Consider the following 57671-nt stretch of genomic DNA (forward strand, 5'->3'; position numbering starts at 1 on the left):
GACACTCCTTCCTCTAAATGGTTTGTTGTGTATAATCCCATTTTATCAAAGAAGGATGTCTCTTGTTTATTTTTTTCCTACAACAATTTTACACTATGCAACGATCCGAATGTGTCACCATGTGGCGAAAGATGTCGAAAATCCGCTTCCTGAGCCGATTTTATTGACCTGTTCATCAAAATATGTTATGATTTTGTCAAATAAATACAGAAGTTAAAATTTAAAACCGGGGGGATACAAATGAAAAAGATTGAAGCCGTGCGCGGTCTGCTGAACAAAGCGATCGAAGCAGGGTGCGAGAAGGATGTCATCCTCACCATAAGCCGCCATCTGGACGACCTGATACTGGAGACGATGAAACTGCAATATGAGCAATATATGACAAAAGAACAGGTCCGGGTATAACCGGACCTGCTTTTTTTATGATGCAATGCTGTATAACCAGTTTATGCCCTTACCCTTTCAACAAAGCGGGCGATTCTTGTCAGGGCTTCGCGGATGTTCTCCAGGGAAGTGGCATAGGTGGCTCTTACAAACCCCTCGCCGCAGGCGCCAAAGGCGTTGCCCGGAACCGTGAGCACTTTTTCTTCCATCAGCAGTCTTTCGCAGAATTCGTCGGAACTCAGGCCCGTCGACCGGATATCGGGGAAGCAGTAAAAGGCGCCATAGGGTTCAAAGCATTTGAGCCCGATCCGGTTGAAACCGTCCACCATGACACGCCTTCTCCTGTTGTATTCGTCCACCATTTTCCTGACCTCAGGCTCGCCGTTCCTGAGCGCTTCTATAGCCGCAAACTGGGCGGTGGTCGGGCTGCACATTATGGCATACTGATGGATCTTCTTCATCTGTTCCATGGCATCCGCATGCCCGCAGGCAAAGCCTATGCGCCATCCCGTCATGGCAAAGGCCTTTGAGAAGCCGTTGATGACAATGGTTTTTTCCTTCATTTCGGGGAACTGGGCGATGGAAACATGCTTGCCCTTATAATTCAGTTCCGAATACAGTTCATCGGAGATGACGATGATATCCTTATCCCGGAGCACCTCAACAATTTTGGCATAATCCTCATATTCCATGATGGCGCCGGTGGGATTGTTGGGGTAGGCAAGGATGATGGCCCTGGTTTTTTCGGTAATACATGACAGAATCTGCTCGGGCTGAATGCGGAACTCGTATTCAGCCTTCAGTTCCAGCGGGACGGGCGTGGCGCCGCAGAACATGGTGCATCCCTTGTAGGCGACAAAGGAGGGTTCGGGAACGATCACCTCATCGCCGGGCCCGGCAAAGGTGCGGAGCGTAATATCTATGGCTTCGCTGCCGCCCACCGTGACCAGGATTTCGGTGGACGGGTCATATTCCAGGTTATACTTCCGGGCCATGAATCGTGCAATTTCCTGCCTGAGCTCAATAAAGCCGGCATTGGAGGAATAGAAGGTTTTTCCCTTCTCCAGGGAATAGATACCCTCCTCCCGGATGGTCCAGGGAGTCTCAAAATCCGGCTCGCCGATACCGAGGGAAATGGCATCCTTCATCTCATTGATCAGGTCAAAGTATTTCCGGATGCCCGACGGCGGCGTGGCCAGAATGTTTGGCTTTATCATATCCTTGATGGTCATAACACCACAGCCTCCCTCTCATCCTTCCGGGGTCGGTTGAAGATCACACCGTTCTCCTTGTACTTCTTGAGCACAAAATGGGTCGAGGTACTCAGTACCGAGTCAATGGTGGCCAGTTTCTCCGCCACAAAGAGCGCCACTTCCTTCATGGTCTTGCCCTCAACCACGACGAAAAGGTCGAACCCGCCCGACATGAGGCAGCAGGCCGTTACCTGGGGATACTGGTAGATCCTTTCGGCCACCTTGTCAAACCCCTGACCTCTCTGGGGGGTCACCCGCACTTCGATATAGGCCACAACCACTTCTTCCTGTGCCTTTTCCCAGTCAATCAGTGTTTTATATCCGGTAATGATCCCCTTGTCTTCCATCTCCTTAATGGCGGCCCTGACGGTTGCCGCGTCCGTTCCCAGCATGACTGCCAGTTCTTCATCGCTGATTCGGCTGTTTTTCTGAAGAATATCAAGAATTTCCTGCTGCATGTTGCATTTACCCCTTTCCTCATGCAATTTATCCGGAATTATAAGAAAACCCTGCTCATACAAGCAGGGGTTACGTTTCCGATAATGCTTCCGCACAGGTCAGGAAGGATTGTCCTGCGGCACCTGTTCGCCGGATTCCTGACCATCTCCATTATCATATTCCTGCTCTTTGTTTTCTATGAATATTTCCACTTCATTCAACAGGTTCTGGTACTTGCTCAGCGCTTCCATCACCTGGTTCTTCATCATCTTGATGTCGCGCTTGATATCGATAATCTTCTCCCGCTCGGCCTCAAGGGCCGCATCAAGCCTTGCCTTTTCCTGCTCGGCCCGGTTCCTTGCTTCTTCCAGGATCGCATCGGCTTTTTCCTGTGCCGTAATGAGGGCGCTGGCTATCCTTTCCTTCTCCCTGGCCAGCGTCTCGGACTCGCTGGCAGCAGACTCAAACCGCGCCTTCATTTCCCTGATCTGCAGTTTCAGGTTGGAAATCTCATCGTCCTTTTCCTTCAGGCGCTGGTCAAACTCATGGATGATCTTTTCTATGTAGGCATTGACATCCGACTTGTTAAACCCGAACAACGCTGTCCCAAACTTTTTCTCTCCCGCCATATACGACACACTCCTTCTGAGAAATGGATTATCATCACCATGGATGCCTGCGGATTCCGCACATCATCCTTTACCATTCATATGCAAGCCTTCCAGCCGTCGCCCCTACCCGGACAGACTGAAAGCAAGGATGCGTGTATATCATCAATTCCCATATTCCTTTTATCTGAAACAGCTTTTTTGCCGATATTCCAAAGCCTTTCGCCCATGCTGTGCGCAAGCCGTCGGTTCTTTCCCGAAAAAAATCCAGTTTATCCCATAAAAGTCTTGAGGGCTCACAGTTAAATATATAATATAATATAGTAAAAGTCGCCAATTTACAACTGCATAATTCATATTTTGGCCCGTGCGGGATGTTGTTTCATGGCAGTTTGCGTAAATCTGTGGGCACAGCGTTTACGCGCATGAATCACCGGCGTGAATGGTTTTTAAAATGAACCGGTATTAATAAAAACATAAAAGGGGTATATATAAGTCTATACTTTTTATATCGGCACATGATGGAGGTTGTATATGCACAAGTTCGGTCGGATCAAAATCACTACCGCCATTCCTGGGTCTCACTCAGGACTGAAGGATTTAGCCTATAATCTCTGGTGGACATGGAACAGCGAAGCGATCGATCTTTTCAGGGACATTGACCTGGTGCTGTGGGAAAAGCTTGACCGCAATCCCGTGAGGCTTCTGCAGGAGGTCAGCCGGCGAAAGCTTGAAGAAAAGCAGGCCAGCCCGGAGTTCATGGAACGGTATGAAAAAGTCATGAAGGATTTCCGCCATTACCTTTCCGATGAGGATACATGGTTCAGGCGGAATTGCCCCCAGTACAAGGACGAGCATATCGTATACTTTGCCGCAGAATACGGTTTCCATGAGGTGCTTCCGGTATATTCGGGCGGTCTCGGCATCCTTTCGGGGGATCACTGCAAATCGGCCAGTGATCTGGGTCTGCCCTTCACCGCGGTGGGGCTCCTCTACAAACAGGGTTACTTTGAACAGCGCATCAATGCCGAAGGATGGCAGGAAACCCAGTATTTCAGCCTGAACTATTCCCAGTTGCCGGTCATCCCTGTGACCGATGATGCCGGAAAACCCCTGACCATCAGCGTGGAGCTTGCCAACCGCACGGTCTTTGCCCGCATCTGGCGCATCGATGTGGGCCGGGTCAAGCTGTACCTTCTGGATACCGACGTACCGGAAAACAATGCCTACGACCGTTCCCTCACCGAGCGGCTTTACGGCGGGGACAGGGAGACCAGGATACAGCAGGAGATCATCCTGGGCATAGGCGGCATAAGGGCTCTTGACGCGCTGGGCATCAAGGGCACCGTGTTCCATATGAATGAAGGGCATTCCGCCTTTATGGGCCTTGAACTGGCGCGGAAGCTCATCGCTGAAAGAAACATCCCCTTTGATGAGGCCAGGGAGATCGTCTACTCCTCTTCGGTCTTCACCACCCATACACCGGTTCCGGCCGGTAACGACGTATTCCCGCTGGAAATGGTAGACCGTTATTTCTGCCGCTATTGGGAACAGCTGGGCCTTCAGAGGCACGAGTTCATCCGGCTTGGCTTAAAGCCCGGCGATCCGGACAACTTCAACATGACCGTCCTGGCCCTCAACATGTCGGGCAGGAGAAACGGTGTGAGCGCTCTCCACGGCGCCGTTTCGCGCAACATCTTCAACTGCATCTGGCCTGGCTTCCATGAGGATGAGGTGCCCATCAGCCACATCACCAACGGAATACATACCATGACATGGTTGGCTCCGGGCATCAGGCACCTTTTTGACAAGTATTTCCCGTCCGACTGGAAATACCGGTTGGACGACGAATCGGTCTGGGAGTCTGTTGACCGGATCCCCGACGACGAGCTGTGGAAAACCCATATGACCCTGAAGACCCAGATGATACGCTGTATCCGGGAGCGGCTCAAGAAGCAGTACATGGCCAACGGGGTTCCCCTCCACGAGGTAAATGATCTGGATAACCAGTTGGATCCCAATGCCATGACCATCGGCTTTGCGAGGAGGTTTGCCACCTACAAGCGGGCAAGTCTGATTTTCCGTGACCTGTCCAGGCTGGAGAAAATCCTGAACAACAAGGGCACCCCCGTCCAGATCATCTTTGCCGGAAAGGCACATCCCGCAGACCGGCCTGCCCATGAAGTCATCAAGCACATTCACGACATTGCCCGCAGGGAAGGTTTCAGGGGGAAGATATTCCTCGTCGAGAACTACAATATGAGCCTGGCCCGCAGCCTTGTCCATGGCGTGGACGTATGGCTGAACAACCCCAGGAGGCCTCTCGAAGCCAGCGGCACCAGCGGTATGAAGGCATGCATCAACGGTGTGGTCAACTTCAGCATCATGGATGGATGGTGGTGCGAAGGCTATAACGGTAAAAACGGATGGGTGATCGGCGACGACACCCCCTACAGCAACGAGCATCACCAGGATGATGCCGACAGCAAATCCCTTTACGAGATCCTGGAACGGGAGATCATACCGCTCTACTTTAACCGGGACGAGCGGGGCATCCCCACCGGCTGGGTCAGGATGATGAAGGAATCCATCAAATCGGTGGCCCCTGTCTATGGCACTCACCGCATGGTGAAGGAATATACCCAGGCCATGTATGTACCCTGTATGGAACGCATCCAGAAGATCCATGAATCCGACTGCGCACTGGTAAGGGATCTGGCGGCATGGAAACGGCATGTTGAAGCCGCATGGCCCCATGTAACCCTCACAGCCAACGAGGACATCCATGGGCTTTCCGATTATCAGGCATTCTCCGATCAGGAAATCCGGCTGTCGGTTACGGTCCAGCTGGGGATGCTGGCTCCGGAGGATGTGAAGGTTGAAGTCTTCTATGGTCCCATAGTCAATAACCGCATCGTCCAGGGAAAATCGGCCGAAATGTCCCTGGTCCGCCAGACCGATTCGGGCACCTGGCATTATGAAACCTCCCTCCGCTTTACGGACGGCGGAGAATACGGCTATACCTTCCGGGTGATTCCCTGGAACGCCAATCAAATGAACAAGTATGACCTTCCCCTGATCAGGTGGGTATGAACGGCGAATGCCACCATGCCCACCGACCGCCGGGAAAGGCTGGCATGCCTGTCCGGGAAATAATTAAAATGATCACGGTGCGTCACGAAGTTTTCCGTTGAATTAGGCTGACCATATGCTATAATCATTTTGATGAAGAGGGTCCGCTCGACCAATCCCCGACGGGTGCTCCGCCGGGCTCTCCGACAACGGGAGAATCGGAAACCCTTGAATGATCTTTTTTGCTTAAGGAAGTATGGGGAATGTTGTTGAGGGAAAAATCTCGGCTTTTTCATAGATGGCTTGTTTCACTCATCATAGCAGCCCTGGCTGCCTTTGTTTTTCTGTCAGCCTTCACCGGGATAACGGCATCAGCGGTCGATCAGGAGAACCAGCCTTCGCTGGAAGCCATTTCCGCGTTGCTCATCGATGCAAGGCGCGGACAGGTCCTCTATGCCAAATCGGCGGATGAACACGTCAAGACCCCGCTGACCAACCGGCTGCTGACAGCCCTCATCGCGCTGGAAAAATCCAGTGCCGACGCCATGGTCACCGCGAGCAATGAGGCCATCAGCGTGGAAGGCGCTTCCCTTGCTCTGACTGTCGGGGAAAAGTACTCGGTGCGCAATATGATCTATGCCATGCTGCTTACCGGCGCCAATGATGCGGCCATAGCCATCGCCGAACATGTGGGAGGCGGCGAGGCCGGGTTCGTCCAGCTGATGAACGAGTATGCCGCAAAGATAGGCATGACCGACACGCGTTTCACCAATGTGACCGGGCTGTATGACGAAAACCAGTACACCACCGTCCGGGATATCGCCCTGCTCGTGCGGACAGCCCTGGCCAACACCGAATTCAATAAGGTTTTCTCAACGCAGGCCAAGCCCTGGTATGATGAAAACAGGACGCTGCTGCTGACCAATACCAACAGCATGTTCTGGACCTACGAGGGCACGGACGGCGGCATACTGGGATATTTCGATCCTGCCGTCCAGTCCATCGTCACCAGCGCCACCAGGAATTCCATGCGCCTGGTCTGCATCCTGGTCGATGTTCCCGCCGAAAAGGTTTACACCGAATCTGCCCAGCTGTTCAATTACGGCTTTGACAATTACCGCTACGGCACGCTGGTGGCTGCAGGGAGCGTTCAGAAAACGGTTACCGTGGGGGATGAAACCGTCAACCTGGTTCCGACTGCCGACGTCCACTACATCTATCCCCGGGGACAGAACTATATCCGAAACGTGACCATCAACGTGGACGAAGCCAAGCTCAAGCCGCCCATAACCAAAAACTCCATCGTGGGCATCATGACCTTTACGCTGATGGACGATACGGTCATCAACGTGGAACTGTACCCGGACAAGGAGATTCTTCCCAAAAAGACAGAAGCCCAGATCCTGAAGGAACGCATCAAGGAAAACATGGAACTGATCTATGTGGTCATCGGGCTGGTGATCCTGGAAATCATCCTGCTGATTTCAAAGCTCGTCAACCTGATACGCAAAAAGCGTATAAAGGGGAAGGCCAGAAGGATCCGGCGCTGATGAGCCATGAATGATAAAACGCCCTGGCGTTTTGGGCTTAGAACCCAAAGGTCAGGGCGTTTGCATTTTGCTTTTCATCATTATTTCCTTGTCAGATACGCCTGGATGAACTCGTCAATTTCGCCATCCATCACTTTCTGGATATTGCCTTCCTCATAATTGGTTCTGTGATCCTTCACCAGGGTATATGGACAGAACACATAGGAACGGATCTGGCTTCCCCAGGCGATGTCCATCTGCTCCCCCTTAATCTGAGCAAGCTTTTCCTGCTGCTCCCGCTCTTTCAGTTCCAGCAGCTTGGCCTTCAGCATTTTCATGGCCATTTCCCTGTTCTGGAACTGAGAGCGCTCATTCTGACAAGCCACGACGATGCCCGTGGGAATATGCGTGAGGCGTACCGCCGACGAGGTCTTGTTGACATGCTGGCCGCCGGCACCACTGGCCCGGTAGACGTCCATCTTGATATCCTCAGGATTTATCTCGATTTCCACCGAGTCGTCCAGAACCGGCATCACTTCCATGGAGGCAAACGACGTATGCCGTCTGCCCGACGCGTCGAAGGGGGAAATGCGGACCAGCCGGTGAACGCCTTTTTCGGATTTCAAAAATCCGTAGGCATATTGGCCTGTTACCTCGACCGTGACGCTCTTGATGCCGGCTTCCTCGCCTTCCAGCATATCCAGGATGCGGGTTTCATAGCCGTTGCGCTCAGCCCACCGCATATACATGCGCAGGAGCATCTGCACCCAGTCCATGGCCTCGGTTCCTCCGGCCCCGGCATGGAGGGTGAAGATGGCATCATTGGCATCATACTCTCCCGTAAGGAGGGTCTCCAGCCTGATTTTTTCATACTGGCTCCTGAGGCGGGTAAATTCTGCCCGGACTTCTTCCAGCACCGATTCATCCTGCTCGGCCAGCCCCAGTTCGGCCAGCGTCAGCGCGTCCTCGCAGTCTCCCAGAAGCTTGTTGAAGGTTTCCTGTTTTGTACGGAGCATTTTCGTCCGCTGCAGCACCTGCTGGGATTTCTCGGCATCGTTCCAGAAGTCCGGTTCTGCAGCTTTTTGCTCCAGTTCCTCAAGCTCTTTCTCAATGGCAGGGAAGTTAAAGTGAATCCCCCAATTCCTTTATGTTATCCAGCAGCTCGGCCAATTCAAGCTTCACCTGCTCAAGCTCAACCAAACTCACTTCTATCCGTCCTTTCAAACCAAACTATGCTGTCGCCCTCTCAAGCATTTTGGGACGGCAGCCCTTACATTATACAACAACCTATGCGCCGATGGAATAGCCGGTTATCTGAAAAGCAGCACCCTGACGGGTGAACCGTCGGATCCCGCTATCCTCAGCGGCAGGCAGATGTAATCATACACGCCTGGCTCCACATCTTTCAGAGCCAGGTTCTCCACGATGGCAATTCCATGGGACAAAAGCGTCTTATGCACGGGGTACAGGTTGTCCCTGCACAGTTCAACCGAAAAATAGTCCGTCCCCACCATGACGATGCCGTTTTGAATCAGGTATTCGGCACATTCTGCGGTAATGGCCGGGTATTCATCCCAAAAGGGTGTCATTTCATCCCGCATGCTTGCACGGGTCCTGAAAAAAACAGCCTGCACCGCGGACAGATCATATGGTTCAAGCAGTTCCTCGCCGATCCGGTCGGAAGGAGCCTCCACCACAAGGACGCATCCGAAAAGGCGTGCGATTTCCACTGAATCGATGTCCTTGCCGCCATCGATGAAATGAAGTGGGGCATCCATATGGGTTCCGGAATGGACCCCCAGGCTGATTCGTGAAACATTCGCCACCGCGCCATCGGAAATGGAATCGGTCCGCTCCACCAGAACTCCCGGATCTCCGGGCCAGACCGTCATGCCGCTGAGGATCTTCCTGGTGACGTCGATAACCTGCCTTCCTTCAAACATCCTTATCCCTCCCCTGCGAAAACATGATAAAATAACCTCATCCGTTACCAAAATCAAAGATTTTATTCATTTTATGATATAATAGCTCACATGAAAAAGCCAGCAGAATGCATGAAATGCCAGTATTACCAGGTCACATGGGATCCCCGCCACCCGAGAGGATGCCGATTCTACGGTTTTAAGAGCGTGCGCCTTCCGTCACAGGTGGTGCTTGAGGCAAGCGGTGAGCCCTGCAGGGCCTTCAAACCCAGGATGCATAGAAAAACGCCTTAGCTGGCAATCCTTCATACGGATGGCAATTCGAAGAACAGGTGGTTTGCGTCTCATGGAGCAGGACAAAGTGCTGGATATCGCGGTGCGCGCCGGCTCTCTTCTTTTAAGAAGCGGCGCCGAGACCTATCGGGTGGAAGAGACCATCGTCCGTATCTGTCGGAGTTATCGCCTTTCCTGCGATGCCTTCGTCCTGCCGACCGGCATATTCGTCAGTGCGGAAGGCGAAAAAGGGGCATTGACAATTGTCAGGCGAATTCCCTACCGGACCGTCGATTTGACCAGCATATCCAGGATAAACGCCCTTTCGAGGAAAATCCAAAACGAACGGCCCGAATACGAGCAGGTGCTGGCGGAACTGGACGCCATCGCCAACATCAAAAGGTACTCCAATATCACCATCGCCATGGCCTATGCCCTTACCGCCTTCGTCTATGTGCTTATCTTCGGCGGCACCCTTATGGAGAGCCTTGCGGCGGTCATCGTGGGCATTGTCCTGGGGCTGTTGCGGTTTTTCTTCAGGCAGGGGAGCAGCTTCCCCTTTATTGAATATTTCGCCGGCGCGTTTGCTTCAGGCATTCTGGGCTCGCTTTTCGCGCTGCTCCTGGAGGTCAATCCCTACCTGGTGATCATCGGAGCGCTCACCAACCTGGTGCCTGGCGTCGCCCTGGCAAGCGGCATACGGGATCTGTTGCACGGCGATATTGTCAGCGGCATTTCCAGGCTCGGGGAAGCTCTCATGACCGTATTCTCCATCGCGGCCGGGACCGGTATCGGTATCGCCACATGGCATCTTATGGGGGTGATGGCATGATGACCATTCTGAAGCTGCTGGTATTGGGGTTCCTGGGCAGTGTTGCACCCGCCGTCGCCATCAACATTGAAAAGCGGCTCCTCCTTTGGGCTGGCCTTGGAGGCATGTTGGGCATACTCACCGCCCTTCTCGTCAATCCCTACGTTGTTTCCTTCAGCATCAGCCAGATATTCGCCGGCACAATTGTCATCGGCCTATACAGCGAGCTGATGGCAAAGGTTCTGAAGGCGCCTGCCACGGTTTTTGTCATCCCCGGCATCTTCCCCCTTGTCCCCGGCATCACCGCCTACAAAACCATCCAGGCCTTTGTCAACAACGAAGTGACAGAAGCGATCCTGCTGGGTATCGACACCATCGCCAAAGCCTTTACCATAGCCTTTGGCATCATGCTGGTTACAGCGCTCTTCCGGCTGGTGAGAAGAACACGGGTGCGGAAATGAGCTTTCTTTTCTTCCCTGCGGGTCACGGTCCGCAGGCATCCCTTTACAGATCGCTTGACTACCGCAAGCCCAGCAGGCTGCGCAGCTCATTCTCCTGTTCCTCTGCCGACATGATACCGATTACCCCTTGCTCGGCCAAATGGAACAGAACCCGTCTGAACATGGCGGCTTTCTGCTCCTCCGAAAGGTCAAATAAGCCATCCAGGACAGACCTGGCATCCATGGGCTCTCTGGCGATATAATATCTTGCCCCGCAAGCGGGCAGCACATCCCTGAAAAAAGGTTCCTTCCATATCCTGTTGGGGACATGGACGGCTATCTGATAAGCCTGCTTTTTATCCTTCCTTTCCAGGGTCAGGCCGAAAAGGCGCAAAGGGGTTCCGGATGTCACCATGCGGTAGTAGTGTTCCAGATTCAGGGCCTGGATGTCTTTCAGGAGCTTTTCAGCGCATTTGTCAGGCTCCCGGCTCACACCGTAAAACAGTTCCGTGTTCAGTTCCAGGATCAGATCGGAATCCCCCGCCAGGGCTGAAAGGATATCATAGCCGGCCTGGCCGGCATGGCCTTTTCCCTTTTTGTACGTCAGGACATATTGGCAGTACGCATTGTTCCCATCCTTGTTTTTGCTCAGTTTGATCTTGTACGGTGCCAGATCCATAAGCTACTCCTTTCATAAAGCCATGCAACCGGAGCTTGTCCGCTCCATGAAAAGCACATACCTGCATGACCAGGGACATGCGCTCCGCAAGCCCGTAAAATCCGGTTGCTGTGCTGCACGGCTGTCCATTCCGATTTTCATTATACCATGTAAAGCCAATACTTATGATGCTCTTGCGGTTGACAGCATACCAGCAAAAGCCAAGGCCGGAGGGTCGAACCCACCGGCCTTTTCCGATGATGGTCATCCTTTTCAGCAGCAATCCTTGCACTTGTCAGATCCGCCGAAAATACCGGGGAAGAATATCAGGATTATCAGAATGATGATTATAATCCATTCCCAACCGCCGCCGAAGAAGCCGCCGCAATCTCTGTAATCGCCCATAGGAACACCCCGTTTGCTTTTGGTCTGATTCATATTATGCAGGGAGGATGTTCCATGACACCGGGCTAATTTCCATAACGTTCCAGTATTGTCTTGTACAGCTGCAGATATTCCCTGGCTGAGTGGTCCCAACTGAAATCCTGGGACATGCAGGCTTTCACCAGTTTGCTCCACTTCTCCTTGTCGCGGTAAACCTGGATGGCGCGCGCCACCGCATCCTTCATTTCATGGGCATTATAATTGGCAAAGGTGAATCCCGTACCCTCTCCGGTGTACATGTTGTACGGAACCACCGTATCCTTGAGCCCGCCCGTTTCCCGTACAATGGGTACCGTTCCGTAGCGCATGCTGAACAACTGGCTCAAGCCGCAGGGCTCATAGAGGGACGGCATGAGGAACATGTCGCTGCCCGCATAGATGCGCTGGGCAAGAACCGAATCATAGCAGATGTTGGCGGAAACCCTGCGCGGGTATTGGGATTGCGCCCATCGGAAAAGATCCTCGTAACGCCGGTCGCCGGTGCCCAGAACAACCAGCTGAAGATCCATTTCCATGAGTTCGGGCATCATGCAGGCGATCAGATCAAACCCCTTCTGATCGATGAGCCGCGAGATGATACCGATAACGGGCGTATCCGCTTTCACATCAAGCCCGAGATCCTCTTGGAGCCTTCTCTTGTTTTCATACTTGCCCTCCGGGTTATTGACCGAATAAGTCCTGTAAAGGCGTCCATCGGTCTCCGGGTTGTTCCGCTCGTAGTCGATACCGTTGACAATCCCGTAAAGGTCGGAAGCCCGTTTTCTTATCAGTCCCTGAAGGTTTTCTCCGAAGAAATCATACTTGATCTCTTCCGCATAGGTCTTGCTCACGGTGGTCAGCACGGCGGAATAAGCCAGCCCGGCCTTCAGGTAGTTGATATGATCGTAGAACTCAACCCCGTCCGGGTGGAAGTATTTCCAGTCCAGCCCGATAACCTCGTCCATCATCTGTTTCGGGAAGACGCCCTGGTACTTCAGGTTATGGATGGTAAAAACCGTATGCATGTTTTTATAGAATCCGTTCTCCCGGTAATCCCTGTAATGGGCATCGAGCAGAACGCTTACAAGACCCGTCTGCCAGTCGTTGAGATGGATGATATCAGGCTTGAACCCGATCAGCGGGAGCACTTCCAGGATAGCCTTGGAGAAAAAGGCGAAGCGTTCCCCGTCATCCCCCATGCCGTAATACCAATCCCGGAAGAAGTAGTACTCATTGTCCAGAAAATAATAGGTTACTCCCTCATGCTCCAGGGAAAACACGCCGCAATACTGTTTCCGCCAGGTCAGATCCACCATGGTATAGCCCATGAATGTCATGCGCTCCACATACTCAGACGGGATCTGCCCGTATTTGGGCAGAACCACACGCACATCGGCACCCAGCTTTTTCAGCGCCTTCGGCAGGGAGCCGGCCACATCGGCCAAACCGCCCGTTTTGGCAAAGGGCGCGACCTCCGAAGAAGCAAACCATATCCTGATATTTTTCACGCTGCTACCTCCTTAAGACTGATAAGCATAATATGATTATCCCACATTTTACTAACGAAAAACAAACCCCTTCCGGAAATACTATGAACAGCATTTTATCCGTATCGCTATTTCCAACGGGACAACTATGCATGGAAGGATGTGATGGGATGGACAGAAGGAAGAGAATTGCCAAATCTGCAGCGGCAACAGAAGCTATTCAGGACATCGAGAAGGTTGATCCATCGGCGAAGGTGCCCTATATTTCGGACGAAAGCGTCGAAGCGGCACGAAATTGGGTCAACGAGCATGAGTTGTGAAAAATGCGGGCCATAAGCAGCCCGCAGCGATCTCTGTCAGTTCACAAAGGTGTAGTTCAGGCCTGAATTGTTGTCCCAGTTTTCGGCCGAATCCTTGAAGGCGAAATTGACATTCTTGCCGTGTACAATGGGGATGGTTGCGGTAAAGGCCCCTGTTGCATCCTTGGTCATGACAACCTCGGACACATCTTCCCATCTCTGGTTGCTGCCAAAACCATAGACACCGATGACCTTGTCTGCCCCGGACTTGGCAAGAAGACCCGAATAACAGATCTTGGCCTGATCTTCGGAGAGCTTGTCGAAGGACACGCCTGCATGGGAATAGGTCTGGGTACCATACTGGCTCGGTCCTGCCATATCGGAACCGAACTCGGCATCCGAGGTCTTGCCCCTGGCGGAGCGCTCATCACCAAATTCGGCAAAGGCATTCCTGCCCGAATTCTTCTCCCTGGTGCTTTCGTTTGCATCGACGGCAAAGAGGCCTCCTCTGTGGTCGGGCACAACAGAAATTCGGGTGCCACCATCCGAAGCCACTTCGGCATCCTTCCTTTCAGCAAACTCGGAAGCTATCTCCACATCCCTCTTGGTTCTTCGTGCAGCACCGGCCTGTTTATTGGTCGCTTTTTTCGTTAAAAAGGAATCCCTTGAAAATTCATCAAAAATGCTCATTGGCTTTCTGCCTCCTTTCAGATATATTATTTGATCCGACACAATGATTTATTTTAGGAATTTTCCCGGCATTTTTGATGAATATGGGAATGGCGTTTTTTGCCGAACAAGGGCTTCCTTTTACCGTGCTTTTACAAAGGCTTCCAGAAGCCTTACGGTATTCTCCGCGTCATTCAAATCAATCATTTCGGCAGGGCAGTGGATGAACCGTGACGGGATTGAAACTGCACCTGTAGGAATGCCTCCTGCCGTGATATGGATGCTTCCCGCGTCGGTTCCGCCCCTCTCCAGAACCTCCAGCTGGTAAGGAATGCCGTTTTCTTTTGCACAATCCACCAGTCTATCCCTGATTCTGGGATGTGCTATGACACTGCTGTCCTTGACCTTGACGGCAGGCCCCTCTCCCAGCACAACAGGCCTGTGCGTACAGCTTGGCGTGTCGCCGGTCCTTGTGACATCTATGGCAAGCGCCAGATCAGGCATAATACCGAATGCGGCCGTGCGTGCTCCTCTTAAACCCACTTCCTCCTGCGTTGTAAAGACATAGTATATCTCGTTGTCGGTCTCCGGGCGTTTCATGGCCAGCTCCGCCAGGATCGCGCAGCCCACACGGTCATCCAGTGCCTTGGAGATGACCCGCCCGTTCTGCTCGACAGGCTCGCCTGCGAAGACCGCCATATCGCCTACGTTCACCATTTTCATAGCCTCATCCCTGGATTTGGCCGCGATGTCAATATACATCTTATCGGGCTTGGCATCCTTCATGTTTTCAAGATTCTCCTCATACCAGACCACACCGGTTGTGCCGTTCTCAAAGACCACCCGCTGTCCCAGGGCAATCAATGGTGACACGCCGCCCACGGTTCCAAACCGCAGGAAGCCTTTCTCGTCGATATAGCTGACGATGAGGCCAATCTCATCCATGTGGGCAGCCAGCATGATCTTTTTGCCGGAGCCTTTCTTAACCGCAATCAGGTTACCCATGGCATCGGTGTATATCTCGTCCACCTTGTCCTTTATCATCTGCGTGATGACCTCTGCCACCTGCTTTTCACAGCCCGACGGTCCAAAGGCATTTACCAGTTTCTTTATGGTATCAAACATTGCTTTCCCCTCCTGATTGGTTTTGATAGGTCTCCCTGAGCCAATTGTTCAGCCCGGCAAGGGTCGCTTCCGCCAGCTTAAGGGCATGGAAGAAATCCCTTTTGTCCATCACCGATACGGGCGTATGGATATATCTGCATGGCACCGCTATGGTACAAACCCTGACACCCGTACCGCTCACCTGGATCCGGCCGGCATCGGTTCCGCCTGAGATGGTCCGCTTGACCTGCCAGGGAATTCCCTGTTCCTCCGCGGTTTGGGTAATGAATTTGTACAAACCCCTGTCCGAGATCACCGATCGGTCCATAACCGTCAGGGCCGGTCCATCCCCAAGCCGTGTGCTCATCATATGTTCACTGGTCCCGGTCAGATCATAGCAGGTGGTGCCTTCCAGCACGATGGCCGTATCGGGTGATACCGCAAAGGAAGCCGCCTTTGCACCTTTCAGTCCTATCTCTTCCTGGACCGTAAAACAGCCGTAAAGGTCAAAGGGATACCGGTTTTTGAGAAGCTCCATGAGCAGGACGCAGCCCACACGGTCATCCAAAGCCTTGGCCATGAATTTATGTTCCCCGAACTCCACCGGATCATAGGCAAAGACTGCCGTATCGCCCACGGCCACGCTTTGCTCGGCCTGCTCCCTGTCCTTTGCGCCTATATCAATGGTCAGCCCGCTCTTTTTAACCGGGCTCTTCCTTTCGGCGGCATCCTGCAGATGGATGGGTTTACAGCCGATAACGCCCGGAACCCGCTCCTTGCCTATCCGGACCCTCTTGCCCACCAGGGCCCTGGTTTCGATGCCACCCACCGCCTTGAATTTCAAAAGACCGTTTTCATTGATCCCTGTGATCAAAAGGCCAACTTCGTCCATATGGGCGGCCAGCATCACTTTCCTGTTGAGGCCGGTACCCTTCTTGAAGGCAATCAGGTTGCCCATATTATCCACATGCCAGGAATCCACCCGATCCCTGATTTGGTCGATGATAAAATCACGCACCGGTTTTTCGTCTCCGGACACACCATCAGCCATGGTCAGTTCTTTCAGCATGTCAATGAGGTATTCAGGGTATTCCCCCGATGTCGGATCCTTGTATACACCTTGCTCTGTCATTGGGAATCGCCCTCCTGTAACAGTTCATCTCTGAAAGCGATATAGCGGGCTGCCAGACGGGCCGTTGCCCCGATATCGTCCAGGCTCACCATTTCCACCGTCGTGTGCATGTACTTGGCCGGTATGGACAGCAAAAGTGTCGGGATGCCTTCAAGGGCCGAGGAATAAACAGCCGCCTCTGTTCCCGTATCCTTTTCCTCAGCATCGATTTGGTAAGGGATCCGCTCTCTTTTTGCAAGCCCGATGCATGCCCGGGTATGCTCCCGGCTCAGGATGGGACCCACCGCGATGGCAACCCCTTTGCCTAATGGGAAGCTTTCATCGCTGGGGGCATCGGGCATATCCCCATGGCAGACATCGATGGCGATGGCCAGATCCGGCCTGATGTGCCATGAAGCCATGAAAGCCCCCACCAGGCCCGACTCCTCCTGCACGGTGGCAGCCACATAAACATTGTCGTCATGCCGGATTCGCTTCAGTTCCTTCAGGATTTCCACCAGGGCCGCCACGCTGCTCCTGTTGTCCATGCTCCTTCCGGCCATCCTGTTGTTTTTCAGTTCAATGGCCGGGAACTTAAAGGTTACCACGTCACCTACCGAGACCAATTCCCTCGCTTGCTCCGCGCCATACCCGATATCGATGCGCATATCCTCCAGTTTGACCGGTTTGTCGGCGTCCTCAGGAGAAATCAGATGGGGTGGTTTGGTGCCGATCACGCCGTGAAGATCCCGCCTGCCATGGACCGTTACCTCCTGGGCGCCAAGGATCTTCGGGTCCACTCCGCCCATGGCGGAAAACCTTAAAAACCCGTTTTCGTCAATGCCCGTGACCACCAGGCCGATCTGGTCATAGTGGGCGGTAACCAGCACATTGCGGGGATTTTCTCCCTGCCCCTTTTTCAGCCCAATCACATTAAAAAAGGCGTCAATCTTCACCTCATCGCAATAAGGCGAAAGAATGTCGGATATGGCCTGCGCCGCCACATCCTCCCTGCCAGTTACGGCATTTATACTGCAAAGCTTTTTCAACAGCTCGCGGCATTCCATGCAATACACCTCAATTCCACCTGTTGTCCGGTTATGGCTTTTTCATTTAAAAAGCCACGATGTTCCCACATATTATCCGCATGTGAAGCGGGCTTTATCAGCAATGATATCATAACACAAAGCCGGTAATGGGTGCCATCATGTTTTCTTTCGCATAGCTTGTCGTCCGCATGGGAAGCATGAACATTGGGGAGATGAATGCCTTGAAGAAATACTTGCTGGCCGCATGGCTCATGGCAATCCTGACCTTGTTCTCGTGCCTTTCATCGGTGGCACGTTTCATTATCGGAACAGGTACCGGACCTGAAAAAACGCCGGAATTCCAGGCAGCTTCAGGTTCTGACTCCCTGCGTTATCATGACATGATCATCACACTTCTTCTGCCCTATATCAGGGAAAGCGTTCAGAAGGTTTATGCGGATGACGTCTCAATCACCCCGGACCGGGTGAATATCATCCGTATCGAAAGAAAAGGCGCTTTCAGAACCTATGATTTTCTTATCAGGCTCGAAGTGAGGCCCATAGGGTATGAAGGCCGGAGCATGGGGCGCGATCTCATCACCCTGAAGCTATCCCATGATCATGAGATTGAACTGGTGGATTATGAGAGTGCCAGGGATTATTAGTCTGTCCCCGGCATGCGTTTGGACAAGGAACTTGCCGTATGCGTGCGCGCCATCCAGGGTAAGCAACAGGAACTCAATCAGTTTAAGGCTATTTTGAATGAATAGAGATTTGTAAAAACGGGCCCATCAGATGGGCCCGTTTTATACGAATCATATCCTGAGTGATCGGCAACGGCGATCCATATCGCCGCCAATCCTTTATACCACCTGGCTGCAGCGCTCGCAAAGGGTGGGATGCTCATGGCTATGTCCCACGGTTTCGGAGTAAATCCAGCAGCGCTCGCATTTCTGGCCGTCAGCCAGCTTGACCACTGCCTCCAGTTCGTTCTTGTCCGCAAGCTCCAGCTCAACCTGGGAGGTAATGAACACGGTGGGCAGAATCTCCTTCACGCTGTCAAGGAAATCGTACAGCGTTTTGCCGGCCTTCAGAACCACCTTGGCCTGCAGGGACTGGCCGATGAGTTTCTCATTTCTGGCATTTTCCAGCGCCTTCAGGACGGTTTCACGGACATCCAGGATCCTGTCCCACTTCTCTTCAAGCGCCTTGTCAGCATACTGGGGATTGACTTCCGGCCAGTCATTGAGCATGACGCTTTCCGTGTTGTCCTTTTCGGTATGGGGCAGATGCTGCCATATCTCTTCGCTGGTGAAGGCCAGTACGGGGGCCAGCAGCCTTGTCAGCGTGTGCAGGATGATGTACATGGCTGTCTGCCCGGAACGGCGTTCCCTGCTGTCTGCCTTTGAGGCATACATCCTGTCCTTGGTCACGTCCAGGTAGAAGCTGGACATGTCCACCGTACAGAAGTTGTGGATGGCATAGAGCATCACATGGAAATCGTATTCGGCATAAGCGTTTTCGATCTTATCCACCAGCTTGTTCAGTTTCATCAGCGCCCAGCGATCCAGTTCTTCCATTTCGGCATAAGGCACGCTATGCTCACTGGGGTTGAAATCGTAGAGGTTACCCAGCAGGAACCTGGCCGTATTCCTGATCTTCCGGTAGTTTTCCGACAACTGCTTGAAGCCTTCCTGAGAAATACGGATATCGGTCTTATAGTCGCTGGAAGATACCCAAAGCCTCAGGATATCGGCGCCATACTGGTTGCAGACATCCATGGGATCGATGACATTGCCCAGGGATTTGCTCATCTTTTTGCCCTGTCCGTCCACCACATAGCCATGGGTCAGCACCTGCCTGTAGGGCGCGCGGCCTTTTGTCGCCACAGCCGTCAGGAGCGAGGACTGGAACCAACCCCTGTGCTGGTCGCTGCCCTCAAGGTACATGTCCACAGGCCAGCCCAGATCCGGGTTGGGCTCGGCAACAGCCGCATGGGATGAGCCGGAATCGAACCAGACATCCATGATATCCTTTTCCTTCCTGAAACTGCGGCTTCCGCACGAGCAGGCATAACCCTCGGGCAGGATCTCGGTGGCTTCATGGGTGAACCAGGCATTGGAACCCTCTCTGGCAAACAGATCCTGAACGGCCTTTATGGTCACATCGTCGATGATCTCCTTGCCGCAGTCATTGCAATAGAAGATGGGTATGGGAACGCCCCAGACACGCTGGCGGGAAATGCACCAGTCTCCCCTGTCTTCCACCATCTTGGAAATGCGCTCCTCGCCCCATGCCGGGATCCAGCGGACTTCCCTGATGGCCTTCAGGGCCGCATCCCTGAACTTGTTGATGGAGATGAACCACTGCTCGGTAGCCCGGAAAATGATGGGATCCTTGCAGCGCCAGCAATGCGGATACTGGTGGCTGATGAGCTCTTCCGCCAGCAGGAGTTTCTTTTCCTTGAGCAGTTCCAGGATGGCCTTGTTGGATTTCTTGTAGAACATACCGGCAAATGGACCTGCCTCCTGGGTGAGGTGCCCCTTGTCATCCACCGGTACGATGGTCTCTATTTCAGGATAGTTTTTGCAGACATCGAAGTCTTCCGCACCATGGCCGGGAGCCGTGTGGACGCATCCGGTACCGGCATCCAGCGTAACGTGGTCCCCCACAATGACCAGGGAATCCCTGTCCAGGAACGGATGCCTGCAAACCGTATATTCCAGCTCGGAGCCCTTGATTTCACCCAGGATCTTATAGTTGCCGATACCGGCTACCTTGGCCACGTTTTCAACCAGATCTTTGGCAACGATATAGCGCTCGCCGTTGTCGGCTTCCATAACGGCATAGATGAATTCAGGGTTCAGGCATATGGCCATGTTGCCCGGCAGCGTCCATGTGGTGGTGGTCCATATGACCACATACAGGTTTTCAAGGGTATCCACAATGCCCTTCAGCTTACCCTTGTCATCGGTCATGGGGAACTTGACATAGATGGAGTTGGTGGTTTCCTCCGTATACTCAATCTCCGCTTCGGCCAGGGCTGTTTCGCAGGACGGGCACCAGTATACGGGACGCAGGCCCTTGTAGATGCAGCCCAGCTTGGCCATCTCCCCGAACACGCCTATCTGCCTTGCCTCAAACTCAGGCTGGAAACTGATGTAGGGATTATCCCAGTCTCCAATGACACCCAGGCGCTTGAAAGCATCCCTCTGGATGTTCAGGTACTTCCAGGCTATCTCCTCGCAGGCCTTTCTGAACACCACGGGACCTACTTCATGGCGGTTCAGGCCCTTTTCCTTGATGGCCTTCTGCTCGGTGGGAAGGCCATGGGTATCCCAGCCGGGGATATAGGGCGTGTAATAACCCTTCATGTCGTAATAGCGCATGATGATGTCCTTCAGGACCTTGTTCAGCGCGGTACCCATATGGATGCCGCCATTGGCGTAGGGAGGGCCATCGTGCAGCACAAATTTCTTGCCCGAATTCCGGTTCCGCTCAAGTCTTTTATGGTAAATGTCCTTCTTCTGCCATTCCTCCAGAATCCGGGGTTCCTTTTCAGGAAGGCCGCCCCGCATGGGGAAATCGGTCTTTGGCAGGTTCAGTGTGTTGCCATAATCAACTGCCATTTGAATACCTCCAAATCTCGTTCATTCGCATATATCTCTCCAGGACATGCGTCCGGTTTATAGCATTCCCAATCAAAAAAAGCCTATCGTCCCATGGGACGAAAGGCTCTGCTTTCCGCGGTACCACCCAAATTGCCCTATCTCCCTTCCGGATGATAGGGCCACTTGTTTTGAGGGTAACGGTCTCATACCGGCTCACCTTAGTTGGCTCGCTGAGCCTTTCAGGCTGCTGCTCACGGTGGATTTTCGGATCCCCTGTCCTGCGGGCTTTCACCTGCCCCCGCTCTCTGTAAGGCTTCCGGAACCCTACTCGTACCGATCATCGCTTTATCAGTCTTTAATGATTATATGTCATGTCCGCTGCTGTGTCAACACCGGAACGCCGTTGTGCCCGGCATTCCCGATGGTTTTCCAAAAGTAAAATCCTCCGGTTTTGATTCCGGAGGATCCTGTTCAACAGGTTATACTCTATCGCGCAAATCCAGAAGCTTTTTCTTAAGCTCTTCTTCCATGTTCCGAAGCTCAATTTCGGCCTGCTGCCTCTTGGCCCGGCCTTCCTGCTGGATCCTGAGCACTTCCTCCAGGGTAGTCATCAGATCCTCATTGACCTTCTTCAGGGTTTCTATCTCCACAATGCCGCGCTCATTCTCCCGGGCGATCTCTATGGAACTGGTCTTGAGCATCTCGGAATTCTTGGCCAGAAGATCGTTGGTGGTCTTGGTCACATCCTTCTGGAGCTGCAGCGCATTCTGCTGGCGCAGCATAGTAATGGCTATGACGATCTGGTTCTTCCAGAGGGGTATGGTGTTCATGATGGAACTTTGGATCTTCTCGACCAGGGTTTGATCATTGTTCTGGATCAGCCTGATCTGCGGAGCGGTTTGGATGGCGATCATCCGGGTCAGCTTCAAATCATGGATCTTCTTCTCAAACCGCGAGATGAGCTCCGTCATGTCCTTTACCTTCTGGGCATCCACCGCATCGCCGGTCTTGGAGGCCTTTTCCCTGAGTTCGGGAAGAACTTTTTCATTGAGCTCCTTCAGCTTCAGTGAACCGGCCATGATGTACATATCCAGCTGTTTCAGATACTCCAGGTTCTTGGCATACATGGTATCCAGCGTGGTGATATCGCGAATCAGTTGGAGCTTGGCCCGTTCCAGCTGGTCGATGATCTTCTCGATCTGGACGCTCAGCTTTTCATAGCGGGAAATGAACTTCCCGGTCTCTCGCTTGATGTTACCGAACAGCTTGTCGAAGAATCCCTGCTTGTTGGGATCCAGGCTGTCTACATCCACTTCCCTTACTTTGTTCATCAAATCGGTCAGAACAGCCCCTACCTCTCCGCTGTCCTTGGCCCGGATCTGGTCAAGGATGGCATCAGAGAACTTGGATATCTCGCTTTGGGCAATGGCGCCATACTGGATCACTGCCTGGGAATCGCCCACATTGATCTGCTTTGAAAGCTCAATGACCTTTTGCTGCTCTTCCGGGGTCATCTCGTTCCATCTGTTGACATCATAATTGTCCACTGCAACAACCGACTGTTCCGGGGATGTCTGAACCTGTGCATCCATAGCCAACCCAACCTTTCCTGCATAAGATTTGAACGGAATATAGCATGTCGGCTGATGTTATGGAAAACCATTCGTCAGCCAGCCTTCGCTCATCAACCCGCCTCCGTCTTGGGTGCCATCGGGCAAATTCCGGCGCAGGCGGAATCATAAATTCATATTACCAAATTCATATTACCAAATCATTTCATTGCCAACAATCCCTACTGTCTCCCGCCGGAAGGCATGGATGGGGTATTCCTGTCCTTGCCGGCATTCCCACCTGTGTTCATGTTGCTGGATATCGTCTCGAAAACCTTTATCTCCGTATCCAGATCCATCACGTCATTGGCCAGCATCTTCTCCTTCTGCTGGAGGAAGGTGGCACGGATGGTCTTGAAGGATTTTTCGGTCTTATCCAGTATGCTGACGGCATCCGCCGGCATGGGCCGGGTTGTAGCCAGTTCAACATATTTCAGGACGATCTTGTGGGTGGGTTCCAGATAATAGGTGATGAACTGCTTGACGATGCGTAGATCGTTGGGATCTTTCTTCAGCAGTTCAAACATGGATTCGGCAATCTTGCACAAATCCTCAATCTCTTTTTTTACCTCCAGCTGCTGGAGCCGGTAGGAAGCCTGTCTCATACCCGCGGTCAGCTTTCGTCCGGCACGGATGGTGCTTTCAACTTCCTGCCGGGTGATGCCGTCGAGCGAAATCTTGTCCTCTTTCTGCTTTCCGGAATTGATGAGGGCTGCCACAAGCCAGGCGAGCACGCCGACAATCAGCGCCGGGAAGAATCCCGCCGCCAGCCAGAAATTCAGGACCGCAAAGCATGCAACCCCTATTAATATAGAAAGCAATCTTCCTGCCCATGAACCTTTCAAATTCATTCACCACCAAAACGCTACCGGACACAAGTCCGCTTCTGTGCATCATATACCCAAAATTTCGGGGAAATACTCTGCAAATTCATTCTATACAGATCCGATTTCCTTTGTAAAGCGCATCAGGCAACGGTCATTGTTGCCCTTCCGGTCACAGGGTCAGTCTTCTGCGTATCCACCACGACCCTACTTCTCTTATATTCAATATTACCCTTCTTTATCACAGGGCAAAACGCTTCCAGGCCAATAACCCGCTTTCTGAACCGGTTCTTCCCAACCGAATCGATCCATTCGCGGTCGGCGAACTCCCACGGTTCCAGTACAGCCAGGCCCGTTTGCTTTTCCCCTGCCATCAGAAGCGTTTCGGGAATGGCTGTGGTCCTTAAGGAGCAGACATAATCCAGTCCCAGGAGACTTTCAAGCAATTGCGGATCCGCCCCGGCGTCCAGGGAAAAGTCCCGTAACAGTTCATAAAGCCTGATGGCTGCAAGAGGCATGAACAACAGGTTTCTCTCCTTCAGCCAGCAGCTGAGTTTATGGTAGAAATCAAAGGCCGACGGAAACAGGGTTTCCGCATACGCCAGCGTCAGGTTGAGCCTGCCCGAGTTGTAAAAACGGTCCAGGACTTCCTCGATTCCTTTCAGCGTCAGGATATCCTTAGCTGTCAGATACCGGTTGGACAGAACTTCATAGGGCGGATAGCTCCTGAACCGGTATTGATGCTTTTCGGCTTCGCGCCTGATCCTGGTACCGTGGAGCAGCTTCAGAAACCCCAGCTGCAGATGGTGGGCGCGCACTGCATAAACCGCATTGAAGGATTCTTTGAAGGAATCCATGTCCTCAAAGGGCAGTCCGGCTATCAAATCGGTGTGGACATGGATATTGCCCCATGCCATGATCTTCTTGAGATTCTCCAGGGCCCGATCCACATCCATGGACCTGGATATGGCCTTTAGCGTCTCCAGGTTTGTGGATTGAATCCCCGCCTCGATCTGCATCAGGCCGGGGGGCATGGCGGCCAAAGCCTCCATCTGCCGGTCGCTCAGCCGATCCGGGTTCACCTCAAAGTGGAAGGTGATGGTTTCGGGAGAAAACTTTCTGATGTATTCCCATATTTCAAGGGCGTGCCGGTGTACATTGAAGGAGCGGTCAATAAACTTGATCACCCTGGCACCGGCGCCAACCAAAGCATCAATCCCCTGATAAACCTCTTCCAGCGGAAAGCAGCGCAATCCCCTGTCTATGGAGGACAGGCAATAGGAGCAGTTATAAGGACAGCCCCTTGAGGATTCGATATAGGCTATCCTGTCCCTGACCCGTTCCAGGTATTCAGGAATAAAAGGCGAGACAAAGTCTTCAGCCTCCCTGCCTTCATCTTGCCAGGAAGCCTCCCCGCTGCCTGCTTTGCCTTCCAGTTGCAGCAGAAGCCGGGGAAGCCGGCTTTCACCCTCACCCCGGATGACATAATCGGCGCCATAGGCCTTGAAATCCGCCGCCGCCTCGTCATAGCAGACTTCCGGGCCACCTACCACCACCACGGTATCGGGCCTTACCTTTTTCAGGTCGGCAATCAGGTTCTGCACCAGGATGCGGTTCCAGATATAGCAGGAAAAGCATGCAACATCAGGTTCTTCATCCAGGATCGCCGTCCAGATCTTCTGGACCGAGTCGTTGATGGAATGCTGAAGAACCGTGAGATCCAAACCACTCTTCCTGCAGGCGGCTTTCAGGTACCAGGCCGCCAGGCTTTCATGCTCGTATTTGGCGTTTATGGCAACTAGTATTGTCTTCATCCTTACCACACTTCAGTAGCGCCTTTTAGCCCCCATGAATGGCAATTTCCCGGTTTGCCCTTCACAGGTGAAGGAGCATACCGGGATCCTGCCTTATTCTTCGCGGCATACCGCCAACTAATTATATATTCTATACATTGATCTTAAAGGGGAGATATAAGAAAGATTAGAATTTGATTAGAGGCCGGACCGGTACTCAAAAAGGTCAAAATCGGCCACATTGCTGCTCTCCCCGCCATTCCCGGATGCGAAAAGGCCTATGGTGGTTCCCACAAAGCCGCCGGCCACATCGGTGCTCAGGATCCTTCCGTCAACCTTTTCGGCCAGCGTCTTCCTTCCTTTACCGTCATCAAAACAGAAGTTGTAGTCCTGTTCCTGTGCTGAAACAATCATCTCCAGACGCTCCGAACAGCAGGGAACAGCCTGGATAACCGTTTCGACGCCATCCTTGCACTGGACAAGCCGGACCAGGGTCTGACCATCTTCATTGGCGTATTCCATCCGGTAATGGTAGCGGTCGCTCTGCAGAAGAACCATTCCTGCCGATTCCCCCTGGCCGGGGACAAATTCCATGATGGCCCTTGCCGTAAAACTCATATGCTGCTGGCGCCTGCAAACCAGGCTCGGCTGTTTCAGTTCGGTCAGTCTGGGCGGCCTGACCTTCAGGCGCAAATACCCCGGCCGCTCTGTCAGGCTGTAAAAATCTTCTCTTGGCGTACGCAGGAACATCCAGCAGGGTTCAAGTCTGTCCTTATCGAAATGATCCACGGATGCCTGTGGTTCAACTTCCCAGGCGGGCAGGTTGGGGCACGGATAGGAGAACTCGACCTTTCCGGTTCCCGGGCTTACCACCGGCCACCCATCTTCCCAGATGACAGGGACGAGGAAGGTTTCCCGGCCCAGATTCCGGTAGTAGCCGCCGTAAGGCCTGGAGGCCAAAAGTACCATCCACCATTCCCCGTTCTGGGTTTCCACCAGATCGCCATGTCCAACATTGACAATGGGATATTTCCTTCCCAGGTGACGATGGGTCAGGATCGGATTTGACGGGCAACCCTCATAGGGCCCTGTGATGTTCCGGCTTCGGGCGATGGTGACCGAATGATGGAAATCGGTCCCGCCTTCGGCTATCAACAGGTAATACCAGCCGTCCTTTTTGTAGATATGCGGGCCTTCGGGCCATATGGCATGCTTCAGTGCCCCGCGCCAGAGCCCGTAACGCTCGCCTTTCAGCGTCATGGTTTCAAGATCCAGTTCCCTCATCCAGATCTCATTGTCGCCGTAATACGCCGGGCCTTCAGGCACCTCCCAGGTACCCACCAGGTAACAACGGCCATCATCGTCAAAAAACAGGGAAGGGTCAATTCCCGGCGCATCGGTCAGCCAGTAGGGATCGGACCATGGACCCTCCGGCTTGTCCGCAGTGACAATGAAGTTACCGCCCCTGGTTACATTTGTGGTCACAACATAGAATTTGCCATCATGGTAGCGTATGGTTGGGGCATAGATACCCTGGGAATGCTCCACGCCATCCAGTTCCAACTGGGACGGCCTGTCCAGGACATACCCTATCTGCTCCCAGTGAACCAGGTCCCGGCTGTGAAATATGGGAAGTCCAGGGAAATAGGCAAAGCTGGATGTGACCAGGTAATAGTCCTCCCCCACCCGGCATATGGATGGATCGGGATAAAAACCCGGCAATATGGGATTTTCAAAGATCCTGCACTCCTGCTTCAGCATCGGATCACCTCAATCAGGTAATGATATGCTTCGCTTCAATCATTTACTGGCTTTGCGGCGTTCCATCAGGGCATGGATCTTCTCGGTGGGATCCAGCAGGGAACTGATGGAACAGTCATGGTTGAGGGTGTTGATCAAAAGCGCCAGGAACTTGGACATGTCCACTTCCACGTACCAGGGCGCTTTTCTGAGCTCTTCCCTTCTGTAGGTCAGGTTGGTGGAGAACACCTTGTTGATCATGCCCCGCTCATACAGTTCCTGGAACTTGTCCACCCCTTCGGTAAACAGGGCAAAGGTAACGCCAACGTAGATCTTTGCAGCTTTCCGTTTCTTGAGTTCCGTAACGATATCGATGATGGAATCCCCTGAGGACAGGATATCATCAATGATCAGGACGCTCTTTCCTTCCACAGAATCCCCCAGGAATTCATGGGCGATGATGGGATTCTTACCGTTAACCAGCCTGGTCAAATCCCGGCGTTTATAGAACATACCCAAATCCAGACCCAGCACATTGGCGTAATAGATGTTCCTGGAAAGCCCGCCTTCATCCGGGCTGACCACCATCATGCTGGACCGGTCGATCTGAAGTTCAGGCTCGCTGTTGACAAGCGCCTTGATGATCTGATAAGTTGGAAGGATATTCTCAAACCCCTTGATAGGTATGGCGTTCTGTACCCGCGGATCATGGGCGTCAAAGGTGAGGATGTTTTCCACTCCCAGGCGCTCAAGCTCCTGCAGGGCTATGGCACAGTCCAGGGATTCCCTGGAAACGCGCTTGTGTTGCCTTCCTGCATACAGCAGGGGCATGATGAGGTTTATTCTTCTGGCCTTACCGCCTATGGCAGAAATGATCCTCTTAATATCCTGGAAATGGTCATCCGGGCTCATGCGGCATTCCTGTCCGAACATCTTGTAGGTGCAGCTGTAATTGCCCACATCTGAAATGATGTAAATATCATATCCGCGCACCGATTCGTTGATGACGCCCTTGCCGTCTCCCGTACTGAATCGGGGGCAGGAAGCCGAAAGCAGATAGGATTCCTTCAGGTAATGCTGGTGTAAATCGTTCTCCTGTGAGTACAGGTTTTTCCTCTGTGTCACCAGATGCTGGTCCACCAGCCTGGCAAGATCCTGGGTGCCCTGCATGGGTATGATCCCAAGGGGTCCCACCGGTATATCGTGCTCTCCGCCGATAGAATAGGTTTTATGATTCATAGCATCCTCCACCTGTCCCTCTCACGGGGATATTTTGCTCAAGCTTGGCCGCATGCCCGGAAGGATGAACCGGGACGTACCCTTTTAAAGCCTCCGGACAATCCATCGCAATCACATTATAGACTACATATCGATTTCTGTAAAACATTATTCGGCAAATTCCGCATAAATACTTCGCCAATTCTCATCCAATCCTGGTTTTCCATTTTCAGTATGCGCGCTCAATCCGTTCTGCTATAATATTGCCGTAAGATTTATCTATCTATATATAAATGATCCACCAAGGAGGCAAACCGTCATGAGAATCACCAAGAAACCCTTCGGAAAAATCAACAACGAGGAGATCCATTTATATTCCCTCGTCAACAGCAACGGCATGAGGGCCGACATCATCAATTTCGGGGGCACCATTGTATCCCTGTATACGCCGGACAGGAACGGCCATCTGCAGGATATCACATTGGGTTACGACAAGCTGGAGGATTATGTGCGTCCGAACCCATTCTTCGGGGCCATCATCGGCCGTCATGCCAACCGGCTGGAGGATGCGTCCTTTACGCTCAACGGCGTATTTTACCAACTGAACAGAAATGAAGGCAACAACCAGCTTCACGGCGGGCTTGTAGGCTTTGACAAAAAGGTATGGACTGCCGAAATCATTGGAGATTCCCAGCAGGAAAGCCTCCGGTTGAAATATCTGAGCCCGGATATGGAAGAAAACTACCCGGGGAATCTGGATGTGACTGTAACCTATACGCTGACCGAGCAGAACGAATTGGTGATCGACTATCATGCGGTGTCCGACAAGGACACGGTGGTCAATCTGACCAACCATGCCTATTTCAACCTGTCGGGGCATGATTCCGGTGCCATCTATGAGCACCAGCTGATGATAAATGCCCGCAGGTTCACTCCCATCTCCGAGGCCTGTCTCCCCACCGGTGAGATTCGCGACGTGGCCGGGACTCCCTTCGATTTCACCAGCATGAAAGCCGTCGGGAAAGGTCTGCTGGAATGCATGGATGATGAACAGATGCGGTTTGGCAGCGGCTATGATCACAATTTCGTCCTGGACGTGAGTGGTAAGGCTCCTGAGAAAGCCGCCGAAGTGTATGATCCCAAGAGCGGCCGTGTCATGGAGGTTTATACCACAAAACCCGGCGTTCAGTTCTATACAGGCAACCACCTCAATGAAACCGGAAAGGGTGGCGCAGTTTACAAAAAGCACGGCGGACTGTGCCTGGAGACCCAGTACTTCCCCAACTCCATGAAGCACACCCACTTCCCTTCGCCCATTCTCAGGGCGGGTGAGATCTACCACCACATCACCATTTACAAGTTCGGGGCAAGGTAAAACCCTGCCCCTTTTCTTTTCGCTTCCTTTAAACCAAGGGGGCGGTTGTTCTGGTTTGGGTTCACCCAAATCAGGGGAACCGCCCCCTTGCCTTTTAGCCTTATTCCTTCACCTGCAACATTTCCAGCACCTTGCGCCGCGTCGCCAAAGCGGCGGTGGTGGATGCGGCAAGAACGCAGCTCAATACATACAGTCCGCCGCACAGAATCAATGTGTCCGCCCCCCTTACGAACAGCCCGGCATCGTAAATGATAAGGCAAACTGCAGCTACGGCAAGGCCGATGATGCACAGACCTGTCTGTTCAATGGCCAGTATACAGCGGGAGCGCCGTTTCGTGGTGCCCAGTATTCTCAGGATGGCCGCCTCCTTTGCGGACTGCATGATGATCAGCACCGGTGCAATGAGACCTATGAAAATGAGTGCCGCCCAGCATTTCGCCCATCACGCACTGGGGCACGTTTTTCGAGAACAGCGAGTCGTCAAAACCCGGCGCAAACTCGATAGTGTATGTATGGGTTGATATGCTTTGTATATAGCGGTCGATATCATTGGTCACGGCAAGGAAATAGCCGGCGCCTACGGGTCTGTCGTTCAATATGACCCAAAAGCCACCGTTGTAATAGACATCGTTCATAAGCTCAGATCTGCATGCTTCCATGACGGCGCTTGAAGAATAGTTGGTGAGGGTTCCTTTGACTTCCGTTTTATCAAAAATTTCCTGGTAGGACAGCCGCGTGACCGCTAAAAGTCCCATGGCTCCTGTCAGCAGAAAAGCCAGCAGCACGGCCATCACCGTTCTCCATCCTGCCCTGCCCATGTGGCGCAGGACATAGCGGAAAACATGCTTCACCGGGCTATAGTCTCCTCCCTTTGGAAGTTCCCGGCTGATGGGGAAAGAAAGGGTGAATTGGGGTATCGGCGAAGATTCGGCCACCATGGCCTGAAGAGCCTTCTTTCTGGCCCTCTCCCGTCTGTTCCGGGCCGCATCACCCTGCAGCAGGGCCAACGGAGGCGTTTTAGCCAGTTTCCTCATAAACAACGCTGAGAGGCCGAACAGGACCAATATCTCACCGAACAGGCAAAGAACCATAGCACCCGCCGGCAGGGATGCGTCGGGTGTGTAGTGCTCCATAACCGCTGCCAAATCCGCCAGAGCGGACGAAAGGGTTCTACTCGCATAGACCATTCCCGTTATACCGCCTGCGGGTATGGCAACAGCCGACAAGACCGCAAGGGGCAGCGCCAATGCGTTGCGCGCCTTCCTTCGCGGCGTACCCAGGGCCCGCATGATGGCATAGGCTTTCTTTTGGCGTCCTATGTACAGGTAGGCTGTTAGAAGCAGGGCAACTGCGGCTCCGGCAAGGTATAGGGCGGTGGTTATCAGAGATGTGGTCTGACTGGTGTTGATACTGTCCTTTACCTCATCCAGCCCCTGTCCGAAAAGCGCAGCTTGAGCCCCATCTCCTTTGCCAGGGGTTCGGCTGCATTCAGGAAAGCTTCAATCTGATAGGCATCCTCTATCACCATGCTGAACTCTCCAGGCCTAATCGGGTAATCGGCCGGAGGTTCCACAGGCAACAGCGACAGCGGCACAAACAGGGTATTGGGCGTATAGCACCACCAATCGGAGGCATCCCGTTCATACTGCGCGTCGATATCCAGGTATGACCCTACGATCTCAAGCTCCACGGTCTTCACAGGCTTCCCATACCGTTCCGGGATGACGGCTGTGGCACCCAGCACGCCATGCTGCATGAGCAGCTTGTCACAGAGCTCCACCGTGATCCTGTCGCCGATTTTAAGACCATTGATCTCCATGAGGGCTGCATTGACCACGCAGGCATGGGTATCCTCCTTCGTCAGGGCACGTCCTTCCTGTATCACCATTTTCCCCTCGTTGAAACGTGGAATGGCAGTTCGGCCGGGTATTCTTTCAGCTCCTTAGCATCTGAATGGCGTACCGTATTGGGCAAAATGCTTCCAAGCAGTAAAGCCGTGTTTTTCACCCCATTATCAAGTGCCGCAACTCCCCGGTAATAGCCTATGGCGCGCGTCATTTCACGCCGGGTGACGGTATAATCGGCTACACGGTAGAACACTGCAAAGGAAGCCGCAGCGATGAGAAGAAATGTTATCAGCGTCTTGAAAGGTGCCCTAAAAAGGGTTTTCAACGATAAGGCCGGCCGCATGGTCATCATCTCCATAACCATTATGCGATCTATTGTGCTATTTACAAATTTAGGATAGCGTATTCTCGGAATTGCTGTCAAATAAAACTATGTAAGTTATAAGGTTACAACTTATGTTAAATTAAGCTTCACTGCATCAAGAGATTGCCGCGCTCCGCCGCGTTTTGCTCCCTTTATAAACCCACAATGAGAGATCACGTTGGATGTAAGAGGTAAGAGGTAAGATGTTGGAGGTTTCAAGATGTGATTTGGAACATTACCAGAGAATTCTGACCTCCCATTCTCTAGCCACTGACATCTGATATGTAAAAGTTAAGATCGCATTGTGATAAGGTACCAAGACATTTTGTGAGAATGTGATAAGGGTGGCTGTTGTTTGGACGCAACGATTTCAGCCACCCTCTTACGAACAGTTTGAAATATTGAAGCCATACAGCGCAACATCAGGGCTTACAGGTTTTTGAACAGCATAACCAAAAGAACTGTCCTCGTAATTACGTGGTTATGCATTGTATGTGGAAGCCGATGTGCTGCCGCCGCGTCCGGTCCAGTTGTGATGGAAGAACTCTCCTCTCGGCCTGTCCACACGCTCAAAGGTATGGGCGCCGAAATAATCCCTTTGCGCCTGCAGAAGGTTGGCCGGAAGCCTGGCGGTCCTGTAGCCGTCATAATAGGCCAGCGCACTGGACATGGCCGGCACCGGTATCCCGTTCAAAACCGCCCGGGCCACTACGTTCCGCCAGCTTTCCTGGGCTTTTTCCAGTACATCTTTAAAGAAACCATCCAGCATCAGGTTTTCAAGATCCGGATTTTTATCGAAGGCTTCCTTGATCTTCCCCAGAAAGATGGAGCGGATGATGCAGCCACCCCGCCACATGAGCGCAATGCCGCCATAGTTCAGATGCCAGCCGTAGTTTTCGGCCGCAGCGCGCATCAGGGCATAGCCCTGGGCATAGGATACGATCTTGGAAGCGTAAAGGGCTTGCCTGATGGCCTCGCAGAAGGCCTTTTTATCCCCGGGTGCTTTAATGGCCGGACCGGTAAACACCCTGGAGGCCTTCACCCGCTCCTCCTTCATGGCCGACAGGCTCCTGGCGAATACCGCCTCCCCTATCAGGGTGAGGGGTACTCCCTGGTCCAGGGCCGCCGTAACGGTCCATTTGCCCGTACCTTTCTGGCCGGCAGCGTCCAGGATTTTGTCCACCAGCGGCTGTCCATCCTCATCCTTCACGCCCATGATATCCCGGGTGATCTCAATCAGATAGCTGTTTAGCTCTCCCCGGTTCCATTCATCAAACACCGCATGGATGGCATCGGCATCATAACCCAGGAGGTCCTTCATGAGCTGGTAGGATTCGCAGATCAGCTGCATATCCCCATATTCGATGCCGTTATGGACCATCTTCACAAAATGGCCAGCGCCGCCTTCGCCTACCCAGTCGCAGCAGGGAGAGCCGTCTTCCACTTTTGCCGCAATGGCCTGGAAAATGGGCTTGACAAGGGGCCATGCCTCAGGGGAGCCGCCGGGCATGATGCTGGGTCCCAACAATGCCCCTTCTTCACCGCCCGATACACCGGTACCTATGAAGTAAAACCCCTTTTCTTCAAGGTATTTCGTCCTTCTCATGCTGTCCAGGTAATGGGAATTGCCGCCATCTATCAGCACATCTCCCTTTGAAAGATAAGGGATCAGCTGTTCTATCAGTTCATCCACCGGGTTCCCGGCCTTGACCATCATCATGATCTTCCTGGGGGTTTTCAGGCTTTCAGTAAATTCCTGTATGCTGTATGTCCCGAGTATCTTTTTACCTTTTCCTCTACCTTCCACAAAGTGCTTCACCTTGTCGGTGCTCCGGTTGTAGACCGACACGGAGAACCCCTTGCTCTCCATGTTCATCACCAGGTTCTCACCCATAACCGCCAGGCCGATGAGACCAATATCACTCTTCTGCATGCTCTCCCTCCTCTTTTTCCAGAGCCATATTCTTAGTCCTTTCATAAAGGGCCGTCGCCTTCTTATAGATTTCCCCGTAAAGGCTGTGATTCTCCGGATTGGGCTCAATGACCGCCTGGGCTTTCATGGCAGGCAGCATTTTATCGAGCCTGTCAACCGCTCCGGCTGCAGCCATGGCAAGAAAGGCCGCGCCCAGGGCGGAAGCCTCGGTCACTTTGGGTACCTCTATTCGTCTGCCAAAAAGATCCGCCTGCATGGAAAGCCATATACGTGACTGGGCATACCCTCCGCCGGCTCGTATCTTATGCCTCGGGGCGAGGTACTTCTCCAATATCTCATAAACAGCAAATAGCCTGAACAGTATGCCCTCCATGGCTGCGCGGACCAGATGCTTCCGGGTATGGGCATAGGTCAGGCCCCACATCACACCGGTTGCCCGCGCATTCCAGTCAGGATTTCTTTCTCCCGCAAGATAGGGAAGGAAAATCAAACCCTGGCTTCCCGGCGGTACTTCCTCAGCATAACTGTCAAAGAGCCTGTATATTTTGCCGCCAAAAGCCTCGGCCTCTTTTTCAAACTGAACCTGGAAATTGTCCCTGAACCATTTCAGCACTACGCCGCCATTGTTGATGGCCCCGCCTGCCACCCACCGGTCATCGGTGAAGGCATAGCACCAGAGGGGCTGTCCTTCTGGGGTCACAGGTCTGGTCACCGTCGTTCGCAGGGCGCCGCTGGTGCCGATGGTGGAAGACATGGCCGTGTCGTCAAAAACGCCGCATCCCAGGTTTGCCATCACCCCGTCACCGGAACCGATGGAAACGGTGATATCATCGGGAAGGCCCATGGCATGCGCATACTCCCGCTTCATGCCTTTCAGGGCATGTAGGCAGGATGCCACGGGGCACAAGGTGCCCCTCTTAATGCCAAGCACCTCTTTCAGGATATCCTCGTCCCAATCCCGGGTATGAATGTTGAAAAAGCCCTGGGCCGATGCCAGCGTATAGTCCGTGATGGGTTCGCCAAACCATTTGAACAGGATGTAATCCTTGATGGTCATCCACCGGCTGGTTGCTCTCACCAGTTCCGGTTGGTGCTTTTTGAACCATAGGATCTTGCTGATGGGATAGAAGGGATGATGCACCCGGCAGCCTGTTTTTTCGTAGAGTTGCTGCACCGGATAGCTCTTTCCGATAAATTCGGCTTCTTCCATGGACCGGTGGTCAGCCCAGGTGATGAGACGTGTGATCGGGCGGCCATCCCTGCTCACGGCCATCAGGCTGTGCATAAGGCAGCTGATACCCAATCCTCTGATTTGGTCTTTCGGGATACCTGAAAGGCTGATACACCGTGAAACCGTGGTAATCACCGCATGAAAGATCACTTCGGGATCCAGTTCCATCCATCCCTGCTGCGGACAAAGCAAGGGGTATTCCTGCCGGCTCACGGCCACTTCATAGCCTGAGGCGTCAAACAGAACCGCACGCGTTCCGGACGTACCAATATCCACGCCCATAAAATATTCCTGCATGGCCGATCCCTTCCCCTTGATGGTCCATTTGCTTACCATTTTATTGTATCAGATACCGCAGTTCAACACATATTGGAAACGCTGCTCCCGTGCATTCCGCAGGTTGCTAAACCTTGGCTCCTTCCCGGTAGAGCTCGGCATACAGGCCGCCGGCCTTCAAAAGTTCCTCATGGGTGCCCATCTCCTCAATGCCTTTGGAGGTGAGCACAACGATTTTATCGGCCTTTCGGATGGTGGAAAGCCTGTGGGCGATGATCAACGTGGTCCTGCCCCTGGCCAGGATGTTCAGGGATTCCTGGACCAGCCTTTCGCTTTCGTTATCCAGTGCCGAGGTGGCCTCATCCAGTATCAGGATGGGCGGGTTTTTCAAAAAGGCCCGGGCGATGGAAATGCGCTGTTTTTGGCCTCCGGAGAGCTTGACGCCCCGTTCGCCCACAAAAGTGTCGTACCCGTCTTTCAGTTCCATGATGAAGTCATGGGCATTGGCCAGCTTGGCTGCGGCGATCATCTCTTCCTCGCTTGCGCCGGGTTTCCCGTAAAGGATGTTCTCGCGGATGGTTCCGCCAAACAGATACACATCCTGCTGTACCACGCCGATGTTCTTCCTGAGGGATTCCAGTTTTATTTTTCGGATATCGATTCCGTCCACCAGGATCCTTCCCTCGTTAACCTCATAGAACCGTGGAATCAGGCTGCAGAACGTGGTTTTTCCACCGCCCGAGGGTCCTACCAGCGCAACGGTCTGTCCGGGTTCTATCCGAAGGTTGACGTTCTTGAGCACCTCGTTTTTGTCGTTATAGCTGAAGGAGACGTTCTCAAAAATAATCTCGCCCTTAACCGACTGAAGATCCACCGCATCCGGACTGTCGACGATCTCCGGCTTCCTGTTGAGCATGCTCCAGAAGCGGTCAAAGCCGGACATGCCTCGCTGGAAGGCCTCCGTGAAGTTGATAAGCCGCTCAATGGGGTTCAGGAACACATTGATATAGAGGATAAAGGTCACCATCTCGGTAGCGCTGATGACCTGCCGGGTTACAAAAATGCCCCCCACCACCAGGACGCTGATATAGAGAATCCCCTGGAGGAAGGAGTTGCCGCTGAAAAAGCGTCCCATGACGGTATAGCTGTCTTCCTTGGTCTTCACAAACTGGGCGTTGTCCTCGTCGAACTTGCTGAGCTCCATGGCCTCGTTGGAAAAGGATTTTACTACGCGGATCCCCGCCAGGCTGTCCTGGATCCTGGCGTTGATCTGGGCCACCTTCTCCCTGTTCTTTGCGAAGACCGCCCGCATCTTCAGGTTATAGTAGGCCGTGAAAATGATGATGGAGATGGTCAACCCCAGCAGAATCAGCGTGACCCTCGCATCAATGGTCAGCATAATCACGACCGAACCAATGATTTTAAGCAGCGAAATGAACACATCCTCAGGCCCGTGGTGAGCCAGCTCGGAGATATCAAACAGGTCGTTGGTGATCCGGGACATGAGCCTTCCGGTATTGCTTTCATCATAGAAGGAGAAGGACATCTTCTGCAAATGGCTGAACAGATCCCGCCGCATGTCGGCCTCCATCCTGGCTCCCATGATATGGCCCCAGGAGGTGATGTAGTACTGGCAGAAGTACCGGATGATATAAAGGACAAACAACCCGGCTGCTGAGAGAAGGATGATCTCCAGCATATTGTCAGGCCTTTTTCCGTACACTTCGTCCAGCAGGTACTGGATCAGCACAGGGAAAAAGACATCGATCCCACACAGGACGGTGGCACAGAACATATCCAGAAAAAACATGCCTTTATAAGGCTTATAATAACGAATAAACGCTTTCAGCTTATCCATGGTCATCAACCTCGAAGTTTAGTCTTATCATTTTAAAGCATCGGCATGGAGAATTCAACCTTTACGCACATGTTTGAAACGGAACAATGCCCGGTTCAGCACTCCGTGTTCCAAATGCGCGTGGAATTCCTTATTCTTTCAGTAAACGGCAAAGAACCTGCGTCACACGCATTATGCCGTATTCCGGCGCCGGCAGTACCGGTTGGGCATGTGGGCAGGTTCCTGGTTCATATTCCGGTGTTATGATTGGGAAAGGTTACTTTAAGATGAACAGATCCTCCCTGTCCTTATCAGACAGGGTCCTTCCCGCCAGTTGCTTCTCAGCCTGCTGCACCAACATGCGGGTATCATACAGGGGGATCAGGATCAAATCCTTCAGTTTGAAGCTTACCAACGTCCTGAAATCAGATGAGATTCCCAGCAGGGGAGCGATGCGGCCCAGTTTTTTTCTGCTCTCCCAACGCCAAATAATGGCTTCGGATCCGTCCCCCTGTGTGATCAGACAGGTTTTATCGGCATCAAAGGTAACTTTTACAACAGGTGCCGACATGCCCTTCAACTCAGCCACCGGCTTTCCGGATTCAGCTTCATAACAGCGGAGGCTGTAATCGTCCATGCAGACGAACAGGTATTCTCCTTCCGCATCGAATAAAACGCGCAAGGCAGCAATTTCAAAATCATCGAGGCTATAGCGTTCTTCATAGCTTCCGAGATCCACCAGGCGAACGCTGTTATCCGGGCAGATCATTGCAAGCAACTGCTTGTTGTCATCTACAGCAATGCTTTTCATGCTCTCCTCTTCCCGGAATGCGAAGAGTTCCTCTCCGGTTTCACAGCTGTATATTTTTACTTCCAGGCTGTTTTGAATCACAACCTTGCTGTTTTGGGCACAGAAAAGGATCGTCTTGGGGATCATCTCTTTTATTTCCACAACCGTGCTCAAATCCGCAGTACGGATGATTTTCACGCCACCCCAGGTTATAGCCGCATAAAGCGATCCATCGGAACTGATAAATTTGCTGTGCAAACTGGTGTCCACATGGGTTTGGGTTACCGGTTCCAGCGTCAGGCCATCATATACCAGCATTGTCCCATCCTTGGCCGGCGCAAAGATCTTGCCACCCCCGTCAATGTATTGGGCAAAGAGCAGATTATGTCCGGTTTCAATCATGCCGGCCAAATCTTTGGTTTCCCAATCCCAAACGGCTATCTGCCCGGAATCGGCGGTATAGGTCAGAAGCCTGCTGCCATCGGGATTAAAACTGCATCCGCCGATGCTGCCGTAATGGTCGGACAGAACCAGGGCATCCTCATTTTTCAGGTCCCTGAGGATAATAGCCTTATTGGAGCTATTATAGGAGACCGCCATCACACCGGCGTGGACAGCAATATTGTTGATGCTCTGGGGCAGCGTAATCCTTGAAAAAGCATATTCCCACCCGATACCATCCATGACCCACAGGCGGATGGTTCCGTCTGCAGAAGATGATAACAGGTATCCATCCATGATGACGTAATCGGTGACAAATCCGCCGCTGATAAAGGTATGTAACAGCATATCCTCGGAAATATCCAGCACGTTGATCTTTTCGCTTTCCCTGAACACCAGCAGGTTCGGGTTATAGGGGGAGAACTCCATCAAGCTTATGCCGGAATAGTCGAACAGGCGTGAAATGATCCTTTGTCCGCTGAAGGTAAAGACATCCAGCGCGCCTTTTCCTTTTGAGATAAGGCTAAAATTCTCTGTGGAAAAATCGCTGGAAGATACGGCCACAATTCCATCGGAAATGGCTACGTCGGTGACCTCCTTGTAATGGATCCGGTAATCACCGATAAGGCTCTGGTTCTCCATGTCAAACAGAAGAGCCTGTCCCGAGTTGGTGCCCAGGCACAGGTAGATTTGACGAGCTGGGAAGTTCCTCCTGATCCCGGAAAACCCTGCTCACTTTTTTCTTGCAGCCTTTTTTAATCAAGCTTCTGGGAACCCTGAAGGTTTCCAGCATCCTGTGCAACTTTTCAGCTATGGTTTTATCAGGCTCGGTATGGCGGTAGCTGATAAAGGCATCGTATTTATAGCTTCCATTCTGTTGCATAAGCTTACTCCATCCAAAACGATTCCAGCCCATATCTGGCCGTTACCATAAACATTACATGGCACAACTTTCCATGTCAATAACTATCCTTTATGGCATCAACCTTCCAACTTCCGGTAGGCCCGCTCCGCGGTTGTCCCCAAAAGTTTTAACCCTGCCAGCGACAAGCCTGCCAGAATCAGGATGATCAGGCCATAGAGCAGAGCCGGATTCATATTATGCCGGAGCATTCCATAGCACACGACGCCCAGAACCACAATGAGCAGCATGCCGGCCAGCATGCCCAGGACCACATTGAAGTTTTGCTTGATGGCTTCATTGGGATTGTTCCAGTGGAGCTTGGGCCGGTTCAGATCGATGAGTATCCCGATAAGGCAAGCCGGAAAGATTGCCGCGGCACTGAGCAGGAAACTGGACAGCCAGAGCCCGAACCCCAGCCGCAAGGTAAACGCCATGGCCAGTGAAGCGGTCAGGACGCTGAGCAGGGATATGGAATAGCCTGCCAGAAGCTTTCCGGCGGCCTGGATCCGCGGCCTGACCGGGATGCTCTTGAGGATCCACAGGCATTTGCCTTCACGGGAATAGGTGCTTGAAACAGCCGCATTGAAAGATCCAAACAGCAGCAGGATACCGGACAGGATCAGGACCAGCGCAGGAGAGGATCGGTATTGACGGATGAACGCATAGAGCGCCTCCACATCCGCATCCTGGGCAAAATTACCGCCAAAAAGCGGCATACACAGGATCACCGGACCGATGATGATACCGATGAGGGAATTGAGCGCATAGACCGGCGTTCTCAGGATACCCTTCCACTCATTCTTGAAAAAGACCATGACGGGTAATGATCCTTTATATGTCAGTTCCCTGTTAATAGTCTTCTTTTCGGCCTCCAGCTGGGCCGTTGCCCCTTTCTGGTAAATCACGGAGGCCAGCAGCCAGACCGGTATGAAGCAAACGGCAGATGCCAGGATAAGCATACCCAGATTTTTCAAGGCCTCAGCCCCTGTATGGGAAAGGGCCTTGGTGATCCAGACCGCGGGCGGGAATATCCTTCCCGACCATTCAACCAACCCGTCGCTTTCCTGCAGGATCCGGGTGTATAACTCCATCTCCGTCAGATTCTCGGGTATCCTGGAAAGCAGCAGGTTCTGCCCGACAAACAGAACCAGGAACAGGATAATCGAGCCCACGATGATGAGGAGGTCCCTTCTCCTGGAACGGCTGACCACATGCATCAGGACCAGGGACAGCAGGGAGGACAGGACCAGGGGCACAATGGGCAGCAGGAGGACGGATACCAGAGCCATGATATAATAGAGAACCCCCTTCTGTTCCCCTGTGCCGTAGATGATGACAGGCGGCAGCATGAAAAACAGGGCTATGGGATATTCCCCCAGCAGGACCAGCATGAACTTGGACAGAAATACGCTGCTCTGCTTAATGGGCAGGGATACCAGAAACTCGGTATCCCTGGCCAGGAACAAGGCTCCCAGGATGTAGAAAATGCCGAAGAAAAGAATAAGAAGTCCGGCAGACGCCGCTCCCATGGTAATAATGATTTGGGTTGATTTAATCGGTAAAAGCGAAGCAGCTTTGTGGAATCCAAGCATCATGTAGGTGTAGAAAAAGACAAACATCCCCAGGGTAAAAAGAACGGCTGAGGCTAACCCTATGGCCTTCCACATCTCCTTTTTGTCATGCCTGAAGTTGTACCTTGCCATAGAGAGACCAAACCTGGCATTGATTTGCAATTTCAGGAGGCTCAGGAACTTATTCATGGATAACACTTCCTCCCTCGGTCAGCTCCAGGAAGATGCTCTCCAGGGACTTGTCATCCGTTCGGCGAAGCTCATCCAGGGTACCGACAGCAATAATTCTCCCCTTGTTGATGATACCGATGCGGTGGCAAAGCCTTTCCGCCACCTCCAACACATGGGTGGAGAAGAACACGGTATAACCTTTCTGGCAATGCCGGTTCATCTCCTCCTTCAAAAGATGGGCGGATTTGGGATCAAGGCCCGTCAGGGGCTCGTCGAGAATCCAGAGTGGCGGGTTGTGAAGGAGTGCCCCGGCAAGGATGATCTTCTGCTTCATGCCGTGGGAATAGCTTCTGATGGGCTGGCCTGCAGCCTGCCTCATATCAAACATATCCAGGTATTTCTCAATATTCCGCTTCCGCTCCTCATGGGAAACCTCATAAACATCGGCGATAAAATTCAGGTACTCAATCCCGGTCAGCCGGTCATAGATATCGTGGGAATCCGGCACATAGCCTATGCTCATCTTGGCCTTGATGGGCTCCTTCCCAATATCATGGCCGTTGATGGTAATAGTACCCGAATCAGGAGTAAGCACACCGGTGATCATCTTGATGGTTGTCGTTTTTCCAGCGCCGTTTGGGCCCAGGAATCCGAATATCTCTCCGGGTCTGACTTCCAGGGAAATATCGTCAACCGCTTTTACCTTTCCTTTAGCATAGCTCTTGGAAACATTCCTGATGGAAAGCAAAACAACCACCCTTTCCTGAGTTCTGTCTCAAGTCTATCATGAGGATCAGCAAAAAGATAGGCCCTTGCCGAGTTTTCTTTCGGTTCGGCAAAAGGCCTGGGACATGTGCCATGGAAACGATATCGGCGCAGTTTCAGTTCTGCTCCATCCCGGCTTTCTGCATAGAGCCGGGTTTTCTGGCACCCACAATACCCACCAGGACGGGCACAAGCAGGCTGATACCTCCTGCAATCAGCCATTCGTTTACGGTCAGGGCCGAGGTTCCGAAGATGGCTGAAAGGAACGGCAGGTAGATGATTCCCAGCAGCAGGAGAAGGGAAGACAATACGGCAAGGATCAGGTACTTGTTTGAAAGCAAGGGTATTTCGAACAGGCTTTTATTTTCCGACTTGCACTCAAAAACATGGATCAGCTGGGACAGGACCAGGGTCACCAGCGCGGCGGTCCTTGCCGTAGCCAGGCTTCCACTCATGGTATGGACAATGACAAAGCTTGCTATGGTGGACAGGGCGATGAACACGCCCCTTACCAGGATCAACCTGGCCAGCCCGTGCGAGAAAACGCTTTCGTTGGGCGATCGGGGTGGTCTGTCCATGATATCCGGTTCGCCCGGCTCCATCCCAAGGGCAATGGCAGGAAGGCCATCGGTGGCCAGGTTAACGGCCAGAACCTGGGCGGGAAGCAGCGGAATGGGCAGGCCCATGAGCATGGACAGGAACATGGTGAGCACTTCGCCCACGTTGCAGGACAATAAGTACCGGATGAACTTGCGGATATTGGAATAGATATTGCGCCCTTCCTCCACAGCAGCCACGATGCTGGAGAAATTATCATCCATCAGGATCATGGACGCGGCCTGCCGGGTTACGTCCGTACCCGATTTCCCCATGGCAATGCCGATATCCGCGTCCTTTACCGCCGGGGCATCGTTCACCCCGTCTCCCGTCATGGCAACGATATTGCCCTTATTGCGAATAGCCCGTACAATCCTGAGCTTATGCTTCGGAAATACCCTGGCAAAAACCGTTGCCTTCCGGCATGCTTCCTCCAGTTCCCTATCGGACATCTGATCGATTTCATGGCCGTTGATGACCAGGTCGCCTTCCCTGTAGATATCCATGGCCCTGGCAATGGCCGTGGCGGTTTCGACATGGTCGCCGGTAATCATGACCGTCCTGATCCCGGCGCGCCGGCATTTGGCAACCGCTTCGATGGCTTCTTTCCTGGGCGGATCGGTCATGCCCGCCAGTCCGATGAAAACCAGCTGGGATTCCAGGTCATCCCGCCGCAACTGGGACGGCTGAACGGTGCGGTAGGCAAAGGACATGACCCGCAGAGCCCGGGAAGTCATGGCGCTGCATTCATCTCTCAGTTTCTCCCGGTCATCATGGGTGATATCCCTTTCCCTGTCGCCAACCATGATCTTTGTGCATTTGTCAATGATGATTTCAGGAGCGCCCTTGGCAAAAAGGAAGAGCTCACCGCCGGGGGTCCGGCAGATGACCGACATGAGTTTTCGCTCCGAATCAAAGGGTATTTCCCTGACCCTTCTGTAAGCGCCGAAGACGGCATTCCTGTCAAGCCCGGCATCGATGGCTGCCCGTACCAGCGCCACCTCCGTGGGATCCCCTTCTATGTCAAGGCCGGTTTCCGAATCACCGTCCATAATTCGGGCATTGTTGCAGAGCATGCCGATCTTTAAGAGGAGCTTCAGGCCTGTGGTCTTCTCCACATGGACTTCCCTTCCCCGGCACCAGGCGCCGAGCCTGCCATGTTCGTTCCTGCGCAGCACATACGGGTTTTTCCCTGCATAGGCTTCAACCACGGTCATCCGGTTCTCGGTAAGGGTTCCCGTCTTGTCCGAGCAGATGACGGTGGCACAGCCCAGAGTCTCAACAGCGGGCAGCCGCCTGATGAGGGCGTTTTTCTGGACCATCCTCCTGACGCCGATGGCCAGGGCAATGGTGACAACAGCAGGCAATCCTTCAGGGACAGCTGCCACCGCCAGGCTGATACCGCCAAGCAGCATCTGGATGACAGGCTCGCCCCTCACAATGCCCAGAAGTGTTACAATAGCACATATGATCAGGCATCCGGTGACCATGTATTCACCCAGTTTCTCCAGCTTTTTCTGGAGAGGCGTTTCCTGCGCACCGGCCGTTTCCATCATTTCAGCAATCCTGCCCATTTCAGTTTCCATGCCGGTCACCAGGACCAGGGCTCGTCCGGTACCGTTCGTGATCATGCTGCCCATATAGACCAGGTTCCTGGGACTTAAGTCCATCAGACCGGCGTTGATCTGATCCGTCCGGAATTTGGCCACCGGTATGGATTCACCGGTCAGCATGGATTCATCCGCAAAAAGGTTATTGGCTTCCAGCAGGACCGCATCTGCAGGCACGCGGTTCCCGGCCTCCAGAACAACCACATCCCCGGGCACTACCTCTTCGGCAGGAATGTCCCGGATCACCCCATCCCTGACAACCTTCGCGTGGGGCGCCGCCAGATTCATCAGCGCCTCCAGGGCTTTTTCCGTCCGCAATTCCTGGAAGAATCCCAGAAGCCCGTTCAGGATGATAATGGCCAGGATGGCAATCCCTTCGCTGTTCTCTCCCATAATAAACGAGATGATGGAAGAAGCGATCAGGATGATGATCATGAGGTCCGTAAACTGGGACAGCAGGATCTTTATCCAGCCATGGCCCTTTGCGGATTTCAGGACATTTTTCCCATGTATCTCCAGCCTTCTCTGGGCCTCCTCAGTGCTCAGCCCGTGTACGGCATTTCCCGAATAGTCCATTACAGGAAGTTGCTTCTCCGCTTGCACACCATCACTCCTTAGGTACGATACGGTAAACCACCTGGACAATGTATCCTATGCTGTTTCCGGGCGTATTAGTACAGGCTCTGAAGGGAAGCCGCTGAGGGAAGCCACGGTTTCTTAACTCTGCTTCACAGGGTTGCATATCATATGAAGAGGCCTTCGCAAGGTGGCTTTACTATGTGGATATTGGCTATGACCCTTATATCAAGCTTCGACTGTGTTTTGGCGGGTATGTCCTATGCATCCAGGGGCATCCGGATCCCTTCCCTGTCGAAGTTCCTCATTTTTCTCACAGCCCTGTTGGTCGGTTGCCTTTCCGAACGGGTTTCCGTATCGTTGACCGGACTTCTCCCCCCCGGCCTGTCCGAGGTTCTGGGGCGTATCATGCTTGGCCTTTTGGGATTGCTCATGCTGCTGACAACCCTTAAGGACAGCAAGCCCAAGCATAAAAAAAAGAGCCTTCCGGATAATTCTCCCAGAACGCTCTTTAAGCTTGTACTCAAATCAGCCGGTATCACCATCCAGGTCCTGAAGCACCCTTCGGAAGCCGATATCGATCGATCGGGCCGAATAGACCCTCTGGAATCCGTCCTTCTGTCCATCGCCCTCACGCTGGACTCGGTAGGGCTGATCCTGTGCAGCGCTCTCATCGGCCAGAACACCCTTCTCTTCCCCATAGCCCTGAGCATCGGGCAGTTGCTGGGCCTCATTGCAGGCGAAAAGCTGGGAGCCAGGATCATGGCCAGGTTTTCATCCCCATTGGCCAAATACCTGCCGTCCCTGCTCCTGATCCTGATGGCCGGAATCGGATTCATGCAATAACCAGTTCAACGGGGCAATGATCGGAACCGTAGACATCGGACAGGATAGCGGCATCCACAAGCCTGGACCTGAACCGTTCGGAGACGCAGAAATAGTCGATGCGCCACCCCACATTCTTTTCCCTGGCCTTGAACATATAGGACCACCAGGTGTAGGCGTCGGTCCTGTCCGGGTAAAAATACCGGAAGGTATCGATGAACCCGGATTCCAGGAGCTGGGTCATCTTGCTCCTTTCCTCCGGCGTAAAGCCCGCATTGTTCTGGTTTGATTTGGGATTCTTCAGATCGATCTCCTTATGAGCCACGTTGAGATCCCCGCAGAAGATGACAGGCTTTTGGACATCCAGCGAGAGCAGGTAGTTTCTCAAATCATCCTCCCATTTCATCCTGTAGGGCAGCCTCTCCAATCCTCTCTGGGCATTGGGGGTATAGATGTTGACCAGAAAATAATCCTCAAATTCAAGGGTTATCATACGGCCTTCATGGTCATGTTCGTCGATGCCCATGCCGTAGGTTACCTTAAGGGGCTGTATTTTTGTAAACACAGCGGTTCCGGAATAGCCTTTCTTTTCAGCGTAATTGAAGAAGAGGGTATATCCTTCCAGCTCCAGATCCAGTTGACCCTCGCTCAGCTTGGTTTCCTGAAGGCACAGAATATCCGGCGATTTGCTGTCAAGAAAATCAAAAAATCCTTTCGCTATGACAGAGCGTAAACCATTGACATTCCAAGAAATCAATCGTGTCATTTTTCATCTCCATCCTTTCGGGAGCCGCGCGGCGCTGTGCAGGTCGGCTCCATTTTCAAATCTATCTGCCAGTCACATGTTCCCGGGATCGGTGCCCCGCTCTCAAGTTACAACCAACTCATTCTCATCGCCTGTGATCCTGTCCCATTGCCTGGTGGTCTCAAAGCTGGCAACAGCCTCCATGCATTCGGTGACGATCTCCGGTTCAAATCCCATGACCTGAAGCAACTTAATGGCATTCCTGGATACCGCCTTGCCTTCCTTAATCCGATAATCAAAAATCACTTCGCTCTCGGTTACGGTTTCCTCAAAGTGCCGATTCGTAAAGATTCCACCCAGGATATCGGCAAGCTCCTGGTCATGGGTCGCGGCCATCAGGCAGACATTGCGGCCGGATAGTGCATACAGAACTCTTGAAGAAGCCGCAATCCTTTCAACCGTGTTGGTTCCGCGCAGTACCTCATCCACAATGCATAGGCATCTGACCCCAGGGTTTACGGCCGAGAAGATTCTCTTCAGGGATTTGATCTCGGCAATAAAGTAGCTTTCGCCATCGAGGATGCTGTCCCTCAGCGCCATGGACGTTATGGGAAACAGGGGAACCATCCTCCAGCTGTCAGCCAGGCAGGTGCCGATGGTATGGGCCATCAGGGTGTTGATGGCTACCGTTTTCAGGTAGGTGGATTTACCTGATGCATTGGAACCTGTGATCAGAACGGGTTTGTCCAACAAGACAGGGTTTCCGACACAGTTTTTGACCAGCGGATGCCGGACGTTCCTGGCCACTATGCTTTCGGTTCTTGGGGCCTCTCCCCATTCAATTACGGGAACGCACCATTCCTCCAACGTTTTCCTGTATGAGGCCAGGCTGATGGTGGCGTCCAGAAGCCCAATCAGCTCAAACAACTGGGCAAATTCGTGGAGCTTTTCCCTGAGCAGGAGCACCGACGCCTGATAACTCCAGAGGTCGATGAGAAAGATCATCTTGGGTATCGTGGTCGGGTCGTCAACAATTTCCTTTCTGATATAAAAGCTTGGGGAACCTTTCTTTGCAATTTCCCTCAAACTTCCGAGCAGCTCATTCAGACGGGCGGTTTCTTTGGACAGACCTTTTAGTTTCAGTCCGGCAATTCGATCCGCGAGGGCAATGATGGCAACGGCCGATGTGACCATTGAAACCTTGGAATCAATTTCTCTGATGGCCCTTTCATGATACAGGACGTTGATCCCGATAGCCGCACAAAGCAGGAGAACCCCTGCGCCTATGTCGACAAACAAGACGGGCAGGGTGAGAAACGGTACGAATGTCAGCAACCTGAACAGTTTGCCCTTTCTGGGCTCGAGATGACTGATATCGCCAAGCAGGGCTGAAGCGCCCTTGTCCCTGTGTTTGCCGAACCGCTCCAGGAGCAGCTGGACCCTTATCCTGTCCTCCGGGTTGTCTTCCCAGTATTGTATGAGCCTGAGCCTGTCCGACATATCCTCCCTGTCATACAGGGGGGTTCTGAGGAGGGAATAGAGCACTTCATCCCCCATGGAGGTGAGGGTGCTGTTGATCCGTGTAAAGAACTTGTCCATCTCAAGGTCATTCCATGTGATGTCATCGATGACATACCGGGCTTTCTTTTTCCCATATTCCCTGAAAAACACGGATATACGCCGGAAATCAAAATCATCCATACGGTTTTCGGGAATTTTTCCCCATTGCTCCTCCAGGCGATCCATGGCCCTTTCATCGTTTCTGCCTCTGGCGATAAGTTTGCTGATGAGCACAAAAACTCCAAAAACAACTGCCGCGTAGATAAAATCCAATTTCAACCCTCCAAAACATAGGCAAATAACGCTTTAATTATATCATTTGACCGGGGAAAAGGCATGACATTCATCATGCATATCAGACCGGTTCCGGGGCATAATCCGGGACATAATGATATGGGATCTTTTTTACATTATTATATATGGACGAGCCATCCATCTTTGGTTATACTTTTTGCAGTATGCTGTCGACACAGCGGCAGCCTTGGCCATTTCGCCATCTAAATTCATTATTAGGGGGAAAGCTTGTATGCAGCGAAAGATCTACCAAGTCGAAGAAAAAGTACCCTTGCTGATGGGTCTGCCCTTAAGCCTGCAGCATTTGTTCGCCATGTTCGGCGCATCCGTGCTGGTGCCTTTTCTTTTCAACAATGCGGCACGGGCCGATTATGTATCCAGGGTGCTGCAGACCACAATGGACAAGCTGACGCCGGAACAGTTGGAGCAGGTCAACGCCATCACCGTCATCGATCCGGCGTTGGTTCTTTTGATGAACGGCATAGGCACGCTTCTTTATCTCTTCCTCTGCAAAGGAAAATCTCCCGCTTTTCTTGGTTCAAGCTTTGCTTATCTCGCACCGACCTTCGCCATCATCACAAGCTCCACAGATTACCAGGCCAATTTCTCGAAAGCACTGGGCGGTTTTGTCGTTTCCGGTGCTCTTTTTTGCCTTGTAGCCATCCTGATACGGTTTGTGGGAACCAAGTGGATTGATATCGTGCTGCCCCCTGCAGCCATGGGCCCCATCGTGGCATTGATCGGTCTTGAGCTGGCAGGCACAGCAGCGTCAAACGCCGGCCTTTTACCGGACGGCAACGGGCAGTTCTACTGGCCTAATGTGGTCATCGCCCTGTTTACCCTGGTAGTTGTCATCCTGGGCACGCTGACCTTCAGAAAATTCCTTGCGGCAATTCCGGTACTGGTGGCCGTCGTTGCCGGTTATATCCTCGCCGCCATCCTGAATGTCAACAATCCCGGTATCATCAATTTTGATGCGGTGGCCTCCGAGTCCTGGGCAAGGCTGCCCAATTTCACAGCGCCCACCTTCGACATCAATGCCATACTCATCATCCTGCCGGCTACCCTGGTGGTCATCTCCGAGCATATCGGCCATCTCATCGTGACCAGCAAGATCGTGGACAGGGATCTGATCAAGGATCCCGGCCTGACACGCTCCATGCTGGGCGATGGCCTTTCCACCGCCATATCGGGCCTGGCTGGTTCCTGCCCCACCACCACCTATGGTGAAAACATGGGCGTCATGGCCATCACCAGGGTTTACAGCGTATGGGTTATCGGCGGTGCCGCTGTGATCTCTATCATCATGGCTTTCATCGGAAAACTGACCGGCATCATCAACAGCATCCCCGGCGCCGTCATGGGCGGAATCAGCATCCTGCTCTTCGGCGTTATCGCCGCATCAGGTATCCGGATGATCGTTGAGTCCAAGGTGGATTACAGCAAGTCCAAGAACCTGATTCTGACGGCAGTCATCTTCATCGTTGGCCTCAGCGGCATGTCCATCAGGCTGGGCGAGGTAAGCCTGACGGGTATGGCCCTGGCGGCCGTTGTCGGCATTGTGATGAGCCTGGTGTTCTATGTACTGGAAAAACTGAAGTTGATCAACGATACCGAAGAATAAACGGCAAACGTCGCTCCGTCCATGAAAACAAAGCCGTCCGATCAATCGGACGGCTTTTCGTTGTTCTTTTCCGCCAGCTCCTGCTGTTTCCGGACCCGGGACGCGTGGCTGATCAGGATGATGGGCATGATGGACAGGCCGATAAGCGTCAGGGTAATGAGCAAAAGGGTCATTATGAGCCTTCCGGTCCTGGAATTCTGCGATGCCGTATCACTTGTCATATCCTCAGCATTTTCAACGGCAGGTTCAACTGCCGAATCGCGTGCCGGATCATTCCCGTATGCCACAACGAACATGGGCCGAACGTCAGGCTCCTTTGTGTAACAGGCAGAATCATTGCAGTTTGGGCCAGCCAGGCCTTCCATGACCCAACCATCCGATACGGATAAAAAAGCGGCAAGAAGCAAAGTAAGAATTAACGACACTGCTCTCGTCACGGTGTTTCCTCCCGGCTCATTCTGTTCAGGAAGCATTCACAGTATACTGCTTCTATTATAGCAGATCCATGGAAAGACAGTTCCAGGGCTGTAAAAAGCCGGTTTTGCTTGACAACACAGGCCTGTTCACGATATACTGAACCAAAGCAGAGTTGAGATGAGACGAGAATAGAGCAGCGAGAAGAGATGAGACGAGACCATGGCTTACATAGCGCATTTCAGGGTCAGGAGTCTCCTGGCCTTTTTTGGTTCATGCTGTTTTCTCTTCATCACACCTCTGCGAAAAAAGCGTTTTTCAAGGAGGTATTTCTATGTCTCAGGAAACCATGAACAAGAGGACTATCCAGACCAAATCCGGCAAGGGCATGTCGATCACCGATATCCTTCTGGTGGGTGTCCTGCTGGCCGCCGGCGCAGTTCTCAAATTTTTCGTGGGAAGCCTTTTCACTGCGGGCATGAAGCCCAATTTCATCATCGCCATGTACTGCCTGGCTATCCTGATTATTAAGCCCCGCTTGTCCGAAACCATCATCATCGGCATACTGGCCGGCATTGTGTCCCAGTTCTTCCCGGGAACCCCCTATCTGAACCTGATCAGCGAACCCGTGGGGGCCGTAGTCATGTATCTGATGATGCTCATCCCGTTAAAGCTGGACATCGGAAAGGTTTCCTTAAAGCCCATCATCGCCACCTTCATCGCCACCTTGAGCAGCGGATTTACCTTCCTGGGCGCTCTGTATGTCCTGTTCTATGCCGGCGCCAATGTTTCCGCCATGCCGGTGGCCGTTTTCCTGGGTATCATACTGGGAACCGCAACCATCAATGCCGTCATTGTCGAAGTTTTGTACATCCCCCTCAAGTTGGCGCTCGGAAAGAAGGTTACCAATGATCCGGTTCAATAATGTCTCCTTTGCATACGAGGGCAGCGAGGAGCTGGCCGTTCGGAATATCAACCTGCATATCGACAAGGGTGAATTTGTGGGCATTATCGGACCGTCCGGGGCCGGCAAGTCCACCCTTGTCAGCCTGATCAACGGCGTCATTCCGCACTTTCACAGGGGCGACTATTACGGCGAGGTCCTGGTATGCGGAAAAGACACGCTGGAAAGTACCTGCGGCGAGATATCCCGCCATGTGGGAAGCGTCTTTCAGGACCCTGAAGCCCAGATGGTCACAACCGTTGTGGAGGATGAGATCGCCTTTGGCCTGGAGAATTTCAATGTACCTGCCGGGGAGATTGAAAAACGCATCACCGAATCCCTTAAGATGGTCGGTATTGAGCATTTGAGGCACCGCGGTACGGCGGCTCTTTCAGGTGGCCAGAAGCAGCGGGTGACCATTGCCGCGGCCATCGCCTTAAGGCCGGAAATCCTGGTCCTGGATGAGCCCACCTCCGAACTGGATCCCCAGGGAAGCCGTCAGGTTTTCCAGACCCTTAAGCGGCTGAACCAGGAATACGGCATGACCATCCTCATCGTGGAGCAGAAGGTAATGCTGCTTTCAGAATTCTGCAGCCGGCTCATGGTTATGGAAAAGGGGCAGATCATTCTGGACGGCCCTGTACGCCAGGTCCTGGAGCATCACGACAAACTGCTGGAACTGGGTATCAATTGCCCTCGGGTAGTTACCCTGACCAAGCTCCTTAAGGACGCCTCCCTTTATGACGGGGATATTCCGGTGGATGTGGACGAGGCTGAACAGGTCGTCAGAAAGATTTTGGAGGGAGCTTATGATCAGCATACAGCATTTGACCTATCGTTACGATAAAAAAGCCCCCCTGATATTGGATCATATCAATCTGGAAATCAATAAAGGCGAGTGTGTGGCCCTTATCGGGCAGAACGGGTCCGGAAAGACCACCCTGCTTAAGCAATTAAACGGCCTTCTGAAGCCAACCTCCGGCAGGGTTACCATTAACGGTCTGGACACGGCAACCACAAAAACCAGCGCGCTTGCCCGCCATATCGGCTACCTGTTCCAGAACCCGGATCATCAGATCTTTTGCAACACGGTATATGATGAGATCCGGTTCGGGTTGCTCAATATTCAATGCCCGCCGGAGGAGATCCATGACAGGATCAAGCGCATCGCCGGGCTCCTGGGGCTTGAAAACAAATTAACCCGTGATCCCTTCACATTGAGCCGTGGCGAGCGCCAGAGGGTTGCCCTGGCATCGGTTCTGGTGCTGGAAACAGATATTCTTGTTCTGGATGAGCCCACCACCGGCCAGGACTACCGGGAATGCGTCGAGATCATGGAGATCGTAAAGGAGCTCAACCGGAAGGGGAAGACCATTATCATGGTTTCCCACGATATCGAGGTGGTGGCCGATTATTGCGAAAGGACCATTATCCTGCATCAGGGCCGCGTGCTGGAGGATGATGCCACGCACGTTGTGCTGCGCAAGAGCGAAAGCCTGATGCTGTCCGGGCTGGAACCGCCCCAGATCATCCAGTTGGCTCTGCGCTTCGGCCCGTTGTTCCAGCATGTCCGTTCGCCTGAAGATATGGCCGAGGCCGTCGCCGCCTGCGCCGTACCGGGAGGTGTGCGGGTATGAAACAGATGCTGGAGTATGTTCACGGCGATTCGGTCATCCATCGTCTCAATCCGTTGGTAAAGCTTCTTTGGGCTTTTCTGACCTGTATTGCATGCTTCATCAGCAGCAATCATTTGTTCCTGCTGGGCGTACTGCTGTCCACCGTCGTGGTTGCCGCCTCCGGCAGCGTGCTGGCAAGAGCCAAAGGCGTGTATAAAGCCCTGTTCATCCTGGGCTTTTTGCTGATGCTGTTCCAGCTTCTTTTCACACCCTATGGGCGGGTGTATTTTTACATACTGCCCGGCGTACCCGTCACGGATCAGGGATTAAGCTTTTCCCTGCTTCTCATGCTCCGAATGATGGCGGCGCTCTCTCCGCTGTCCCTGATGCTGATGCTCACGCCCATGAACGAGCTATTGACAGCCATGACGCATACCCTTAGAATCCCCTATCGTTACGCCTTTGTGGTGGTGACGGCCCTTCGGTTCATTCCCACCTTCTCCCGGGAGATGGACCAGATCATGCAGGCCCAGAGGTCCAGGGGCCATGAAACCGACACCCGGAACCCTTTCAAAAAGGTCAAGGTTATCCTGCCCATGTGCATTCCCCTGCTGATATCCTCGGTCAGAAGGATTGAAACCATGGCCATATCCCTTGAAACAAGGGGATTCAACACAGGACCGCGATCCTGCAGAAAAAAGCTTGGATTTACAAGATTCGACGCATTGGCTATAATCATAGTCATGGCTGTTTTGCTGTTAAGCATCATCATCGGCTGATGATATAAGGACCGGCGCCAGAACGGCCGCGTGATCAGCATGAGCACCGATGCTTCGGCGTTGGCCTTCCTCACAGGCCGAAAAAACGGAAAGCCGGGTGATTAATCTTGAAGCGTTTACTGATGGGCAATGAAGCCATTGCCCTTGGCGCAATAAAAGCAGGTGTACGCGTGGTATGCGGTTACCCGGGCACGCCCTCGACCGAAGTCCTTGAGACGGTGGCCAAAAACAACGATGGTTCCATCTATGTGGAATGGTCGGTTAATGAGAAAACCGCCATGGAAGTCGCGGCGGGAGCAGCCTATTCGGGCGCCCGCACCATGGTCACCATGAAGCAGGTGGGCCTCAATGTGGCCTCCGATCCCCTCATGAGCCTCGCCTATATCGGTGTAAAAGGTGGAATGGTTCTTGTGGTGGCCGACGATCCGGGGCCGCTGTCCTCCCAGACCGAACAGGACACCCGGCATTTTGCGAAATTCTCCAACCTGCCCGTCCTGGATCCCTCAACCCCTGAAGAGGCCTATGCGATGATCCAGGCGGCTTTTGCGCTTTCAGAAAAGGTTGGGCTTCCTGTTATTCTGCGTCCAACCACGCGGGTATGCCATGCCTGCGCATCTATCGACGTGGATGATAATCGGGAAGAACATATCCCGTCCGGTTTTGAGAAGGATTCCCGCTGGGTTATCTTTCCCCGGCTTTCTTATAAAAAACATATCGAAATCGAAAAGCTTCAGACCGTTTTGGCGGAAACCTTCAGCGAGAGCCCGTTCAACCGTGTATCCGGAAAGGGTTCCCTTGGCATTGCCGGTTCGGGCATCGCCTGGGCCTACGCCCAGGATGTGATCCGCGATCTGGACTTAGATGTAAAGACTTTTAAGGTTGGCACGCCCTATCCCTTCCCTGAAAAGCTTGCCGAAAGCTTCCTGGAGGGTCTGGAGGCTGTGCTGGTCCTGGAGGAACTGGATCCGGTTATTGAAGAAGCCCTGCTCGAGATTGCCGGTAAAAATGGGCTCAAAGTCACCATTTCAGGGAAAAAGGACGGCACCACCCCTTATGCCGGGGAGTATTCCTATGAACTGGTCCGTAAGGCCATAGCTGAATTTACCGGCAGATCGGACCCCGAGGTACCCGAAACCACCATTCCGCCGCTTCCGGCACGTCCTCCGGTGCTTTGCGCCGGCTGTCCCCACCGGGCTTCCTTCTATGCCGTCAAAAAGGCCATGAAGGGCAGGAAGGCCGTGTTTACCGGTGATATCGGATGTTACACCCTCGGTAACGCCAAGCCGTTGAACATGGTGGATACCTGCCTGTGCATGGGCGCCTCCGTCAGCGTAGCCCAGGGCATCAAGCGGGTGGAACCCGACACACGGCTGTTTGCTTTCATTGGAGATTCCACCTTCTTCCATACCGGTATCCCCGGCGTCATCAATGCGGTCTATAACCAGACCGATATCGTGCTGGTGGTTCTCGACAACAGCACAACGGCCATGACCGGTCACCAGCCCCATCCCGGCACGGGTAGGACCATGATGGGCAGCGTATCGGAAAAAATCGATATCGCCGGCCTCCTGAAGTCCATCGGGGTCAAGTGGGTCCGCAAAATCAACCCCTTCGACCAGAAAGCCGCCATCAGCGCGGTGAAGGAAGCTTCCGAAGTGAAGGGCGTTTCAGCCATTATCTTTGAAGCTCCCTGCATCGCCCTGATAAAGAAGCCCGAGGCCTTCAGCGTGGATTCCGACAAATGCCGGGCGTGCGGCCTGTGCATCAGGGAAATCGGATGCCCGTCCATGTTCCTGATTGATGACGGCAAGGTACAGATAGAACCGTCCACCTGTTATGCCTGCGGGCTATGCGGCAGCATATGCCCCTTTGGCGCCATCGGAGGGATGAATCATGAAAACTGATGTTTTGATAGCGGGAGTTGGCGGGCAGGGACAGGTTCTGGCATCCCGTCTCATCGGCGCGGCAGCCATCCTGGAGGGTTATGCCGTGAGAACCGGAGAGACCATTGGTATGTCCCAGCGGGGCGGTTCTGTTGTCAGCCATGTGCGCATCGGCGGAGAAAGCCTGGCAGCCACCGTTCCCTTTGGGCAGGCCGATCTTTTAATCGGTTTTGAGTTATGCGAAGCCGTCAGGAACCTTAAGCGCCTTTCGAAAAAGGGAAGACTCATCGTCAACACCCAGCGGATCAATCCGGTCACTGTGTCGCTGGGAATGGAGCAATATGATGCGGGGGCCATGGAAGAGACCTTAAAACGGGCGGCACAAGATGCCATCTTTCTTGACGGCTATTCCCTCGCCAGGGAAGCGGGTTCGGTTAAGGCCGTGAACGTTGTGCTGCTGGGCACGGCGGTTGGAGCGGGTTATCTCCCGCTTTCCAGGGAGTCCTTCCTGCAGGCCATAAGGGATATCCTGCCTCAAAAGCTGCACGATTTGAACTTCGCCGCATTTGACAAGGGATATGAACTGGGAAACCGCGCCGTTGAGGATAAAACAGCTCAAATAAAATAAGACAGTCCGGTAAAATGTGTCATGAGCAAAGCAAGAGGAGAGATCAGCATGAGAGCAGATCAGTTTGCAAGCATTAAAGCCCTGTTGGAAAGGGTTTTTGCCCACAGCCCATTCTATCGCAAAAAGTTTGAGGAAGCCGGTTTTTCGGCAGACAGCATCAAAACGCCCGAAGATTTTCTTAGGCTTCCTTTCTCAGACAAGGATGAATTACGCCTGGCCTATCCTTTAGGGTTATTGGCCGTCCACCAGGACAAGATCGTTCGCATCCATTCATCTTCCGGAACAACCGGTATGCCCGTCATCATTCCCTATACCCGTCGGGATGTGGAAGACTGGACCGAGATGTTCGCCCGTTGCTATGAGATAGCGGGCATCACCAAAAGCGATGTGATCCAGATCACACCGGGATATGGTCTGTGGACCGCCGGCATCGGTTTCCAGGCAGGAGCAGAAAAGCTTGGCGCCATGGCTGTGCCCATGGGCCCCGGCAATACCGAAAAGCAGCTCCAGATGATGACGGACCTCAAAAGCACCGTGCTCTGCGCCACATCCTCCTACGCCCTCCTTTTGGCCGAGGAAGTGGAAAAGCGCGGAATACGGGACAAAATCCATCTGAAGAAAGGCATTATCGGCTCGGAGCGCTGGGGCGAACTGATGCGCAAACGCATCCAGGACGGCCTGGGCATCGAGTTGTTTGATATCTATGGCCTTACGGAGGTCTATGGTCCCGGCATTGCCATAGACTGCGAGCATCACAGGGGTATGCATTATTTTGACGATTTCCTCTATTTTGAAATCATCGACAGCGAAACCGGAGAGGTCCTGCCCGAGGGTGAGGTGGGCGAGCTGGTTATAACCACCCTCAGAAAAGAGGGCGCTCCCCTGGTCCGTTACCGCACCCATGACCTGACCAGGATCATCCCTGAAAAATGCCCCTGCGGCAGAAGCTATCCGATGATTGATCGGATCCTCGGAAGAACCGACGACATGGTCAAGGTTAAAGGCGTGAACATCTATCCGGGCCAGGTGGACAGCATTCTCAAGGATATTCCCGGAGTCAGCAGCGAATACCAGATCATCATCGATCACCGCGACGGCAAGGATACGCTCACCTTACGTGTGGAACGGGATCCCGCCTGTACGGCTTCGGATCTTGAACACGTGATCATGGAGAATTTCAAAAAGCGAATCGGCATCAAGATCGACGTGGAAGTGGTTGCCCTCGGAGGGCTTCCGCGAAGCGAAAAGAAGAGTAAAAGGATTTTTGATTACAGGGATCAATAGCTAATCATTTTAGCCTTTCCTATAAAACATGGGCATGCCCATGGATACCACCATAAAGCCGGAAAAAGCCTCGGTCAGCCGGGCGCTTTTCCCGGCTTTTCGTTCATTTCCTTTCGTCTTTGACAGTAAGGAGGAAATCTGCCGTTTTGCCGGTGGTATGCCAGGCAAGCCCTGCAGTCGCCATGGCGGGGGCAACACTTTTTTTACAGGGACAATGCGGTTTATGCATTCCCGGGATAGTGCATCACCCTGTCAGTTGCTGAGCATTTATGGTTTTCCTGAGGGAAAAGCCGGGTTGATCCGGGCCATCAGTATCTCATTGATATATTTTCCATTCTTGATGACGCTCATCCGTTTTACGCCTTCTTTTTCAAAGCCAAACTTCTCATAAAGGCGGATGGCCCGTTCATTGTCTTCAAAGACCGTCAGCTCCGCGCGGACCAGCATCAGCCAGTTGTCGGCAATATCCAGAAGGGTCTTCAT

At 52.9% G+C, this 57671-nt stretch carries 51 protein-coding genes and 1 other annotated feature (1 of these 52 running past the window's edge); of the genes, 17 read left to right on the forward strand and 34 right to left on the reverse strand.

Annotation, left to right across the window (positions count from 1 at the left end; genetic code table 11):
• The first annotated feature begins 240 nt into the window (after nt 1-240).
• Nucleotides 241-405 carry a Spo0E family sporulation regulatory protein-aspartic acid phosphatase gene (locus tag F3H12_RS03440; protein WP_149677963.1) on the forward strand — a complete coding sequence of 55 codons (165 nt, stop codon included), beginning with the start codon at nt 241-243 and terminating at the stop codon, nt 403-405.
• A gap of 41 nt (nt 406-446) precedes the next feature.
• Here F3H12_RS03440 and F3H12_RS03445 read toward each other — a convergent pair whose 3' ends face one another.
• From F3H12_RS03445 to F3H12_RS03455, 3 genes are all read right to left on the reverse strand, one after another.
• On the reverse strand, nt 447-1616 hold the full coding sequence (locus F3H12_RS03445; protein ID WP_149677964.1) for an aminotransferase class I/II-fold pyridoxal phosphate-dependent enzyme: 1170 nt from the start codon (nt 1614-1616) through the stop codon (nt 447-449).
• Nucleotides 1613-2095, reverse strand: coding sequence for an Lrp/AsnC family transcriptional regulator (locus F3H12_RS03450; RefSeq protein WP_149677965.1), 483 nt, complete (start codon nt 2093-2095; stop codon nt 1613-1615). The genes F3H12_RS03445 and F3H12_RS03450 overlap by 4 nt, the downstream gene beginning before the upstream one ends.
• Before the next feature lie 99 nt (nt 2096-2194).
• Complete coding sequence (locus F3H12_RS03455; protein ID WP_149677966.1) at nt 2195-2704, reverse strand: DivIVA domain-containing protein; 510 nt, start codon at nt 2702-2704, stop codon at nt 2195-2197.
• Nucleotides 2705-3217: 513 nt separating this feature from the next.
• Here F3H12_RS03455 and glgP point away from each other — a divergent pair.
• Together glgP and F3H12_RS03465 are read left to right on the forward strand one after the other, a co-directional pair.
• Nucleotides 3218-5776, forward strand: a complete 2559-nt coding sequence (glgP, locus tag F3H12_RS03460; protein WP_149677967.1) for an alpha-glucan family phosphorylase — start codon at nt 3218-3220, stop codon at nt 5774-5776.
• A gap of 242 nt (nt 5777-6018) precedes the next feature.
• Entirely contained in the window at nt 6019-7305 is a 1287-nt protein-coding gene (locus F3H12_RS03465) for a D-alanyl-D-alanine carboxypeptidase family protein (RefSeq protein ID WP_149677968.1), read from the forward strand.
• Between the two features lie 80 nt (nt 7306-7385).
• On the opposite strand, the gene prfB is transcribed toward F3H12_RS03465, so the two are convergent.
• Together prfB and F3H12_RS03475 are read right to left on the reverse strand one after the other, a co-directional pair.
• Nucleotides 7386-8484, reverse strand: a protein-coding gene (gene prfB, locus F3H12_RS03470; protein WP_149678035.1) for a peptide chain release factor 2 whose coding sequence is annotated in 2 segments (ribosomal slippage) — nt 7386-8408 and nt 8410-8484 — 1098 coding nt in all. Because the reading frame shifts where the segments join, the coding sequence is not laid out codon by codon here.
• Nucleotides 8485-8594: 110 nt separating this feature from the next.
• Nucleotides 8595-9227, reverse strand: coding sequence for a cyclase family protein (locus F3H12_RS03475; RefSeq protein WP_149677969.1), 633 nt, complete (start codon nt 9225-9227; stop codon nt 8595-8597).
• 325 nt (nt 9228-9552) lie between these two features.
• Between F3H12_RS03475 and F3H12_RS03485 the strand changes: the two genes are divergently transcribed.
• Together F3H12_RS03485 and F3H12_RS03490 are read left to right on the forward strand one after the other, a co-directional pair.
• Nucleotides 9553-10311, forward strand: a complete 759-nt coding sequence (locus F3H12_RS03485) for a threonine/serine exporter family protein (protein ID WP_188118344.1) — start codon at nt 9553-9555, stop codon at nt 10309-10311.
• Nucleotides 10308-10751, forward strand: coding sequence for a threonine/serine exporter family protein (locus tag F3H12_RS03490; RefSeq protein WP_188118345.1), 444 nt, complete (start codon nt 10308-10310; stop codon nt 10749-10751). Before F3H12_RS03485 ends, F3H12_RS03490 begins: the two co-directional genes overlap by 4 nt.
• Nucleotides 10752-10809: 58 nt before the next feature.
• Here F3H12_RS03490 and F3H12_RS03495 read toward each other — a convergent pair whose 3' ends face one another.
• From F3H12_RS03495 to glgA, 3 genes are all read right to left on the reverse strand, one after another.
• The gene (locus tag F3H12_RS03495; RefSeq protein ID WP_149677973.1) at nt 10810-11409 is read right to left on the reverse strand and encodes a hypothetical protein; all 600 of its coding nucleotides are present in this window, start codon (nt 11407-11409) and stop codon (nt 10810-10812) included.
• A gap of 252 nt (nt 11410-11661) precedes the next feature.
• Entirely contained in the window at nt 11662-11793 is a 132-nt protein-coding gene (locus F3H12_RS13570) for a hypothetical protein (RefSeq protein ID WP_279231987.1), read from the reverse strand.
• Nucleotides 11794-11858: 65 nt separating this feature from the next.
• The gene (gene glgA / locus F3H12_RS03500) at nt 11859-13310 is read right to left on the reverse strand and encodes a glycogen synthase GlgA (RefSeq protein ID WP_188118352.1); all 1452 of its coding nucleotides are present in this window, start codon (nt 13308-13310) and stop codon (nt 11859-11861) included.
• A 158-nt stretch (nt 13311-13468) separates the two neighbouring features.
• On the opposite strand from glgA, the gene F3H12_RS13210 reads away from it, so the two are divergent.
• Entirely contained in the window at nt 13469-13618 is a 150-nt protein-coding gene (locus tag F3H12_RS13210; protein ID WP_188118346.1) for a CDIF630_02480 family spore surface protein, read from the forward strand.
• Between the two features lie 36 nt (nt 13619-13654).
• Here the strand turns inward: F3H12_RS13210 and F3H12_RS03505 are convergent, their stop codons facing one another.
• The 4 genes from F3H12_RS03505 to F3H12_RS03520 form a co-directional block, all read right to left on the reverse strand.
• Nucleotides 13655-14287 (reverse strand): carbohydrate-binding protein, encoded by a 633-nt coding sequence (locus F3H12_RS03505; protein ID WP_149677975.1) that lies wholly within the window; start codon nt 14285-14287, stop codon nt 13655-13657.
• Nucleotides 14288-14407: 120 nt separating this feature from the next.
• Nucleotides 14408-15391: a M42 family metallopeptidase gene (locus F3H12_RS03510; protein WP_149677976.1), complete on the reverse strand. Its 984-nt coding sequence runs from the start codon at nt 15389-15391 to the stop codon at nt 14408-14410.
• Nucleotides 15384-16502 (reverse strand): M42 family metallopeptidase, encoded by a 1119-nt coding sequence (locus tag F3H12_RS03515; RefSeq protein WP_149677977.1) that lies wholly within the window; start codon nt 16500-16502, stop codon nt 15384-15386. The genes F3H12_RS03510 and F3H12_RS03515 overlap by 8 nt, the downstream gene beginning before the upstream one ends.
• On the reverse strand, nt 16499-17548 hold the full coding sequence (locus F3H12_RS03520) for a M20/M25/M40 family metallo-hydrolase (protein WP_149678036.1): 1050 nt from the start codon (nt 17546-17548) through the stop codon (nt 16499-16501). The genes F3H12_RS03515 and F3H12_RS03520 overlap by 4 nt, the downstream gene beginning before the upstream one ends.
• Before the next feature lie 203 nt (nt 17549-17751).
• Between F3H12_RS03520 and F3H12_RS03525 the strand changes: the two genes are divergently transcribed.
• On the forward strand, nt 17752-18174 hold the full coding sequence (locus F3H12_RS03525) for a DUF3888 domain-containing protein (protein WP_188118347.1): 423 nt from the start codon (nt 17752-17754) through the stop codon (nt 18172-18174).
• 198 nt (nt 18175-18372) lie between these two features.
• On the opposite strand, the gene ileS is transcribed toward F3H12_RS03525, so the two are convergent.
• From ileS to F3H12_RS03555, 6 genes are all read right to left on the reverse strand, one after another.
• Nucleotides 18373-21138, reverse strand: coding sequence for an isoleucine--tRNA ligase (ileS, locus tag F3H12_RS03530; protein ID WP_149677979.1), 2766 nt, complete (start codon nt 21136-21138; stop codon nt 18373-18375).
• A 91-nt stretch (nt 21139-21229) separates the two neighbouring features.
• Nucleotides 21230-21470: a binding site (T-box leader), on the reverse strand.
• Nucleotides 21471-21599: 129 nt separating this feature from the next.
• Nucleotides 21600-22712, reverse strand: coding sequence for a toxic anion resistance protein (locus tag F3H12_RS03535; RefSeq protein ID WP_149677980.1), 1113 nt, complete (start codon nt 22710-22712; stop codon nt 21600-21602).
• A gap of 200 nt (nt 22713-22912) precedes the next feature.
• Complete coding sequence (locus F3H12_RS03540; RefSeq protein ID WP_149677981.1) at nt 22913-23581, reverse strand: 5-bromo-4-chloroindolyl phosphate hydrolysis family protein; 669 nt, start codon at nt 23579-23581, stop codon at nt 22913-22915.
• 116 nt (nt 23582-23697) lie between these two features.
• Entirely contained in the window at nt 23698-25368 is a 1671-nt protein-coding gene (locus F3H12_RS03545; protein WP_149677982.1) for a B12-binding domain-containing radical SAM protein, read from the reverse strand.
• A gap of 177 nt (nt 25369-25545) precedes the next feature.
• Nucleotides 25546-27108: a glycoside hydrolase family 43 protein gene (locus F3H12_RS03550; RefSeq protein ID WP_149677983.1), complete on the reverse strand. Its 1563-nt coding sequence runs from the start codon at nt 27106-27108 to the stop codon at nt 25546-25548.
• 39 nt (nt 27109-27147) lie between these two features.
• Complete coding sequence (locus tag F3H12_RS03555) at nt 27148-28326, reverse strand: ribose-phosphate pyrophosphokinase (RefSeq protein ID WP_149677984.1); 1179 nt, start codon at nt 28324-28326, stop codon at nt 27148-27150.
• 298 nt (nt 28327-28624) lie between these two features.
• Here F3H12_RS03555 and F3H12_RS03560 point away from each other — a divergent pair, with 298 nt between their 5' ends.
• Entirely contained in the window at nt 28625-29680 is a 1056-nt protein-coding gene (locus F3H12_RS03560; RefSeq protein ID WP_149677985.1) for an aldose epimerase family protein, read from the forward strand.
• Nucleotides 29681-29780: 100 nt separating this feature from the next.
• Here the strand turns inward: F3H12_RS03560 and F3H12_RS03565 are convergent, their stop codons facing one another.
• From F3H12_RS03565 to F3H12_RS03620, 12 genes are all read right to left on the reverse strand, one after another.
• Nucleotides 29781-30062, reverse strand: a complete 282-nt coding sequence (locus tag F3H12_RS03565) for a hypothetical protein (protein ID WP_149677986.1) — start codon at nt 30060-30062, stop codon at nt 29781-29783.
• Nucleotides 29983-31110 (reverse strand): FtsX-like permease family protein, encoded by a 1128-nt coding sequence (locus tag F3H12_RS03570; RefSeq protein ID WP_149677987.1) that lies wholly within the window; start codon nt 31108-31110, stop codon nt 29983-29985. The genes F3H12_RS03565 and F3H12_RS03570 overlap by 80 nt, the downstream gene beginning before the upstream one ends.
• The gene (locus F3H12_RS03575; RefSeq protein WP_149677988.1) at nt 31098-31568 is read right to left on the reverse strand and encodes a hypothetical protein; all 471 of its coding nucleotides are present in this window, start codon (nt 31566-31568) and stop codon (nt 31098-31100) included. The genes F3H12_RS03570 and F3H12_RS03575 overlap by 13 nt, the downstream gene beginning before the upstream one ends.
• Nucleotides 31562-31885 (reverse strand): hypothetical protein, encoded by a 324-nt coding sequence (locus F3H12_RS03580; protein ID WP_149677989.1) that lies wholly within the window; start codon nt 31883-31885, stop codon nt 31562-31564. The genes F3H12_RS03575 and F3H12_RS03580 overlap by 7 nt, the downstream gene beginning before the upstream one ends.
• A gap of 487 nt (nt 31886-32372) precedes the next feature.
• The gene (gene gnd, locus F3H12_RS03585) at nt 32373-33824 is read right to left on the reverse strand and encodes a decarboxylating NADP(+)-dependent phosphogluconate dehydrogenase (protein ID WP_149677990.1); all 1452 of its coding nucleotides are present in this window, start codon (nt 33822-33824) and stop codon (nt 32373-32375) included.
• Entirely contained in the window at nt 33811-35391 is a 1581-nt protein-coding gene (locus F3H12_RS03590) for a gluconokinase (RefSeq protein ID WP_149677991.1), read from the reverse strand. Before F3H12_RS03590 ends, gnd begins: the two co-directional genes overlap by 14 nt.
• A gap of 67 nt (nt 35392-35458) precedes the next feature.
• Entirely contained in the window at nt 35459-37189 is a 1731-nt protein-coding gene (locus F3H12_RS03595) for an ABC transporter ATP-binding protein (RefSeq protein ID WP_149677992.1), read from the reverse strand.
• Between the two features lie 256 nt (nt 37190-37445).
• A complete protein-coding gene (locus F3H12_RS03600; protein WP_149677993.1) occupies nt 37446-39041 on the reverse strand; it encodes a WD40 repeat domain-containing protein in 1596 nt (531 codons plus the stop codon).
• A 1-nt stretch (nt 39042) separates the two neighbouring features.
• Nucleotides 39043-39282, reverse strand: a complete 240-nt coding sequence (locus F3H12_RS03605) for a toll/interleukin-1 receptor domain-containing protein (RefSeq protein ID WP_149677994.1) — start codon at nt 39280-39282, stop codon at nt 39043-39045.
• Nucleotides 39283-39380: 98 nt separating this feature from the next.
• Nucleotides 39381-41063, reverse strand: a complete 1683-nt coding sequence (locus F3H12_RS03610; RefSeq protein ID WP_149677995.1) for a putative ABC transporter permease subunit — start codon at nt 41061-41063, stop codon at nt 39381-39383.
• A complete protein-coding gene (locus F3H12_RS03615; RefSeq protein WP_149677996.1) occupies nt 41056-41793 on the reverse strand; it encodes an ABC transporter ATP-binding protein in 738 nt (245 codons plus the stop codon). The genes F3H12_RS03610 and F3H12_RS03615 overlap by 8 nt, the downstream gene beginning before the upstream one ends.
• Nucleotides 41794-41926: 133 nt before the next feature.
• Nucleotides 41927-44593 carry a cation-translocating P-type ATPase gene (locus F3H12_RS03620; RefSeq protein ID WP_149678037.1) on the reverse strand — a complete coding sequence of 889 codons (2667 nt, stop codon included), beginning with the start codon at nt 44591-44593 and terminating at the stop codon, nt 41927-41929.
• Nucleotides 44594-44794: 201 nt separating this feature from the next.
• Here F3H12_RS03620 and F3H12_RS03625 point away from each other — a divergent pair, with 201 nt between their 5' ends.
• On the forward strand, nt 44795-45439 hold the full coding sequence (locus F3H12_RS03625) for an MntP/YtaF family protein (protein ID WP_149677997.1): 645 nt from the start codon (nt 44795-44797) through the stop codon (nt 45437-45439).
• Here the strand turns inward: F3H12_RS03625 and F3H12_RS03630 are convergent.
• Together F3H12_RS03630 and F3H12_RS03635 are read right to left on the reverse strand one after the other, a co-directional pair.
• Nucleotides 45429-46184, reverse strand: coding sequence for an exodeoxyribonuclease III (locus F3H12_RS03630; RefSeq protein WP_149677998.1), 756 nt, complete (start codon nt 46182-46184; stop codon nt 45429-45431). The genes F3H12_RS03625 and F3H12_RS03630 overlap by 11 nt on opposite strands.
• 102 nt (nt 46185-46286) lie before the next feature.
• Complete coding sequence (locus F3H12_RS03635; RefSeq protein WP_149677999.1) at nt 46287-47996, reverse strand: MutS-related protein; 1710 nt, start codon at nt 47994-47996, stop codon at nt 46287-46289.
• A 253-nt stretch (nt 47997-48249) separates the two neighbouring features.
• On the opposite strand from F3H12_RS03635, the gene uraA reads away from it, so the two are divergent.
• Nucleotides 48250-49641, forward strand: a complete 1392-nt coding sequence (uraA, locus tag F3H12_RS03640) for a uracil permease (RefSeq protein WP_149678000.1) — start codon at nt 48250-48252, stop codon at nt 49639-49641.
• Nucleotides 49642-49682: 41 nt separating this feature from the next.
• Here uraA and F3H12_RS03645 read toward each other — a convergent pair whose 3' ends face one another.
• The gene (locus tag F3H12_RS03645) at nt 49683-50078 is read right to left on the reverse strand and encodes a hypothetical protein (RefSeq protein ID WP_149678001.1); all 396 of its coding nucleotides are present in this window, start codon (nt 50076-50078) and stop codon (nt 49683-49685) included.
• A gap of 311 nt (nt 50079-50389) precedes the next feature.
• Between F3H12_RS03645 and F3H12_RS03650 the strand changes: the two genes are divergently transcribed.
• The 7 genes from F3H12_RS03650 (at nt 50390) to F3H12_RS03680 (ending at nt 57188) form a co-directional block, all read left to right on the forward strand.
• Complete coding sequence (locus F3H12_RS03650; protein ID WP_243133178.1) at nt 50390-50980, forward strand: tryptophan transporter; 591 nt, start codon at nt 50390-50392, stop codon at nt 50978-50980.
• Nucleotides 50964-51845, forward strand: a complete 882-nt coding sequence (locus tag F3H12_RS03655; RefSeq protein ID WP_149678002.1) for an energy-coupling factor ABC transporter ATP-binding protein — start codon at nt 50964-50966, stop codon at nt 51843-51845. Before F3H12_RS03650 ends, F3H12_RS03655 begins: the two co-directional genes overlap by 17 nt.
• On the forward strand, nt 51808-52635 hold the full coding sequence (locus F3H12_RS03660; RefSeq protein WP_149678003.1) for an energy-coupling factor ABC transporter ATP-binding protein: 828 nt from the start codon (nt 51808-51810) through the stop codon (nt 52633-52635). Before F3H12_RS03655 ends, F3H12_RS03660 begins: the two co-directional genes overlap by 38 nt.
• Entirely contained in the window at nt 52632-53393 is a 762-nt protein-coding gene (locus F3H12_RS03665; RefSeq protein ID WP_149678004.1) for an energy-coupling factor transporter transmembrane component T family protein, read from the forward strand. Before F3H12_RS03660 ends, F3H12_RS03665 begins: the two co-directional genes overlap by 4 nt.
• A gap of 104 nt (nt 53394-53497) precedes the next feature.
• On the forward strand, nt 53498-55297 hold the full coding sequence (gene iorA / locus F3H12_RS03670) for an indolepyruvate ferredoxin oxidoreductase subunit alpha (protein WP_149678005.1): 1800 nt from the start codon (nt 53498-53500) through the stop codon (nt 55295-55297).
• Nucleotides 55287-55904: an indolepyruvate oxidoreductase subunit beta gene (locus tag F3H12_RS03675; RefSeq protein ID WP_243133179.1), complete on the forward strand. Its 618-nt coding sequence runs from the start codon at nt 55287-55289 to the stop codon at nt 55902-55904. The genes iorA and F3H12_RS03675 overlap by 11 nt, the downstream gene beginning before the upstream one ends.
• A gap of 48 nt (nt 55905-55952) precedes the next feature.
• Nucleotides 55953-57188 carry a phenylacetate--CoA ligase family protein gene (locus F3H12_RS03680; protein WP_149678007.1) on the forward strand — a complete coding sequence of 412 codons (1236 nt, stop codon included), beginning with the start codon at nt 55953-55955 and terminating at the stop codon, nt 57186-57188.
• Between the two features lie 267 nt (nt 57189-57455).
• Here F3H12_RS03680 and F3H12_RS03685 read toward each other — a convergent pair whose 3' ends face one another.
• A protein-coding gene (locus F3H12_RS03685) for a GNAT family N-acetyltransferase (protein WP_149678008.1) crosses the window boundary here: on the reverse strand, nt 57456-57671 show its end. The gene runs 312 nt beyond the window's last position; 216 of the gene's 528 nt are visible here — the last part of the coding sequence; the start codon falls outside the window, past its right edge; the stop codon is at nt 57456-57458.

The sequence above is a fragment of the Thermoclostridium caenicola genome, assembly GCF_900142095.1.
Taxonomy (GTDB): domain Bacteria; phylum Bacillota; class Clostridia; order DSM-8532; family DSM-8532; genus Thermoclostridium_A; species Thermoclostridium_A caenicola.

Excerpts from the sequence above, each read along its gene's own strand:
- F3H12_RS03440 (WP_149677963.1), top strand. The coding sequence starts at position 241 with ATGAAAAAGATTGAAGCCGTGCGCGGTCTGCTGAACAAAGCGATCGAA.
- F3H12_RS03445 (WP_149677964.1), bottom strand. The coding sequence starts at position 1,616 with ATGACCATCAAGGATATGATAAAGCCAAACATTCTGGCCACGCCGCCG.
- F3H12_RS03450 (WP_149677965.1), bottom strand. The coding sequence starts at position 2,095 with ATGCAGCAGGAAATTCTTGATATTCTTCAGAAAAACAGCCGAATCAGC.
- F3H12_RS03455 (WP_149677966.1), bottom strand. The coding sequence starts at position 2,704 with ATGGCGGGAGAGAAAAAGTTTGGGACAGCGTTGTTCGGGTTTAACAAG.
- glgP (WP_149677967.1), top strand. The coding sequence starts at position 3,218 with ATGCACAAGTTCGGTCGGATCAAAATCACTACCGCCATTCCTGGGTCT.
- F3H12_RS03465 (WP_149677968.1), top strand. The coding sequence starts at position 6,019 with ATGTTGTTGAGGGAAAAATCTCGGCTTTTTCATAGATGGCTTGTTTCA.
- F3H12_RS03475 (WP_149677969.1), bottom strand. The coding sequence starts at position 9,227 with ATGTTTGAAGGAAGGCAGGTTATCGACGTCACCAGGAAGATCCTCAGC.
- F3H12_RS03485 (WP_188118344.1), top strand. The coding sequence starts at position 9,553 with ATGGAGCAGGACAAAGTGCTGGATATCGCGGTGCGCGCCGGCTCTCTT.
- F3H12_RS03490 (WP_188118345.1), top strand. The coding sequence starts at position 10,308 with ATGATGACCATTCTGAAGCTGCTGGTATTGGGGTTCCTGGGCAGTGTT.
- F3H12_RS03495 (WP_149677973.1), bottom strand. The coding sequence starts at position 11,409 with ATGGATCTGGCACCGTACAAGATCAAACTGAGCAAAAACAAGGATGGG.
- F3H12_RS13570 (WP_279231987.1), bottom strand. The coding sequence starts at position 11,793 with ATGGGCGATTACAGAGATTGCGGCGGCTTCTTCGGCGGCGGTTGGGAA.
- F3H12_RS13210 (WP_188118346.1), top strand. The coding sequence starts at position 13,469 with ATGGACAGAAGGAAGAGAATTGCCAAATCTGCAGCGGCAACAGAAGCT.
- F3H12_RS03505 (WP_149677975.1), bottom strand. The coding sequence starts at position 14,287 with ATGAGCATTTTTGATGAATTTTCAAGGGATTCCTTTTTAACGAAAAAA.
- F3H12_RS03510 (WP_149677976.1), bottom strand. The coding sequence starts at position 15,391 with ATGTTTGATACCATAAAGAAACTGGTAAATGCCTTTGGACCGTCGGGC.
- F3H12_RS03515 (WP_149677977.1), bottom strand. The coding sequence starts at position 16,502 with ATGACAGAGCAAGGTGTATACAAGGATCCGACATCGGGGGAATACCCT.
- F3H12_RS03520 (WP_149678036.1), bottom strand. The coding sequence starts at position 17,548 with ATGGAATGCCGCGAGCTGTTGAAAAAGCTTTGCAGTATAAATGCCGTA.
- ileS (WP_149677979.1), bottom strand. The coding sequence starts at position 21,138 with ATGGCAGTTGATTATGGCAACACACTGAACCTGCCAAAGACCGATTTC.
- F3H12_RS03535 (WP_149677980.1), bottom strand. The coding sequence starts at position 22,712 with ATGGATGCACAGGTTCAGACATCCCCGGAACAGTCGGTTGTTGCAGTG.
- F3H12_RS03540 (WP_149677981.1), bottom strand. The coding sequence starts at position 23,581 with ATGAATTTGAAAGGTTCATGGGCAGGAAGATTGCTTTCTATATTAATA.
- F3H12_RS03545 (WP_149677982.1), bottom strand. The coding sequence starts at position 25,368 with ATGAAGACAATACTAGTTGCCATAAACGCCAAATACGAGCATGAAAGC.
- F3H12_RS03550 (WP_149677983.1), bottom strand. The coding sequence starts at position 27,108 with ATGCTGAAGCAGGAGTGCAGGATCTTTGAAAATCCCATATTGCCGGGT.
- F3H12_RS03555 (WP_149677984.1), bottom strand. The coding sequence starts at position 28,326 with ATGAATCATAAAACCTATTCTATCGGCGGAGAGCACGATATACCGGTG.
- F3H12_RS03560 (WP_149677985.1), top strand. The coding sequence starts at position 28,625 with ATGAGAATCACCAAGAAACCCTTCGGAAAAATCAACAACGAGGAGATC.
- F3H12_RS03565 (WP_149677986.1), bottom strand. The coding sequence starts at position 30,062 with ATGCAGTCCGCAAAGGAGGCGGCCATCCTGAGAATACTGGGCACCACG.
- F3H12_RS03575 (WP_149677988.1), bottom strand. The coding sequence starts at position 31,568 with ATGGTGATACAGGAAGGACGTGCCCTGACGAAGGAGGATACCCATGCC.
- F3H12_RS03580 (WP_149677989.1), bottom strand. The coding sequence starts at position 31,885 with ATGGAGATGATGACCATGCGGCCGGCCTTATCGTTGAAAACCCTTTTT.
- gnd (WP_149677990.1), bottom strand. The coding sequence starts at position 33,824 with ATGCAGAAGAGTGATATTGGTCTCATCGGCCTGGCGGTTATGGGTGAG.
- F3H12_RS03590 (WP_149677991.1), bottom strand. The coding sequence starts at position 35,391 with ATGGTAAGCAAATGGACCATCAAGGGGAAGGGATCGGCCATGCAGGAA.
- F3H12_RS03595 (WP_149677992.1), bottom strand. The coding sequence starts at position 37,189 with ATGGATAAGCTGAAAGCGTTTATTCGTTATTATAAGCCTTATAAAGGC.
- F3H12_RS03600 (WP_149677993.1), bottom strand. The coding sequence starts at position 39,041 with ATGGAGAACCAGAGCCTTATCGGTGATTACCGGATCCATTACAAGGAG.
- F3H12_RS03605 (WP_149677994.1), bottom strand. The coding sequence starts at position 39,282 with ATGCAACAGAATGGAAGCTATAAATACGATGCCTTTATCAGCTACCGC.
- F3H12_RS03610 (WP_149677995.1), bottom strand. The coding sequence starts at position 41,063 with ATGAATAAGTTCCTGAGCCTCCTGAAATTGCAAATCAATGCCAGGTTT.
- F3H12_RS03620 (WP_149678037.1), bottom strand. The coding sequence starts at position 44,593 with ATGGACTATTCGGGAAATGCCGTACACGGGCTGAGCACTGAGGAGGCC.
- F3H12_RS03625 (WP_149677997.1), top strand. The coding sequence starts at position 44,795 with ATGTGGATATTGGCTATGACCCTTATATCAAGCTTCGACTGTGTTTTG.
- F3H12_RS03630 (WP_149677998.1), bottom strand. The coding sequence starts at position 46,184 with ATGACACGATTGATTTCTTGGAATGTCAATGGTTTACGCTCTGTCATA.
- uraA (WP_149678000.1), top strand. The coding sequence starts at position 48,250 with ATGCAGCGAAAGATCTACCAAGTCGAAGAAAAAGTACCCTTGCTGATG.
- F3H12_RS03650 (WP_243133178.1), top strand. The coding sequence starts at position 50,390 with ATGTCTCAGGAAACCATGAACAAGAGGACTATCCAGACCAAATCCGGC.
- F3H12_RS03655 (WP_149678002.1), top strand. The coding sequence starts at position 50,964 with ATGATCCGGTTCAATAATGTCTCCTTTGCATACGAGGGCAGCGAGGAG.
- F3H12_RS03660 (WP_149678003.1), top strand. The coding sequence starts at position 51,808 with ATGATCAGCATACAGCATTTGACCTATCGTTACGATAAAAAAGCCCCC.
- F3H12_RS03665 (WP_149678004.1), top strand. The coding sequence starts at position 52,632 with ATGAAACAGATGCTGGAGTATGTTCACGGCGATTCGGTCATCCATCGT.
- F3H12_RS03675 (WP_243133179.1), top strand. The coding sequence starts at position 55,287 with ATGAAAACTGATGTTTTGATAGCGGGAGTTGGCGGGCAGGGACAGGTT.
- F3H12_RS03680 (WP_149678007.1), top strand. The coding sequence starts at position 55,953 with ATGAGAGCAGATCAGTTTGCAAGCATTAAAGCCCTGTTGGAAAGGGTT.